The organism is Kocuria dechangensis, from assembly GCF_014636775.1.
Classification (GTDB): Bacteria; Actinomycetota; Actinomycetes; order Actinomycetales; family Micrococcaceae; genus Kocuria; species Kocuria dechangensis.
The window spans coordinates 1-56,699 of sequence record NZ_BMEQ01000022.1 but is presented as its reverse complement, the minus strand read 5'-3'; the positions used below and the strand labels follow the sequence as shown (position 1 = coordinate 56,699).

Sequence of the window (56,699 nt, the reverse complement as noted above, 5' to 3'; positions counted from 1 at the left end):
GCTGAGTGCGGACCGTGCGCGATCATCGCTGCGGGGCGTCGATCTGGGCAGACTGTCGCCCCTCCCCGAAGGGGTGACCTGCCGACCGCTGTCTCGGTAGCCTGGCCGGAAGCGGTCACCGTGCCGCCGTACGCCTCGGTCGGCCGTTCCGGCCACGGCAGGACCAGTCGACGAAAGGACCGCCGTGGACGACGAGGAGCGCAACGGAGTGGACATGCACAGGTTCGAGACCTACGCGGCCCGCATGAACAAACTCGCCGTGCGACTGACCCCTTTCACCGATGAGGAGGAGTGGGACGGGGTCACAGTCGACGACTACGGTGAACCCGCCCCCGCCGAGGCAACCCCCGAGGCCAAGGCGCTGGCCGGGGCGATCTGGGTGGCGTGCGAGCTGCTGATCGACGACCTGTTCGAGGACCTGCGCGAGCTCGGCCAGGACGGCGAGATCGACCCCGACGCCTTCCTTCGCGCCTTCGATGAGCTGCCACCGGCCTTCATCACCCACTACAACGCCCTGTTCCTGAAGAAGTTCATCACCGTCGTCGTCGACCTTGGCCGCCAGCTCGTCGCCGGCCAATGGGCCCTCACCTGCGTGGCCCAGGAGCTGGCGCTGCGGATGGTGCTGGACCGGGTGGAGACCGTGCAGGAGATCTACGGCCTGACGCTCGACGACGACTGGCAGAGCTGGGCCGAGGCGAGGCTGTTCGAGGACCTCGACCACCAGTGGCTCTACAACCCGCGGATGGACGGCTTCGAGGAAAACCCCGGCTTCGCCGAGGAAACCGGCGCGGCGAACCTGCGTATCGACCAGTGGTTCGACCCGTTCCGCCGTGACACGGTGATGAACCCCTACGCCGCCGCCGAGTCCACATGGCCTCCCGAGGGCGAGAAGGACGAGGAGGACGACGAAGCGGAGATCAGGATCTCCTACGAGGAGACGTCCTGGCAGGCCGAGGAGACCATGACGACGCCGTGGCTGATCCGCCCCGACAGCGTGGAGGCCCTGCGCGCCATCGACCCGGAAGACTTCCGCTCCGCTGTGCGCGAGTTCACCAAGGACCGGCCCTTCCTCGAGCTCGACGACGCGCTGCACGCTGTGCTGCGGACGTTCGGGGTGCATTCCAAGGCCCCGGATTCCGAGCACCCGCGGGAGACCGGCTGGCTGCTGTTCGAGTTCGACCTGGTCAATCCCGCCCGCTCCGTCCAGCTCTGACCGGAACGCAGTCGGCGTGCAGTGGCCAGGCTGCTGACCGTCAACGCCGACGGCTCCTACAGCATCCGCATCCCGTCCGAGGACGACCGCATCATCACCGTGCCCGATGGCGGCAACGCCGAGGTGGTTGCCCGGGCCGCAGCCGCACGGACGCGGCTGGGAGATTTGCAGCCTGCCCGCCGCTGCAGACGCCGCCGCTGTTGCCGGACGTCGCGTCCTGCACCGCCCAACGGTGGGGCGAAGCCGCTCATGCCAGGGATCGTTTCATGATCAATGTTTCACGGTTGATCGGACTCCACATGTTTCACGGTCAATGCTTCACGCGGTGTCCCGCCAGAAGTTCCGGACCAGACGGGTGACCTCGGCAGGCTCTTCCAGCGGGGCGAGGTAGGCGGCCTCGTCGACCGTTGCGGCGGATCCGTGTGGGAGCAGCCGGCTGGCCGCCTCGGCCTGGGCTGGGGACCAGTCCGGATGCTCGGAGCCGGTGATGAACAGCGTCGGCACGGAGACCAGGGACAGCATAGGGGTCAGGTCCGGTCTGCGCAGCGAGATGGACTCCACCGCGTTGGCCATCCCGTGCCGGTCGGCGCCGGCGAACGCTGAGCGCACCAGCCGTTGGGCCTCCCGGTCACGCTGGTGGGTCTGCGCCGAGAGCAGCGCGCCGGCGACGGCGTCCCGGATGAACGTCACGGGACCGGCGAGCCGGTAGACGTCGAGCAGGGCACGGACCCGCAGGCGGTTCTTGAGGGTGTAGGCGTGGACGGGTGCGCCGATGGCGATCAGGCTCCGGCACCGTTGCGGCCAGGTGGCGGCGAAGACGATCCCGACGTGGCCGCCCCAGGCGTTGCCCACCCAGTCCACCGGCTCCTGGATCTCCAGGGCGTCGATCACCGCCGCGGCCGCGGCCGCGCAGTCCTCGAGGGTGTACCGGTGGCCGGGGTCCGAGCTCGCCCCGTGGCCGGGCCCCGTGACGAGCACCAGTCGGCGGTCAGCGGCCAGGTCCCGCTCCACCCGCGTCCAGGAGCTGTCATCGACGAACAGGCTGTGCCACAGCAGCGCCACCGGGAGTCCGGGGTCACCAACGGTGCGGACCGCCAGCGTGCCCACCGGGGTCTCGAGCCTGAAGTGTTCGGACATCGACGTACCGCCGTTCCTCGACCTGTCGTCCGGTGCTTAGCGTCCGCAGGTGACGTCGCACTGTCAACGCTCGGTTCCGGGCGTACCGTCACGATCCCGCCGCGGTGTGCACTACGGATGATCGGCCTGCCGCACACATGAGGTGGTGAACCCCTTCCAAGGGGTCTTGAGAGGGGTCTCCACGACCGCTTGTGCATGTCGTGTCGTAGTAGTGCAATAAAACGACACGCCATGCTCGCACAGGTGCCTCTCCCCTGGTTGCATTGAGCCCTATCGTGACTGAGGATGCGGTCAAGTTCCCGCTGCCTGAAGGGCCGTCCTAGTGACTCTGGAACGGTGGTGAACATCGGTGGCCTGGAATTGAGCCGGACGAGACGAGGGCGCGGTGATCACCCGCCGCGCGAAGGAGTGCTGCACGTGGCCTTGCCGCCGACACCGACCGTGATCCCGCTTCACGAGGCGGTGGGCCGCTACCTGGAGTCCTGCCGGCGCAGGGCGATGATCCGGCGGCTGTCGGCGGCCACCGTGACCAACTACACCGTGGACCTGCACCGCTTCCTCGAACTCCTCCCAGCAGCCGGTGAGCACACCACCGAGTCGGTCACCGGCTCCCACGTCGACGAGGCGTTGCTGGCCTATGCGAAAACTGCCGACCACCGCACCAAACTCGCCCCCAGTGAGACGGGTCAGGACCCGCGGCGGCGGATGGCCGCCACCGACGCCGGCGCCAAGGCCCCGGGCTCGACCCTGCGGATGCGCCGGAGCCTCTCGCGGTTCTTCGCCTACTGCGTGGAGCAGTCCTGGGCCACGGTCTCCCCCATGCGCACCTCCGAGATGGAACCCAAGGACGAGGGGAAGCTGCGGGTGGAGCGCACCTCCCTGGACCTCGCCCAGGCCAAGGCCCTGCTCACCCACGGGCCCGGGGACGCAACCTCCAACCCGCACCAGGACCGCGACGCCATCGCCCTGGGGCTCATGGGGGTCCTCGGCCTGCGGGCCGGAGAGATCGTGGCCCTGGACGCCGACCAGCTCACCCGCGCCACCCCCACCGCCCCGGCGTCGGTGCAGATCTACGGCAAGGGCCGCACCTGGCGCACCGTACCGCTCCCACCCTGGCTGGAGGAGCTCATCGTGGCCTACCGGGCACGGCTGGGCACCGATGCGCCGACGGCACTGTTGCTCTCCCCCACCGGGCGCCGGCTGGCGGTGCGCGACATCGAACGGCTGCTCGAGCGGGCGGTCAAGCGCACCCGGGCCGCGGACCCGGCCCGGGCGCGGGCGGTGGTTCCGCACGGGCTGCGCCACACCGCGGCCACCCTGATGCTGGCCGAGGGATGGGACGTGAAGGTCGTCGCCCAGCTGCTGGGCCACACCACGGTGCACACCACGTCGAAGTACCTCGATGAGCTGCCCGGGGAACTGACCGTGGCGGTCAACGCCCACCCCCTCACCTCGGGACGGTGAGTGGCAGTGCTGGGAACCATCTGCTCCTGGGATCCCATGACGACGTGCGTCAGGCCTTTTCCGAATTCCCACTAAAGTGACCCCGATTGGGTGTGCCGTTTGGTATTCCTGGGCCCACGAGGGTCCTTTTGCGGTCGAGTGGGAACAGTCAATTCTCGCGATGTGTCCGGGAACTTGTTTCCTGTTGAAGGGTTTTCAAGAAGGCTTTAGTGGCCCGGCCTAACGTGAGTTCCGGGGACCACACGGCAACTACCCGGACGGGTCGGATCTCCTCATCCTTGAGATCCAGGATCCGCACGGCCGCGCCCTCGTGGGATATATCGGTCTGTGGCCGCTGAAGGGTGATGGACCAGCCCAGACCACGGCCGGCCAGCGACCGGACGGTCTCGAAGTTCTGGGACCGGAACTTCACTTCCGGGCGTACACCGGTGTTGTGGAAAATCATTCGAGCATGCTCTGCGCTGGTCGGGCTGTCGAGGAGGATGAAGGGTTCATCCACGAGTTCTTGAATGGAAACTGCTTTTCCGGAGACGGCAAGAGGATGTTTCGCCGAAAGCAGGACTCCAGGGATGCACGTGTCGATCAGCATTTCCTGGAGTCCTGCTGGCAGTCCGATGTCATAGGCCATGACCAGATCGAGCGTCCCGGTCTCCACCATCGTCATGAGGTCTTCGTGAGCGGCCTCGATGAAGTTGAGGCGGGCGGATGGATGGTCCTCTTGAAACTTTTCGATGAGTCCGGGCAGGAGTCCAGGGCCCAGGCTCGGGAAGCACCCTATGGTGACAGTGCCAGTGGTTTCCGTGGCGTCTTGGGCCTCCTCCTGGAACTCCGCGACATTCGCGAGGATGTTCCGGCCCATCGGCAAGAGGCTTCGGCCGGTACTGGTGAGCGTGATCCCGTGGGCTCGTCTCCGGACCATCAAGGTGGCACCGAGGGTTTTCTCCAGCTGACTCAGTGCGAGGGACACTGCAGTCTGCGACAGGTAGAGTCTCTCCGCGGCAATGGTGATGGATCCCGACTCGGCGGTGACCACGAAGATCTGGATCTGTCGTATGGTCACACCAAAAGATATGTCCAGGTCCCGCTCTGCCGCCATGGACAGTTCCTCTCACCCTTGATGCCTAAGTGGCGCGTTGTGTGTTGCCGATGTCGCTGAGGCTCGATCAACAGGGCCAACTGGGATCCTCCCGGTGAATCACCCCTGCCGCCGTGCCCTGAATTGCATCCCCGGAGGCAGGACGCACTCGTCACTGTGTCATGTCTTTTCTGCTCGGAGCTGTGACCTAGCGCCTGACCCGACGCACCGGCGGAGCCCCCTACCGACTCATGCGTACCGGACTGCGCCGGACGGATGCGTCAGGACGAGTGTTTCAGGAGATCGACGAGTTGCGGGACCACCGTGGAGATGTCTCCGATGACACCGAGGTCGGCGAGCTCGAAGATTGGGGCGTCGGGGTCCTTGTTCACCGCGATGATGGTGTCGGCGGTCTGCATGCCCATCCGGTGTTGGAGTGCACCGGAGATCCCCAGGGCGATGTACACCTGAGGGGAGACGACGACGCCGGTTTGTCCCACCTGCAGCTCTCGTCCGCAGTAATCGGCCTCGACGGCGGCCCGCGACGCCCCCACAGCGGCGCCCAGTACGTCGGCAAGGTTCTCCACAAGGGCAAATTTTTCGGCGGAGCCCACGCCGCGCCCCCCGGAGACGACGATCTTGGCGTTCTTGAGGGCGGGACGACCCGTGGTGGGGGTGGGGCCCCCCGGGCTCCGTCGAGTCGTGACCTTCGCAGCACGGTTAGGGGCGAGGTCCACGCTCAGCGGCTCGGCGGTGCACGTGGTCGCGCGGGCGTTGTCGTCTGTGCCGGCGCGTTCCCGGAGGCAAAGCACAGAGACGGCCCCATCGGTGGGCACAGCGGCGCGGACAGTGTAGGACCCTCCCCACACTTCTTGGACCGTCGTGAGGTGGCCGTCCTCCGTGTCCGCCTCGACGACGTCGTTCAGATAGGCCCCGTCCAGGAGCACCGCCAGACGGCCCCCGACTTCCCTTCCGGTGGTCGTACTGGGCAGCACGACGGCAGCCGCATCCGGGACCGCACGGAGGGCCGCCTGCAGCAGTGCGACCTCACGCACGACGAGCAGGTCGTCCTCGGGGCGGTGCTCCACGTACGCTTGCTCGACCCCGAGGGCGCCGAGGTCCTCGGCGATCTCATCACGCTCCTGACCGGCGGAACTGAGCACGGCGACGGGTGCACCGAGACGGGTGGCGGCCTCCAGCAGACCGCGGGCGTTCGTGTCGAGAGTCCCTGTCCAGGAACCGAGGTAGACCAGTACATTTTTCATCGCAGTCATCCTTCAGATCGCCTGGTTCTGACGCAGCAGATCAACGATCTGTTGCGCTGCGGTGCCGTTGTCCTCGACGAGCACACCGCTCGAGCGTGGGGGACGCGGCACGGTCTCGAGCATGCGGATCCTTGAGACCTCGCTCGTAGAGACCGGCAGATCGGCGGTGGAGAGGATCCGCAGGGTCTTCTTCTTCGCGGCCATGATGCCCTTGAGGTTCGGGGTCTTCGGCTCAGCGGCTTGTTCGGTCACCGACACGATGCAGGGGAAGTCCGCGGAGAGCTCGACCACGCCTGTTTCGTCGGTCCGTTCACCGGTGACTCCGGATTCCGAGACGGACAGCGAACACAGGTAGGTGGCTTGGGCGTAGTCCAGGCGCTGCGCGAGCATGGCGGGCACGGCTCCTGTCTTACCGTCGGTGGATTCGCATCCTGCAATGACCAGGTCCGGTTCAACGGTGCGCAACGCCGTTGCCAGCACCGCTGAGGTGCGCACCGCGTCGGAGCCTGCGAGGGTGTCATCCAGCACATGCACCGCGGAGTCCGCGCCGACGGCGAGGCAGCGCCGGAGAGCCTCACCGGCGCTGGGCGGACCCATGGTGAGCACCACGATCTCAGTATCGGTATCGGCCGTGTCCCGCAGCCGCAACGCGGCAGCGAGGGCGCGCTCGTCGATCTCGTCGAGCACGGCCTCGGTGGCCGCCCGGTCTACGAGACCGGTCTCCGGGTCCAGAGCACGGGGTCGGTTGGTGTCCGGTACCTGTTTGATCAGCACGGCAATCTTCATGCTGTCCTCCTGTCCGTCGAGGTGTCCTGGGCCAGACCCATGCACCCCGGATTGAGCAGTCCGGCGGGATCCAGCGCGAATTTAATGGCCCGGTGGACCGCCATCCCGGTCTCGCCCACCGATTGCGCGAAGCGGTCGCACTTCATCCGACCCACACCGTGCTCACCGGTGACAGGGCCGCCGAGGTCGAGGGCGATGTCGAGGATGTCCTGGTAGACGGCGGCCGCAGCGTCGAGCTGTCCCTCCGCATCGGAGTCCATCACGATCATGGGATGGACCGTCCCGTCCGCCGCATGTCCGTGGACGCCCACGTAGATGCCTCGGTTCCGTGATGCCTGCCCGATCCGCTCGATGAGCTCGGCGACCTTCGTGCGCGGCACCGTGGTCTCGTGCAGGATCCAGGTGCCCTCCTGCTCGAGGGCGGACTCCAATGACGACCAGTAGTTCATGAGCATCTGTCCCTCGGCCAGGTCCTCCGCGGCGTAGACCAGGGTGGCTCCGGCCTCCTCGCACGCGGTGCCGAAGGCGTCCAGCGCCGCCGAATTCTCAGTGTCGGACTGGCCGAACAGGACGGCTTTCGGGGACGGTCCGTCCTCGTTGAGGGGGGCTTCCAGATACCGTTCCACGGAGGAGACGCAGCGTTCGTCCATGATCTCGAGCAGGCTCAGCGTGTGGCCGGTCGCCAGGAAGCGCGTCACGGCGTCGACGGCGCGGTGGACGTCGTCGAAGGTGGCCAGGGTGGTGGAAGGAGCCGGGGGGCTCACGCTCAGGGCGAGCTGGGCCTCGGTGATGATGCCGAGGGTGCCCTCGGAGCCGACGAACAAGCGGTTGAGGTCGTAGCCGGTGACCCCCTTGAGCGTGTTGCGCCCGGTCCGGAGCACCTCCCCAGAGGCGAGGACCACGGTCAGGCCCCGTACGGCATCGCCCGTCACCCCGTACTTGGCGCCGCAGGGACCCGCGGAGCCGTTGGCCAGGTTCCCCCCGATCGTGCACCAGTCCGCGGAGGTCGGGTCCGGGGCGTAGAACAGGCCGTGCTCCTGGGCTGCGGTCTTCACCTCCAGGGTCACCGCACCGGCCTGCACCGTGGCGACCTGCGCCTCCTCATCCACACTGATGTCGTTCATCCGGGTCAGCACCAGGGTGATGGCGCCGTCGACGGCGTTGGCCGCCCCCGTCATCCCGGAGCCGGCACCCCGGGGAATGATCGGGACACCGGCCCGGCCACAGGCGAGCACGACGGCCGAGACCTCCTCGGTGGTGCGGGGGCGGACCACCGCCAGCGGCAGACCCACTTCTCCCAGCGGCTGCATGTCACGCCGGTACGGCTCCATCGTCTCGGGGTCGGTGAGCACGTGGTACGTCCCGACGATCTCCACCAGCTCGAGCAGGAGCTCGTGGGCAAAGGCCCCGGTTCCGGTGCCGGATTCCAGCGTTGTCGATTCCATGGTCTGTCTTTCTCCGGGCTCTCTAGAACGGGTAACGTTCGATGTCGGACTGGACGGTCACCCACTGCTGATCGGTGAAGGTCTCCAGATTCGCCTTCGCGCCACCGAAGTGACCGCCGACCCCTGAGGCCTTCGTACCGCCAAAGGGGATGACGGCTTCATCGTCGACCGTCTGATCGTTGACGTGCACGATGCCGGTGATGATCCGGTCCGCGAGTTCCATCCCTCGGTACGCGTCGGCGGTCAGGATGCCCACGCTGAGGCCGTACTCGGAGGAATTGATGACCTCCACGGCCTCGTCCAGCGTCTTGTAAGCGATGACGGGAGCTACGGGGCCGAATACTTCCTCCCGCCAGGCCGGCATCTGCGGGCTCAGGTCGGTGAGAACCGTGGGGCGGTAGAAGAGGTCGTCGTATGTCCCACCGGCCGCGAGGGTGCCGCCGGCCCTAACGGTGTCCTCCACGAGGCGATGGACGCGGTCCCGCTGCGCCTCGTCGATGAGGGGGCCCAGGGCGTTGCTCGGGTCGGTGGGGTCACCGACCAGCAGGGACCGGGCCTTCTCGGCGAGCCTGCGGGTGTACTCCTCGGCGATGGAGGAGTGCACGAGGTGCCGTCCGGCGGTCATGCAGATCTGTCCCTGGTGCAGGAAACTGCCCCATGCCCCAGCGGTTGCGGCCGCGTCGACGTCAGCGTCGGGCAGGACGAGCAGGGCGTTGTTACCTCCCAGTTCCAGATGCACTCGCTTGAGCAGAGGACCGGCTGCCTCGGCGATCTTCCGGCCAGCCGCGGTGGAACCGGTGAAGGAAATGCACGGCACCTGGGGGTGGCGCACCAGCGCCTGTCCGATTTCGACCCCTCCAGGCAGGACGTGCAGCACGCCTGCGGGGAGACCGGCCTCGGCCAGGAGCTCGGCCAGCAGCAGGCCACCCGAGATGGGGGTGCGCGGGTCCGGTTTGAGGACCACGGCATTGCCCACAGCCAACGCGGGCGCCACCGAGCGCAGGGCGAGGATCGCGGGGAAGTTGAAGGGGGCGATGACGCCGACGATGCCCAGGGGCACCCGTCGCGAGACCGACAGCCGGGGCTTGGCGGAGCGAAGGATCTCACCATAGGGGGTAGAGGCCAAGGCGGCGCACTCGTGCAGCTCGGAGACCAGCAGACCCACCTCGAAAGCAGCCTTGCCCTGGCCCGACCCGGACTCGCGGACGAGCCAGGGGAGCAGACGGTCGGGGTTCTCCTCGAGCAGCTGGGCGGCGCGTCGCAGGACCCGGGCGCGGGCGTCGTAGGGAAGGGCGGCCCACTTCCGCTGTGCGGTGATGGCCGCATCGACGGAGCGGTCCAGGTCCTCGGTGCTGGCGGCGCCGACCGAGGCGAGCACCTCTCCCGTGGCGGGAGCCTGAACCTCCAGAGTGCCGGCCCCGCCCTTGCGCCAGGTCCCGTTGAAGATCTTCTCGGTCCAGATGAGGTCTGTGGTGATCATGGTGTGTTCCCTCGGATCGGTGGGACGGGGTCAGTGGGTGCCAGCGGGTGCCGGATCGGCGGCGCTGCGCTGCTGGGCATCCTCGGGGCCGATGTCCGCCTCGTTGCTCTCCCGGGCGAGGAAGATCAGGACGAGGGCGCTGAGCATGCAGATCCCGATGAGGTACCAGATGACGCCGGTGACGTCACCGTCCCCGGCGGCGAAGATGGTCGAGGCGAAGACGGGGGTGAATCCGCCGCCGAGCAGGGCTGCGATCTGGTAGCCCAGCGACGCTCCGGTGTACCGGGAGGTGGTGCTGAAGTTCTCGCCCAGGAACGCCGCCATGGGCCCGAAGGTCATGCTCTGAAACAGGCTCAGGGCCACAAGGAACGCCACGACGACGGACCAGGTCTGTCCGCTGCCGAGCATCGAGAAGAGGGGGAAGGCGAGCAGGGGCATCAGCAGCAGGCCCGCCAGCATCACGGGACGCCGGCCGAAGCGGTCAGACAGGGCCGCGAACACGGGGATAGTGACCGTGGCGAACAGCTGGGAGAAGGCGAAGGCCCACAGGGCGGTGGAGCGGTCGGTCCCGTTGAGCACGGCGTAGGTGATGACGAACGTGGAGAACAGCGCCTGGATCGCGAAGGCGCCCATGCCCACGATGCCCACCGTCAGCAGGGTGCGCGGGCGGCGGAGCACCTCGAGGACCGGCAGGGGCTTCTTCGCCGCACGCCCTGCGTCCTGCAGCGCGACGGCCGCCTCGAACACGGGGCTCTCGGTGATCTTCATGCGGATGTAGAGGCCGATGACGAGCAGCACGGCGGAGAAGAAAAACGGGATGCGCCAACCCCATGCCAGGAAGTCGTCCTCGGGCAGGAGGGCGAACAGGGCCAGGGCGGCGGTCCCGAGGAACGCACCCATGGGCCCCCCGGCGTTGGCGAACGAGGCCGCCAGGCCCCGGCTCTTCGTCTCGGCGTGCTCCAGGGACATCAGGGCGGCGCCGCCCCACTCACCGCCGATGGCGATGCCCTGCAGGGCGCGCAGCACCAGGAGCATCACGGCGCCCCAGGTCTCGATCGGCGGAACGAAGCCGATGAGCACGGACACCACGCCCATTGTGGTCATGGAGATGAGCAGCATCCGCTTGCGGCCGACGCGGTCACCGAAGTGGCCGAACAGGACCCCGCCGATCGGCCGAGCCAGATACCCGGTGGCGAAGGTCATGTATGAGGCGACAGTGGCCATCATCGGGTCGAGGTTCGCGAAGAACACCGGGCCGAAGACCAGCGAGGCCGCGGTGGCATAGAGGATGAAGTCGTAGAACTCGATCGTGGAGCCGAGATAGCTCGAGGCGATCACCCGGCGGATCTGCTTCTTGTCCTTGACGGGATCGATGGCCGGTGCATCCGACCGGTTCGGGGTGGTGGACATGTAGGACTCCTGGAAAGACGGATCGGATGAGAGAGGGGCGTGTCAGACGCGGACCCGGTCGAGGACGGCCCCGGTGGCGAGCACGGCGTCCGGGTCAGCGGCTCCCCATGCCCCCAGTGCCTGAGCTGCCGGGATCTCGTAGGGTGCGCTGGGTGCGGGCGGCTCTCCCGGGGTGGTCCTGCTGAAACGGGGCGCGGGGGCCGGCTCATGGTGCCCGTCGCGCTCGATGAACGTTCCCCGGGCCGCGAGATGGGCCGAGCGAGGCGCCTCGGCCATGGACAGCACCGGGGCTACGCAGGCGTCGGTGTCCTCGAACACGGCAGTCCACTCGTCGCGGGTGCGGGACCCGAACACCGCGGTGAACGTCTCCCGCAACTGGGGCCACCCGTCCTGGTCCCACTGCCGGGGCAGGTCTGCCACGGCGAGGCCCAAGCCATCGAGGAGTTGGGCGTAGAACTGTGGTTCCAGGGCTGCGACGACCATGTGGCGGCTGTCAGAGGTCTCGTAGACGTCCACGAAGGGTGCACCCGAATCGATAAGGTTGGTGCCGCGCTCATCGGTCCAGGCCCCGCCGTTGAACAGGGAGTAGGGCGAGGCCATCAGATGCGACACGCCGTCCACGATGGCGGCGTCCACGACCTGTCCTTGCCCGGACCGGCCGGCTTCCCACAGCGCGGCCAGGACCCCCGAGATGAGGTACATTGCCCCGCCACCGAAGTCTCCGACGAGGCTGAGTGGCAACTGCGGCGGGCCCCCGGCGCGCCCGATGGCGTGCAGAGCTCCCGTGTGGGCCAGATAGGTGGGGTCGTGCCCGGCCCGCTGGGCGAGCGGTCCTTCCTGCCCCCATCCCGTCATGCGACCGATGACGAGGCGGGGATTGCGCTCGAGGCACACCTGCGGCCCCACCCCGAGCCGCTCCAGGACACCGGGGCGGTAGGAGTCGAGCAGGACGTCGCTCTGCTCGACCAGGCACAGGAGCGCCTGGGCGCCGCCGGGGTGCTTCAGATCGACGGTGATGCGCTGCTTGCCCCGCTGGAGGGTGTCGAAGCGCGGGTCGATGGGCATGTCGAACCCGCCCTGCTGCCGGTCGATCCGCAGGACCTCGGCGCCCAGGTCCGCGAAGTACATGCCAGCAAACGGAACAGGACCGATGCCTCCGAGTTCCACGATCCTCATGCCCGACAGCGGGCCGCTGCGCCGCGCCTCCATCAGACGAGGACCAGCCGCTTCGAGGAATCACCGACGGTCTTGATGGTCTTGCCCGGGGTGATGTTCGCGGCGATGAACTCCTCGTTGAGCTCGATGCCGTAGCCGGGGCCCTCGTTCGGGTAGAGCTTGCCGTCCTTGAAGATGGGGACCTGCAGGGCGATGTCCTGCCGGATGACCTCTTGGTCGTTCTCCATCTGGTTGTTGATGATCAGCGGGCCGATGTTCTCGTGGGTGAACTGGGAGGCCCACTGATTGGCGATCATCAAATGGGCGGAGGGGCTCGCCTCCAGTCCGGAGCCGATCATGCAACCGCTCATCACCGGCAGGTCCGCGAGACGGGCCATGGTCAGCCAGCGCTGGGCCTTCACCAGGCCACCGGCCTTCTGCATCTTGATGAAAAGCCCGTCCGCGGCGCGGCGGTCGATGATCTCCTTGAGGTGGTGCAGCTCCTGCGCGGATTCGTCCGCGAAGATCGGCGTGCCCACCCGTTGCCGCAGGCGCGCGAGGCCCTCGATGTCCCAGTGGGGAAGGGGCTGCTCGATGCAGTACATGTTGAACTCGTCGAGGCGCCGGGTCGTGTGCAGGGCCTGGTCGTAGTGCCAGAACCCGTTGACGTCGAGGACCAGGCGGACGTCGTCGCCGATCTCCGCCCGGATAGCGCGCACGTTGCGCACGTCCTGGTCGGCGTCGCCGCCGCTCTTGATCTTCACGAGGCAGAACCCGGCATCGAGTGCCCGGCGGGCCTCCGCGGCCATCTCCTCGGGAGTCCCGGCGCCGGCGACCCAGCCCTGGGGGGAGCCGTCGATGGTCTTGCCGCCCAAGAGCTGGTAGACGGGCATGTTCGCGACCTTGCCCTTGAGGTCGTGGAGGGCGAAGTCCACCAGCGCCTTGGCCTGGTTGTTGTCACGGACGAAGGTGTCCATCTGGCCGACGATCTTCTCGATATTGAGGGGGTCATGGCCGATGAGGAACCGGGGAGCGATGTACTGCTCGATGATCGCCATGATCGAGTCCTGAGTTTCGCCGCGGTACCAGGTGGAGGTGTCGCCGCCGTCGCCGAAGCCGACGTGGCCCGAGTCGGTGAAGATCTTCAGGACGACACCGTGGATGTGAGTGATCTCGGTGCCGGGCATGTGGAACGCCTTCTTGAGCGGCGTGGAGACAGGGATGAGTTCGATATCGGTGATCTTCACGGGGTGACTCCTTGCAGGACGTGGTCGGTGGGGTCGGGAATGGTGGTGGCACCCGCGGTCTGAAGAGCTCGGATCTTCTCGGGCCCGTAGCCGGCCTCCCGCAGCACCTGCTCGCTGTGCTCCCCCAGGAGGGGGGCGCGTCTCCGGATCGTCGCAGGGGTCCGACTGAGCTTCGACACGGGACCGGTGATCTGGGTGGTTCCGCCGGTGCGTGGGTTCTCCACGGTGGGAAGCATCTGGCGGGCGGCGAAGTGCGGGTCGGCGAAGATCGCCTTGGCATCGAGGATCGGCCCCAATGGAACCTTGCCGCCCAGCAGGCCCTTGAGTTCGGCCACCGTGTACCGGGCGGCCCACTCCTTGACGATCGCGTAGACCTCCCCGCGGTGGGTCCAGCGCTTGTTGTCCGTGTCGAACCGGGGGTCCTCGATCAGCTCGGGGCGTCCCATGATCTGGCAGAGCTGGGTCCATTGGGGCCGGTGCGGAGCACCCAGGGCCACCTCGCCGTCCTTGGCGCGCACGGTGTCGAACGGGGCGAAGCCCTGGAGCTGGTTGCCGATCGGCTGCGGGGATCGGCCGGTCGCGTCATAGACGTTGACTGCCACCTCCGAGACGGCGAGGACGCTATCGACCATGGCGGTGTCGACGTACTGCCCCCGGCCCGAGCGCTGGGCTTCGAACAGGGCGGTCATGGTCCCGAAGGCCGCGAACAGGCCCGGGACGCTGTCGCCGATGCCCGAGCCCACGCGCACCCTGATGTCGGCCTCGGGGCCGGTGATGCTCATCAGACCGCCCATGGCCTGGGCCACGATATCGAAAGCCGGCCAGTGCGCGTACGGGCTACGCCCACCACGGTGGTCCCCGAAGCCGCGGATGGAGGTGTAGACCAGACGGGGGTTGATCTCGGCGAGGGACTCGTAGCCCAGACCGAGCCGATCCATGACACCCATGCTGAAGTTCTCGACGACGGCATCAGCGGTACGGACAAGGTCGAGGAAGGCCTGCCGGCCCTCAGGGACCTTCAGGTCCAGCACCAGTGAGCGTTTGTTCCGGTTGGCGTTCTGGAACACGTTGCCAAAATCCTTGTGCTCGTCGTCCTCCGCGAAAGGGCCCGTGCGACGGATCATGTCCCCACGCGGCGGCTCAATCTTGATGACATCCGCGCCGTGATCGGCGAACAGAGAGGTGCAGAACGGGCCGGAGAGGGCTTGGGTGAGGTCGATGATGCGGATGCCGGATAGGGCTCCGGACGCTGAGGGGCTCACGCGGTCGCCTCCTTGCCCAGGATGGACCGGGCGATGACCAGCTTCTGGATCTGCGGCGTGCCCTCGCCGATCTCCAGGCCCGCCACATCGCGCAGCATGGCCTGCAGTGGCAGTTCCTCGGAGTAGCCCGTGTGGCCGTGCAGGACGATGCAGTTCCGAATCGTTTGGAGCGAGACGTCCGTCACCCACCACTTCACCATCGCAGCCTCCTTGGTGAAGCTGCGGTCCGCGTCGGCGAGAGAGAGGGCCCGATAAGACAGCCAGCGTGCGGCCTCGAGCTTGGTAGCGTCTTCAGCGATCGGGAAGCTGACACCCTGGTTGGCTGCGATGGGCTTGCCGAAGGCCTTGCGGTCCTTCACATACTCCTGGGTCAGGTCCAGCGCCTTGCGCGCCACGCCCGAGGACATCAATCCGATGACGGAACGGGTGTAGTCGAACTCCTTCATGACGAGCTTGAAGCCGTTGCCGACGCCTCCGATGACGAGCTCATCCGGGACGAAGGTGTCGTCCATGAACACCGCGGAACGACCCAGCGGCTTCCACCCCGGGTCAGCGAACTTCTGACGGGTGACGCCCTCGGTATCGAACGGGACGAGGAACGCGGTGATCCCACCCTTGATGTCGGGGGTATCCGCGACGCGGGCGAACGTAATCATCGCCTTGGCATGCGGCGCGAAGGTGATCGAGGTCTTCTCACCATTGAGCTTCCAGCCGCCCTCGACACGCTCGGCACGCATCCGCATGGCGGCGGCATCCGAGCCACTGCCGGGCTCGGTGAGGCCGAGGGCCACAATGTGCTCGCCGGCGACGATGCCGGGCACCCATCGGGCGGCCACCTCGGGAGCGAGGAACTTCTCGAGCAGCGGCGCCGTGAGATTGCAGGTGTACGCCAACTGGGCCAGGTAGAAGTTCGCGTAGGCCAACTCCTCATGCACGATCCCAAGATGGACCTTGGTGAGCTCGTCTCCGATGAGGCCCATGCCCCCGTGGATCTCCGAGGTACCAATCCCCAGCAGACCCTGCTCCGCCATGGCCTTGGCCAAATGCCAAGGAAACTCTTCTTGGAGGGCGGTGGGCAGGTAGCTCTCAGCGTGCGGAGCGGCGAAGTCCCGGACCCATGAGGCGAACTCCTCGTACTCGGAATCGAGCATCACGGGAGGGCGGAGGGCGCTGATGGCAGTGGTGCTCATATGGTCTTGCTCCCTGTGGTCGGTGCGGAGGGGACGCGGTGTAGGCCGTGGTATCCCAGAGCGGATGTACTGCTCCGCCGGAGGCAAACACCGATTTCCCTCAGTATGAGCCCGCTCACATCCCATGCACTAACGAGAAAACCATAGGAATCTCCCATGCGGAGCTAAGGAGTGATGCCATCGGCAGGGGTGCCGCTACGACAGTGATGGTGCAAAGGCTTGCGCTGATCACTCAAAACTCCCCATGCCATCAAGCACTTGACTGGCTTGATGAAGAGAGAAACGGTGACCTGCGTTTCCGGTCTCACGGCCATGCATCGGGAAATCGTCAAGCACGGGGCGATGTGGACGGGGAACGAGGCTGTCCGAGTTCGTTCGAGGCCTGATGGGACTGCACCGGTTGCCCGGCTGCGTGTCGACGGCACGTGAAAACTGACCCCGTGGCGGCAGGCGGATTCAACAGCTCGGCGCAACACCGGCGTTTTTCAGCATGACATCTTCGCAGCGAACACGGTGGCCGGCGTCGCCCATTGGAGTACCTTCCGCGGGCGGGTGTTGAGCAGATGCTCTACCCTGGTCAGATCCCCGGCGGTGTGGATGCTCAGGTCCGTGCCTTTCGGAAAGTACTGGCGCAGCAGCCCGTTCATGTTTTCGTTGGACCCCCGCATCCACGGACTGGCCGGTGCGGCGAAGTACACCCCCTCGCTGAACCAGGCGGCCACCAGGTCGTGGCGGGCCATCTCCGAACCCTGATCCCAGGTCAACGTCCGCCGCGCCGGCTGCGGCAGGTGCTCTACCAGAGATTCCAGAGCATCGGTCAGCGCCTGCGCGGCGTGGCCATGGGGCAAGTGCACCAGGCGGACGTAGCGGCTGGTGCGGTCCACCAGCGTGCCGATCGCCGAGCGGCCCTTCGCCCCGACGATGAGGTCGCCCTCCCAATCGCCGATCCGCACGCGGTCTTCGACCACGGCTGGGCGCTGATCGATGAGCAGTCCCGGGGCCACGAAGCGCGGGACGCGCTGGTCGGATCGCCGCCGTCGCCCGCGCATCGACCGGCCCGTGCGCAACTGTGTGGTCAGCCGCCGGTGCAGCCCGCGACGGGTGCCGTGATAGAGCGCCTGATAGATCGTCTCGTGGCACACGTGCCATTCCGGGCGCTGCGGGTGCTCCATCCGTAGCCAGACGGCGATCTGCTGCGGAGACCAGTCCAGCTCGAGCCTGCCCTGAACCATCCGATGGAGCTCCTCATCATGTGCCAGCACCCCAGGCCGCTGCCGCCTGGCGGCGGTGCGGGCCCGGGCATGGGCCAGCACCGGGTCATAGGCTCCGCGATCGTGCTCGGCAGTGTTGCGCCGCAGTTCCCGAGAGACTGTCGAGGGCGCCCGGCCCAGACGGGTGGCGATCGCTCTCATCGACAGGCCCTGTCGGCGCAGCACCGCGATCCGCTCTCGTTCCAGCAACGACAGATAGCGTTCCGACTGCTGCGCCTCGGCTCTCCTGGCCGGAGCCAATCCGCCGAGTTCGGCCCGCCACCGGTACCCGGTTTTGCGCCCGATGCCGACGATCCGGCACGCGTCGACCGTGCCCACTCCGGCCAGAATCAACGCCCAGTACTCGTCCTCCAGGACCAGACGCCGCTTGCGTCCTCTGATGCCCATCTCCATCCCTCCATCTACTAGGGATGTTGCGACGACCGCTAGAACCCACCGTTGAATCCGCCTGCCGAAAAGGGGTCAGCTTTCGCCTGCCGTTGACATCGAGCCGAATAGGACGCGGGCGTGGTGATCGCACGCCACACAAAGGAGCACAGCGATGGCCCTGCCACCACCCCCGACCGAGATCCCACTGTCCGAGGCGGTGGAGCGCTACCTGGAGTCCTGCCGGCGCAGGGCGATGATCCGGCGGCTGTCGGCGGCCACCGTGGGCAACTACACCGTGGACCTGCACCGCTTCCTCGAACTGCTCCCGGCAGCTGGTGAGCACACCACCGAGTCGGTCACCGGCTCCCACGTCGACGAGGCGCTGCTGGCCTACGCCAACACCGCCGACCACCGGCGCAAGCCTGCCCCGGGCGAGCAGGTGGAGGATCCGCGGAAGCGGATGGCCACCACCGACGCCGACGCCAAGGCCCCGGGCTCGACCCTGCGGATGCGCCGGAGCCTCTCGCGGTTCTTCGCCTACTGCGTCGAGCAGTCCTGGGCCACCGTCTCCCCCATGCGCACCTCCGAGATGGAACCCAAGGACCAGGGGAAGCTGCGGGTGGAACGCACCTCCCTGGACCTCGCCCAGGCCCAGGCCCTGCTCACCCACGGGCCCGGGGACGCAGCCTCCAACCCGCACCACGACCGCGACGCCATCGCCCTGGGACTGATGGGGGTCCTGGGCCTACGCGCCGGGGAGATCGTGGCCGCCGACGCCGACCACTTCACCCGCGCCACACCTATTACCCCGGCGTCGGTGCAGGTCTACGGCAAGGGCCGCACCTGGCGCACCGTGCCGGTCCCACCCTGGCTGGAGGACCTCATCGTGGCCTATCGGGGGCGGCTGGGCGCCGACGCCCCGGCCCCGCTGCTGCTCTCCCCTACCGGGCGGCGGCTGGCGGTGCGCGACATCGAACGGCTGCTGGAACGCGCGGTCAAGCGCACCCGGGCGGCTGATCCGGACCGGGCGAGGGCTGTGGTCCCGCACGGGCTGCGCCACACCGCCGCCACGTTGATGCTGGCCGAGGGCTGGGACGTGAAGGTCGTCGCCCAGCTGCTGGACCACTCCTCGGTGAACACCACCTCCCAGTACCTCGACGAGCTGCCCGGAGAGCTCTCCGTGGCCGTCAACGCCCACCCGCTCACGCCGGTGCAGACCTAAAAGGTCATGGCAGAACGAGAAGCGGTTGATCTTCAGCGCCAGCCCCAGCTGGGCCAGGGCGGCCGTGACGGGGAGGCCCGTCGAGCCCGTCGGAATGTGGGTGTTCACATCTCCCCTTCCAGGTTCAGCACCCGCAGCCCCCACCCTTACCTCGGACCTTTGCGGCGAAGGTCAGCATGGTTGACGTCGGACGACGCATGCCATTCATGCCAAGCGGAGGCGCCAACTCCCATGGGTTATCCAGTTCCCAACGGGTCTCGTGTCAGGTGCTGCGGCCCAGGGCCTCCAGGAATAGGCGGGTGACCGGCCGTGTTGTGGCGGGGCGTCCACCCCCACATCCGGCGAAGGAGCACGCGTCTCATCATGGCCACTGATTACGATGCCCCGCGCATCCGCCCCGAGGACGAGCCGGCCAACGAGTCCCTGGAAAGGCTCCGGGCCCGGACCGGCACCACCCCCCAGACGCCGGCGATGGATCTGGAGGACGCCGACACCGCCGAGGGCGTCGACCTGCCCGGGGCTGATCTGTCGCACGAGGAGCTTTCTGTGGCGGTCGTGCCGGAGCTGGAGGATGAGTTCACCTGCGGGTCCTGCTTCCTGGTCCGCCACCGCTCCCAGCTCGCCCGCCAGACCCAAGGTGTGACGTACTGCACCGACTGCGAGGGCTGACCCCTCCAGGCCCCCGGCGGCAGGAACGGTGCAGGCGGGCCGGTGGGGCTCCTTGCCGGACACCATCGGGACCCGGTGTTCCAGCACGGAGAGCTCGGAGATCATGGTCCGCGCCGCCCTCGGATTCCGGCGCCCCTCAGGGATCGCCACCCTATCCGGGAAGAACCGGGGGCCAGGGCCGCCGGGACAAGGAACACCAGAACCTGTACCAGCCCGGCGGTGGAGACCGCAGTGGAGCCTGCCCACTGTGTCGCCGTCTGTCCACCGGTTGGTGGGTCGGATTTCACCCGCTCCGGCCACACTGGGGGTGTCGTCGAGGATTCGACGGCACGGGGGAAGGGGGATCCGCCATGACCGAGAAGCACGTGCCTTCCGAGGACCTGGGCCGACTGAGGGCCGGGGACCGGCTGGAGGCCCACCGGGACGGGGTGGTGCGCCACCGCGGGATCGTCGAGGAGACCGTCCCGGCGCTGGGCGTGGTGTGGATCAGGGAGCGGGGCAGCGGGGCCCGGAAGATGCTCAGCACCGACGACTTCGAGCTGCGCTGTGACCGTCATGCGCACACCATCGCCGGCCGCCAGGGGCTCTCGTGAGAGAGCCGACCACCGATCTGAGCACCCCGGCGCTGCTGCAGCGGGCCGGGCAGCACCTCACCGACCACTTCGCCGGGGTGTTCTTCCCCGAACTGGTCGACCGCTACGTGGCCCAGGCTTATGCGGGACTGGCGGCCACCGCGCGGATCCAGACCTATCTGGCGCCGATGGCCGTCCACGACGCCGGAACGAGGTTGGCAGCCCTGGCCCGGGCCAGAGGGGCGGCCTCGGCACCGGTGCGTCAGGTGCTGTTCGTCGACGCCCACGACACCGGCCCCGCCCAGGTCGCTGCCGGGCTGCTGGCCCACCACGCCGGGACCGCGGTGGTGACCCGCTCGGCAGGGATCGACCCGGGGACCGCGGTGGACCCGCACGCGGTGGAGGTGCTGGCCCAGCACGGGACCGAGCCGGCCGGGCTGACCCCGAAACCGGTGACCGAAGGTGCGCTGCGCGCCGCGGACTGGGTCATCACCCTGGGCGATCCAGCACTCGGCACGATCCCTGCGGGGACCGCCGTGCAGCACTGGCCGGTCGAAGGCCTTCAGGGCGGGGGCGGGGGGCCGTGGTGGACGATCTGGACACCCGGGTCCAGGACCTGTGGGTGGAGATCACCGCCTCCCCCGCCTCCCCCCGGCCGTGCGGGGCGCCGGGATCCTGAGGTGGTTGCGGCCCCGAGGACCGGGCTGCGCCTGGTCGTGCTCACCACCCCGACCGCGGTGGCGGTGCTGGTGCTGTTCGCAGTCCCCGGGGCCGTGGTGGGCGTGGTGCTGTACCAGGACCACCGGCGAACCACCGGCCAGCCCGCCACTGCCGGTACTGTCCTGGAGCCCCCGGGCCGAGGCAGCACCCGACCACTGATCATCTCCGACATCGCTGCCCCGGAGGCATCCATGATGGACGACATCACTGTGAACTGGGTCCAGGCCCGTCTGCTGCGCCAGGCACTGGAGGGCACCCGCCTCACGCCGCACCGGCTGTGGATGCACTACCTCGGCCACGGCGGGGCCGTCGGGGAGGTGGAGCTCCAGGCGTACCTGCACGAGCTCCTGCACCTGCCCGCCGTGGAACGCGACCGGCTGATGCACACCGCCACCGCGCTGCTGGATCCCCGCTGCCACCCGTTCCTGCCCTGCACGGGCGAGCTGCTGGGCTCCGAGAAGACCCAGTGCCACCGCGCAGACCACCAGGACTGACTCAGCACACACCCGGCCCGGTCCCGGCCCCGGAGGACCCGGGGCTCAGGGGATGCAGCGGGGGTCAGAGCAGCCCGGCGGCCACCAGCAGCCCCAGCCCGGCGGCGACCAGGACGGCCGGCCCGGTGTAGGGCACCGTGCGGACCGTGACCTGCCCGGTGCGCCCGTAGCGCTGACGGCGCCGGCGGTCGGAGGCCATCGGCCAGGCGATGGCCGCCATCAGGAGCAGACTGCTGAGCAGGGTCAGCTGCAGGTCATAAGTCACTCAGAAAATATTAGATCCGACGCTCCTGCCCCCCGCGCCCGAACGAGCACCTCAGCGGTGCCGGGAGGGGTGTTCTTGCCCACACCGGGCACCGACAGGCCACCAGCGGATCCGCAGGACGTAGCGACCCCACCGACGGGTCCGAGGCGGAGGAGGGCCCCGGGACATGAGAATGCCCTAGCCGGCTGGCGCGTGGGTGCTCTCTTCCAAGATGTGGCCGGTCCTGCCCACGGCAGGACCGGCCACATCGGGGTCGGGCGTTGCCGGCGGTTCCACGCCCCGGTGAAGGGGTCAGCCTCGCTGAGGGTGTGCTTCCTTCAGCTGGTGGAGGATGCCGACCGCGTCGTAGTAGCGGTGCTCTTCCACGACCGTGCCCTCGGGGCCGAAGCGGCAGAAGAACGCCACCGCGAACCGCAGCCGGTGCCCGGTGGGCGGCAGCGTTCCGGTGGGCAGCACCAGCGGCCCGGCGTACACCCCGGAGATCGTCATCTCCACCGCCGCGTTGTCCTCGTCGGTGATCACGCGGGTCAGCTCCCCGGCCACGTCGGGCATCGCGGTGATGTAGGCCTGGGCGTGGTCCTGGACGGGTTTCCGGCCGCGCTGCGGCTGCTGGTAGGCCGGGTCGTCCACCACAGCGTCCTGGGCGTAGCGGGCGCCGACACCGACGGCGTCGTGGGCGTTGAAGGCCGCCATCCACTGCGTGATGGCTTCCCGATGGTCGTGCCGTGCTGATGCGCCCACGATGAGCTCCCCCCTGGGTGGACACCCTGCTCGGTGCCGGGTCTCCTTCGACGGTAGGAGCCCGGGGACCAGGCCCCAAGCAGCGCACCAGATGTTCGCCCAGCCGTCGCCTGCCGGACATGCCGGGTGCCTCCGTGGCCCCGAGCACGAGGTGTCTCGGGTACGGCGGCGGGAGGACACGGGCGATCACCCTGGGGTGTGGCCTGCCGGGCCCGGTCAGGGGGTGCGGGTCAGGTCCAGGTAGTGCTCCCCGGTGTAGCGGTCGGTGCGCAGCCGCTTCTCCAGCGGCCCCTCATAGATCACCAGAGCATGGTGCAGCAGCTCGGTCACACTGTGGGGGCCTACGGTGATCTGTTGTCCGAAGGGGCCGTCTATCTGTTGGCGGGGCGCGACGACGCTGCCGGGGTCGAGCCCGATCACCTGACCGTCGGAGTCCAGCAGCTCACCGATGAAATACTCGTGCGCGCGCTGATCGGCGTAGACACTCACGCGCACGGCCTGAGGATAGTGGTGGTGCAGGTGCTCCACGAGCACGCCGAGCACCTTTTTGGCATAGGTTCGCTTGGCCTTGAGGAGCTTGGTCTCTGCGGTAGCCAGGACGGATTGAGCGCTCATCGGGTCACTCCACAGAAAGAAGACGGCGCCGGCGTCCAGGGCGAGGTGTCCGTGGGAGCCGGCCGGATAGCCGCGCAGGTACCACTGAAGCAGATTCCCGCCCGGTCCCCCAGGGCAGTACCGACAGCACGTGGAAATTAGCCCCGTAGCGGCGGCTGGTGTCCGCACTGGCCGCCATGTCGCCGGTACATGACGGGAACGGGGATCAGGGGGCATAGGCGGCGGCCGACCCGACAGAAGGCCTACGGGGCGCGGGGCCAAGGTGCGGTCAGTGGCGTAGCCGGCGTTCTCCACCGGCGGAGGGGCCAGTGGCCCGCCGGTGCAATTGCCCGGTGGCGGCCCGCCCCGGTGTGCATCAAGCAGCGGGACGGGTGTTCAGCGACCCTTGAACCGCCAGGGGCGGCGCACCCTGCACGGACGGGTTTCAGACCACGGCGGAGACCACCAGCAGCCCCAACCCCACCGCGATCAGCACGACCGGGCCCAGCACGGGGGCATCGGAGCGGGGCAACGCGTGGTGTGGGTCTACCCGCAGCCGGCGGGCCCGGCGACGACGGGAAACCCAGGAGTGCAGTGGCGGCCAGCCGATCCCGCCCAGCAGGACCACCGTGCTGAGCAGGACGAACTCCACCTCCAGGACCATGGCCTCCATCGTAGGCACACCCCTGGTGTTCACCGGCACGCCATGTGTTGTTCATCGGGGCACGCCAGGATGTAACTCACATCACTGGATCGGGGTGGCTCGGGAACTCGGGGGGACGCCGAGCACCTGGGACGGGATGCCCTGCACCGGGGAGCCGACCGAAGTCACCGCTGATCCCGTGTGCCTTATCCACCGGAGGGTCTCATGAGCGAGCAGGGCGTTGATCTTTCCGCACCGGGGGTGCTGCAACGCACCGCGGAACCGCTGGCCACCCACTACGCCGGGGTGTTCTTCCCCGAACTGGTCGAGCGCTGCGTGGCGCAGGCCCACGCCGAACTCGCCCGGGGCGCGCGGATCCAGACGTATCTGGTGCCCATGTCTTTGCGCCTGGCCCGAGAACGTCTGCGGGGGCTGGCCGCGACCCGGGCCGACAACGGCGTCCTGGCCACCGGGCCGGGCGCAGCTGAGGCACCGGTGCACCAGGTGCTGTTCGTCGACGAGGACGACACGGGCCGGTCCCAGATCGCCGCGGCCCTGCTGGCCCACCACGGCGGGGAGGCGGTGGTGGCCCGCTCGGCCGGGGTCGTGGCCGGGGACGCGGTGAACCCCCTCGTGTCGACGGTGCTGTCCGAGCGCGGTATGCAGATGGCGCGCCTGTACCCGAAGCAGGTCACCGATGAGGTGGTGCGCGCCGCCGACCGGGTGGTCACCTTCGGCGCCCGTGACGGCATCCGGCTCCATCCCGGCACCGCCCACGAGCACTGGAGTGTGGGGGGCCTGTTCCACAACACCAGTGCGGACCGGGCCCGGGAGATCACCGAGGCCATCGACGCCCGGGTGCAGGAACTGGTGCAGCGGATCCGCACCGATGCGCGCGTCACCGCTGCGGCTACCACCACGGCCCGCTGAGGTCGACAGCCCCGTCATCGCCTCTCGATGAGCCCTCGCCCCGCTCAGGACTGGGTCCGGAAAGGAGACCGGAGTGGATGGTGACGGTGGGCGCGTCGTCGTCAACGTCGACGGTTCCGAGCACTCCAAGGCGGCCCTGCGGGTCGCGGTCCGGCTCGGCCAGGCGCTGCAGGCGCCGGTGGAGGCCATCATGTGCTGGGAGGACCCGTTGCTCTATGAGGGCTCTTACGGCAACGACACCGTCATCGATCCCGAGGCTTTCCGGGCCAACGCCGGACAACGCTTGGAGGCGGTCTTGGGCGAGGTCTTCGGTGAGCGTCGCCCGGAGCACTTGAGCACCCAGCTGTTGCGGGGCCGGCCGGCGGATCTGCTCATTGCCGCCAGCACCGACGCCCAGATGCTCGTACTCGGCCCCCGCGGAGTCGGCGGGCTCCTGGGCCTGCTGCTGAGCTCGGTCACCCACGCCTGCCTGGCCCACGCCCGGTGCCCGGTACTGGTGGTCCGCCACTGAATCAGGCCGCTCACTCGATCTGCTCTGCTTACGGGTCAGGACCCGATCAGGGCCGCGGACAGCAAGGCCACCACCCCAGTGAACCCGAGCGCGACCGGCACCACGGGTGGGGCCACGGGGGGCACGGTCCGGCCCACCTCGGCCAGGTCGTCCAGGCGCCGTTTCTCCAGGACGTGGTCGATCTGGGCGAAGGCCCATTCCATGTCCGCCAGCTTCTGGGAGCTCCAGGCCGGCTGGGCCGCGCACCGGGTGTAGATCCGCTCGTAGCTCATCCGCACCTCCGCGCGCAGGCTCGCGTGGTAGGCCTGGATCCGGCGCAGCCGCACCGCCGTCCGCCACCGACGCAGCCGCTGGACCGCCCACCAGAACACCGCGATGGCCACTGCGGCTGCCCCGACCCCGCCCAGCATCGACGTTGCGGCCATGACCCTGCCCTTCGTCGGTGAAATGGCATGCACCCGAAGCATGCCAGGTCTCCACGCCATGGCCCCGGTGCCACCGGGGATCGTGCCCCAGCTGTGACGTGCACCGATGCCCCATCCAGGGCCCGTACACCCTGCCACCCACCCCGTGAGGTAGGTCACTTCAGGGGCGTATCATCGTCCCCACTCCGGCGGGCGCCACCGCCGCATCACAGCCTCCAGGAGGACGCCATGGCCGTGACCGCCCAGCGTGAGATCGAGCGCAAGTACGAGCTCCCCGACGGGGCGAAGGACCGGATCGACTGGAGCGTGCTGGAAGGTTACGCGGTGACCGACGCGGCGGTCGAGCACCGGTTGGAGGCCGTCTACTACGACACCGCCGAGATGGCCCTTCACCGCCACCACGTCGCCCTGCGCCGGCGCACGGGCGGGGCCGATGACGGGTGGCACGTGAAGCTGCGCGAAGCGAACGGACGCTACGAGGCCCAACTCCCCCTGCTGGAGGGATCACCGGAGCGGATGCCCGAAGTAGTGCGGCACCTGGTGGAAGGACTCACCGGCGGACAGCCGCTACACCCGATCGCCACCCTGGCCACGACCCGGCGGGTGCTGTCCGTGGCCGAGGACTCCGGGGCCCCGGTGGCCGAGATCGCCATCGACGACGTGGCCGCCGTGGACGAGCGCCACGGCACGCGGCGGTCGTGGTCGGAGTGGGAGGTGGAACTGGCCGACGGGACCGTGGCCGAGGACCACCAGCACCGGATCTTCACCGCCGTGGAACAGGCCCTGTTCGCCGCCGGGGGCACGCCGTCGACCTCGGCGGCGAAGATCGCCCGGGCTCTGGGCGCCGAGGACGATGTGCCCGTGCTCGCCGGTCCAACGGCGACGACCTCGGGCCAGAAGAACCAGAAGTCCGGCAAGAAGGGCGGGAAGAAGGCCACCGGGGCCGATGTGCTCTCCACGGCGCTGGGGCAGCTGGCCGAGCAGCTCGTGCTGTGGGACCTGAAGGTGCGCCTGGACGTGCCCGATGCGGTGCACCAGATGCGGGTGACCTCCCGGTCGATGCGCAGCCTCCTGAAGGCGGCCGCCCCGTTCTTCGACGGCGACACCGCCGCCGAGCTCGATGTGCGGTTGCGGGAGCTGGCCCGGTCGCTGTCCGGGGCCCGGGACGCCGAGGTCACCGCCGAACTGCTGCCGGTCCGGGTTGCCGCCCTCGATGGAAAGGCGAGCGAGACGGCCGCCCAGGTGCTGCAGCGCACCGCCGAGCAGCAGGCAGCCGAGGCCGTGACCGCCGTGCGCGGCCACCTGAGCAACCCCAAGCACTTGGTGCTGCTGGCCGACGTCCAGTCCTTCGCCGCCGGCCCGCCCGTGACCGACAAATGCCGGCGGACCTCGGCGCGCAAGGCCGCCGACAAGATGCTGCGCCGGGCCCTGCGCAAGGTCCAGCGGGTCGGGGACCGAGGGGTGGCAGCCGAGGACTCTGGCGCCGAGGCCGATCTGGCCCATCGGCTGGAGCACCTCCACCAGGTGCGCAAGGACGTCAAGCGGGTCCGCTACGTCGACGCGGTCCTGAAACGCTCCGGGTTCACCCCCGGGAAGACCGTGGCCCACGCGGCTGCTGATGCCAAGCAGTACCAGCAGGTCCTCGGCGAGATCATGGACGCCGGGGTGGTCGCCGGATGGCTGGGCCGCACCGCGGAGACCTTCAAGGGCACCGGCGAGGACCGCTACGCGGTGGGGGTGTTGCACGGGGCGGAGCTGGTTGCGGTGCGCACCGGGGTCCAGGACGGCCACGAGGTCGTAATCGAACTCCTGGCCCGGCTGCGCAACGATCTGTCCTGATCACCGACACGAATCCGGCCGTGGGCACGGCCCCGTGGGGGCGTGGTCATCGGCTTTCGACTGTGGCCGCCTACACTGACGCCCCAGAGAACCCTGGACGAACCCAGCAGGAGGATCACCGATGTCGCAGGCCAGGAGGTTGTGGGTGCCCGAGGACCAGTGGGCGGTGCGGGAGAACCTGCGGGAGTTCATCGACCAGCTCACCGAGCAGGGCTACACCGTCGGCAATCCGCAAGGCGAGGACGCGGAGCTGATCGACCCCGGCGGCTCGGCGGTTCAGACCTGGCGGGAGGACTACCCCTACGACGAACTGATGTCACGGGAGGCCTATGAGCTTCAGAAGTACCAGCTGCAGATCGAGCTGCTGAAGTTCCAGTACTGGGGCCAGGACCACGACCTAGCCCACGTGATCGTCTTCGAGGGCCGCGACGCCGCCGGCAAGGGCGGGACCATCCACCGCTTCACCGAGCACCTCAACCCCCGGGCGGCGCGGGTGGTGGCGCTGACCCGGCCCTCGGACCGGGAGGCCGGCCAGTGGTACTTCCAGCGCTACATCGCCCACCTGCCCACGAACGGGGAGATCGTGATGTTCGACCGCTCCTGGTACAACCGGGCGGTGGTCGAACGCGTCATGGGTTTCTGCACCGACGCGCAGTACCTCACGTTCATGGAGCAGGCCCCGGTGTTCGAGAAGATGCTGGTGGACTCGGGGATCCACCTGACCAAGTTCTGGTTCTCGGTCACCCAGCAGGAGCAGCGGACCCGGTTCGCGATCCGGCAGATCGACCCGGTGCGCCGGTGGAAGCTCTCCCCCAACGATCTGGCCTCCCTGGACCGGTGGGAGGACTACACGGAGGCGAAGGAGGAGATGTTCCTGCGCACCGACACCGACCACGCCCCGTGGACCACCATCCGGTCCAACGACAAGAAACGCGCCCGGCTCAACGCCATGCGGGCCTTCCTGGACCAGTTCGACTACGACGACAAGGACCCCGAGGTGGTCTATCCGCCCGACCCGCTGATCGTGGCCCGGGGCCGGGACGCCGTCGGGGACTGAACGCGACCAGAGGCCGGGGTGCGGGAAGGGGATAAGCCGTGACCGAGGAGTACGTGCCCATCGAGAACCTGGAGTGGCTGCGGGTCGGGGATGTGATCGAGGCCCACCGCGACGGGGTTCTCCACCACCGGGGCACCGTGGAAGAAACCGACGCGCGAACCGGGGCGGTGTGGATCCGCGAGACCAGCACCGGTCAGCCCAAGATGCTCATCCTGGGAGACTTCGACCTGCGCTGCCGCTGACCCACTCCCACCGATGAGCGCCGGAACCGGTCCAACAACAGAGAGCGAATACCCTCGCGGTCGGCCATTTCAGCAATGAGCCGATCCCCCAGCACCTGATGCTGCGGGGCGCAGGCCGGGGCACCCGGTGACAGTTCCCGCACCGAGTGACGGAACGATCCGTGGGCCCGTGGGTGGCTCAGTCCACCGCGGGGATGTGGCGCCGGAGCCAGGCCAGCACCCACTGCTGGAGGTCCTCGGCGGCCCGGTCCGGGGCGCTCACCAGCAGCACCTCCCGGTCCTCACGGACCGCGGAGTCCACGCCGGACTGGGCGGCGAGTTCGGCGACCATCCGGTCCACTGCCCGGGAGTGCTCGTGGGCGATGTCCTCGCGCAGACCGACGTCAAAGACCCCGTCGTCATCGTCGGAGTCCACCTCCACGAGCGGTTCCGGTGCCGCGAGGGCGTCCTCGTGCTCGCTGCGGAGCATGGTGATGACCGCCTGGGCGTAGGAGTGCAGCCGGGCGTCGTTGTGCGGGTCCACCCCGTGCCGCAGCCGGTTGGCGACGACGCCGACCAGGCCCGGCGGGAAGTACTCCATCTCGGTGAGCGGGCTGGTGAGCACCGGGTGGTTCTGCAGGTGGTAGCCCACTTTCCACACGGCTTGCGGGGCGGCGGTGGTGATGACCTGCCCGAGGTAGGAGACCAGCCCGTCCAGCAGGGAGACGATGCGTACCGGGGTGGCCGGGTCCAGGCCCGGGGAGCAGCGGGCCCACGAGGGCCACTCCGGAGCCGGTGCTGCTGGCGCTGCTGGTGCGGCGGGTGAGCGCTGTGCCTCCGCCTCCAGGATCCGGGTGCCGGCCCACCGCCACAGCGGGGTCAGGGAAGCAGGGGTGCCGTCGAGCATCGCGTTCGGGTCGAGTCCGTCGGCGGCGAGCTCGGTGCGCAACCGCTGCAGTGCCGCGGGGCGTTCGGTGAGGAACTCCTCCAGCGCGGCGGCGGCCTGCCGCTTGCTCATCGTCCGGTAGTCGGTGTCCTTCACGGGGCGCACTCTACGCGGGCCCCGACCGGATGCCATGGATGGACGCCCTGGATTGAGCAGGGCGCCAGGACCGAGGCACTGGTGGTGAGCACAGCGGAGACGGACAATCATCGGGACGCCCGGGGCCGCAGCGGCCCTGGCCAGCCTGACCCCCGGTATGCGGGCGCTTACCGCTCGTCCGATCTGGGGTCCCCGGTTGTGGCCACCGGCTCGGGGTCGACGGTGGCGGCACCGCGGGTGCATACGGCCCGGATCCCCACCACGGCGACCATCAGCACCACGGTGGCGACCCCGACCAGAGGCAGATGTGCCAGCACCTGCTCGGCCCGGGTCAGGGAATCACCCAGCAGGTAGCCGATGAGCACCACGGTCGGGGCCCAGGTGAGCGCCCCGGCGCAGTTGGCGGCGAAGAATCTCCGTCGGGGCATCCCGATCATCCCGGCCACAGTGGGCACCAGGGCCCGGACCACGGTGATCCACCGGGCGGCGAAGACCGCGGTGGCCCCGCGGCGCTCCAGCAGCTCCAGGGCCCTCTCCCACCTCCGGGCACCGATGAGCCGCCCCACCGCGCTCTCGCGCAGCCGGGGACCGAAACACCGGCCGATGAAATATCCCACCTGGTCCCCGGCAAAGGCCGCGGCCACGGCCACCGGCAGGAGCACCGCCATCGACAGGTTGCCGGTTCCGGCCAGCAGCCCGGCCAGCAGCAGAACGGTCTCCCCGGGCAGGAACAGCCCCGCCAACACCGCCGACTCCAGAAAGACCAGCACGGCGGTCACCGCATACACCGGCCACCCGCCCAGATCGAACAAGGCCTCCACCACGGCATCCACCTCGAGGTGCCACCCCTCTGTCCCACAGGACAATCGGCCCCGCACCACCAGGCGTCGCGCCGGGGACGTGCACCACGACGACGGCTGATGGTTCGGGGCTCGTGAACACTCCGGTCACCCCCAGCCTGTCACGCCAGCACCGGGAACCTGGGGCAGGCAGGGGTCCGTGCTGCAGGGACTATCGCAGTAACGGTGTAAGAGGCCCAATCGCCCCGAGTGGGGCTGGAGGGTCGACATGAGCGAGAACATCGAGACACTGGTGGACGTGAGCCCACCGAAGCCCGGTGACGAGCCGGAAGAGAGTCCGCAGCTGAGCGCGGCCGAGCAGGACACCGTCCGGGAGCTGGTCCGCACCGCACGGGCCAGCGGGGCTGCGCTGACCGGCCCGGGTGGATTGCTGAAGCAGCTGACCAAGATGGTCGTCGAGGCGGCCCTGGACGAGGAGATGAATGAGCACCTCGGCTACGAGCACGGCGAGCCCGAGGGCCGCAACCGGGGCAACTCGCGCAACGGGAAACGGGCCAAGACGGTGATCACCGACAATGCCGGCCCCGTCGAGATCCAGGTGCCCCGGGACCGTGAGAGCACCTTCGACCCGGTCATCGTGGGCAAACGCCAGCGACGCCTGACAGACCTGGACCAGGTGGTGCTCTCCCTGTCGGCCAAGGGCCTGACCACCGGGGAGATCAGCGCGCATCTGGGCGAGGTCTACGGCGCCGAGGTCTCCAAGGACACCGTCACCCGCATCACCGACCGCGTCGTGGACGAGATGCAGGCATGGTGGGCCCGTCCGCTGGAGGACGTGTACGCGGCGATCTTCATCGACGCGATCATGGTCAAGGTCCGTGACGGGCAGGTCCGCAACCGGCCGGTGTACGCGGCGATCGGGGTGGACCTGGCCGGGCACAAGGACATCCTGGGCATGTGGGCCGGGGACGGCGACGGGGAGAGCGCGAAGTTCTGGTACGCGGTGCTCACCGACCTGAAGTCCCGCGGGGTGCGCGATGTGTTCTTCGTGGTCTGCGACGGGCTCAAGGGCCTGCCCGACTCCGTGAACGCGGTGTTCCCGGCCGCGATCGTGCAAACCTGCATCATCCACCTCATCCGCGGCACCTTCCGCTACGCCTCGCGGAAGTACTGGGACGAGCTCGCCAAGGACCTCAAGCCGATCTACCAAGCCCCCACGGCAGATGCTGCCGCCGAGGCGCTGGACGCCCTGGAGGAGAAGTGGGGCGCCCGGTACCCCGCGATCATCCGCTTGTGGCGCGCGGCGTGGACGGAGTTCGTGCCCTTCCTGGACTACGACCTCGAGATCCGCCGGGTCATCTGCTCCACCAACGCCATCGAGTCCCTCAACGCCCGGTTCCGCCGGGCGGTGCGGGCCCGGGGCCACTTCCCCAACGAGCAGTCCGCGATGAAGACGCTGTACCTCGTCGTGCGATCCCTGGACCCGAAGGGCACCGGGCAGACACGATGGGCCATGCGGTGGAAGCCGGCCCTGAACGCTTTCGCCATCACCTTCGCCAACCGGATGCCAGCGGCGGAGAACCACTAACCATAGAAACGCCTCTTACACCGTTGAAGCGACAGTCCCGCACCCGATCCCAGCGCGCAGAACGCTCTCACGAGAACTTCTATTGATCACTTCGAGGAGCTTGCCTTAGGCGTCAGGTAGTTCCCCGAACACCTCTCGAGCCACGTGTAGAACCGCTTGCAGGGCCTCGGATTCGTTGTCGCGGACAGGAGATTGCCCCGGTGCGCTGCTCGGGTGAGTCTGAACCGGCCCGTTATGATGAAGCTGGTTCTGTGTGCGCGGTGGTGCTTCGGTCCGCGAGCAGCAGCGCCGCCACCGTTGCGGACAGCAGGGTCAGGGCGATCGCAGCGACCTTCACCGCGGCGCCGAGGGAGGTCGTCGTGGCCAGTGCCCCGACGCCGATGGCGGTGGCGGCTTGCAGCGTGTAGGCGATGAGGTAGAGGAAGGAGAGGGTCGCGCCGCGGTGATGTTCAGGCGCGAGTCGGGTGATGAGTCCGAGGCCGCCGGTGAACGCCAGCGCGTAGGCGATGCCGCCGATGACGCACCATGCCAGGAACAGCGGGAGGGATTGGAACGCGCTGGCAGCGGCCATGAGGGCGAGGCTGACGAGGGTGAGTCCGGCACCGGCCCAGATAAGGGTGCGAGGGGATATGCGGGCGAGGAAGAGTCCCGTGATCCCGATAAACGCGGAGGAGGTGGCGAGGAGAGTACCGACGATGGCGGTGTTGTCGGTGTGGGTGAACTGGTCGATCATATGCGCGCCGAGAGAGAGGAAGATCGCCCCGACGCTGTAGGCCAGGGCGACCGACAGGGTCGCGATGACGAACCCGATGCGGATCCCCGAGGGCACGAACGGGGCCTGGGGCCGCCACCGGGTTCTCACTGAGGGCCGGTCCTCGGGCGTGAGCAACAGGGTGGTGATGGAGGCGCCGGCGAGGGCGAGGAGGACGATGTAGCTCCACAGCAGCGGTAGGGGCAGGTACTCGGCGAAGAGGCCGCTGAGGAGCAGGGCGATGGTGAGGCCGGTGGAAGTCGCGACCGTGGCCATGGTGCTGGCGAACCGAGGACCGCGGCTGGTGTTGTTCTCGATCATAGATGCCGTGGCCGCGCCCATCGCGAGTCCGGCCCCGGCTCCCTGTAGCACGCGCCCGGCGTAGAGGTAGGCGACGTGAGGTGCGAAGGCGATCACGAGCGCGGAGGCGCCGATGAGTGCGATGCCCGTGATCATGATGCGGCGGCGGCCGAACTGGTCGGACAGGTTCCCGAACAGCGGCAGCACCACGATCAGCGCGAGCTGATACGTCGCGAACACGGTAGTTACCACGACCGGGGTGAGATCCCACTGCTCGGCGTAGATCGGGTAGAGAACGCTCGGGGCACCCGAGGACCACAGCGCGAGGGCGAGGACGAATGCGGCCGCCCAGAACGCTCCCCGCCCGCCGAGCCGGCGGGGAAGCTCCGTCGCAATGCTGTGTGCGCCAGTGGACTCCTGCCGGGTCACGGTGCGGGGTCCGGACGGATGATCAGGCAGGTGCTGGACGCGGTCGCGAGGATACGGCCGTCGTTGTCACGGATGTCGGCGTCGGCGAACGCGACGCTGCGACCGTTGCGAGTGACCCACCCGTGGGCGGTGACGGGGCCGGTGTCGGCGGTGATCGGGCGCAGGAACGACACCTTGATCTCCAGGCTGGTGTAGCCGACCCCGGCCGGGAGGGTGGAGTGCACGGCGCACCCGCAGACGGAGTCCAGGATGGTGGCGAAGAACCCGCCGTGCACAGATCCGATCGGGTTGTAGTGCGACTCGTCCGGTACCGCCGTCATCACCACATCCCCCTCGGTCACCGTGACGAACTCGAGTCCGATGTGACTGCTGATCGGCGGTGCCGGCGCTTCGCCTGCGGCGACGGCGCGCAGCTGCTCGAGCCCGGACTTGGCGAACAGGGCCTGTTTGTCCTTCCCGGGCACCTGGTAGTGGATGGTGCGCGACCGCTCCTCTGCGGGTCCGTGCTCGCGGGTCGTCATGATCGCCTCACGCCACCGGGACCACGGGCGCGTCGAACGACTCGGTCAGCCCGCCCCGCAGGCGATTCAGGGCCTTCGCGTTCGCCTGGTGCGGGATGCCCAATTCGATCCGGCTGACCTCGTCGAACCGGTCGTACTGCTCGGACTGGCCGGCCTGGTAGGTGTCGGCGGTGTCGATGCAGTTCCCGCCTGCTTCCCCGAAGCGGTCGAAAATCGCCTTCGCCTCCTCTCGCTCCGTGCCGGCACTCCACCCAGTGCCGAAGTTCCCCGTTCCCAGGGCGTACTCGGAGACCCGCAGCCCGGTGCGACGTCCGAACGTGGTGCAACGCATGCCTGTGTTCCTGTCTGTCATGAGCGGACACCGCCTGAAGTCGTGGCCCTTCGGACCCTACCGATGCTAGGTTGGTTATAGCAATCTAGCTAGGGTCGAGGCGCACCGAGGAACGCGCGGACGCGAAGGAGTGGTGCTGGATGCCTGTGTTCCAGGTGCACGTGCCGGCGGGCAGGTTCTCGTCCGAGCAGAAGCGCGCCCTCGGCAAGGCTCTGCCGGAGGCGCTGCACGAGGCGCTCGGCATCCCCGCGGAGGATCAGTTCGTCACGATCACCGGTCACGGACCGGACGAGCTGTTCCTGGACCCGCAGTACATGGGGATGGAGCGCCGCGGCGACGCGGTGATCATCACGGTGCCGTTCACCGCGGAGCGCCCCCTGTCGGACAAACGCGCCCTGATCCGTGCCCTTTGCAGCAAGGTCACCGCGGTGCTCGGGATCGGCAGGGACGACGTGTTCGTCGCACTGATACCGGTGCCGAAGGAGAACTTCTCCTTCGGCCGGGGCGAGCTGCAGCTCGCCCCCGACTCCGACCAGACACCCTCCTGATCCTGCACTCACGGATACGGTGACCCGCGCGCCGATCCGAGTCCACGCCTTCGACGACCAGGCACACCAGGCACACCAGGCACACCAGGGAGGATGGCAGGTATGCCCCGACAGTCACCGACCCTTGCGCGTGCCCTCGAAAATCCGTGCGCCATCATCCGGAGTCTGGGAGTGCTCAGCGACTCCTGGAGCTTCCTGATCGTCCGGGAGGCGTTCCTTGGCGCAGGCACGTTTGCGCAGTTCCGTGACCAGCTCGGCATCGCCTCGGACGTCCTCAGCACCCGGCTATCAGCGCTGGTCGAGCACGGCGTGCTGCAGAAGAGCCCGTACCGGGAGCCCGGCCAGCGCACCCGCGACGCGTATCAGCTCACCCCGGCGGGTGAGGAGCTGAAGGTCGTCATGGTCGCCATGCAGCAGTGGGGCGAAGCGCATGTCCCCCAGATGCAGGGCCCTCGCGTGCTGCCCCTCACCGTCGAAACAGGCGAACGCGTCCGCGCCGCTCTGGTAGATCCGCCCGGCCGGATCGTCCCCGACACGGACGTGGCCTTCATCCGCACGGACGCCGCCGAAGCCGCGCCCCTGTGAGTCCGCCCCGACGGCCTGCCGCTCCGGGGGCGTCGTCGCGTCAGTGCGGGAGGATGGCCCCGATCTGGGTGCGGATGCTCGCGAGGAGTTCCGGGATGGTTGATCCCGCGTTCACGCTGGCCGCCAGGTCCGGGAACAGGATGGCCGAGATCACCCGAGCCAGCGTCGACGCCTCAGCGGCGGCAGGGACCACAACAGGAACCAAGTATTGCCCGATCGACAACCACGAAAGGTAACCCATGGAATCGCTGTGGCTAGAAGACCTGAACGTCGGAGACCGCTTCCGCACCGAGGAGTACGAGATCACCCGGGAGGAGATCCTCGCCTTCGCCGGCCAGTACGACCCGCAGCCCTTCCACCTCGACGAGACGGCCGCGACCGACACGTTCTTCCAGGGCCTGGCCGCCAGCGGCTGGCACACCGCCGCTATCACCATGCGCCTGATCGTCACCAGCGGACTACCCTTCGCCACCGGCATCATCGGCGCTGGAGTGGAATTGACCTGGCCCACCCCCACCAGGCCGGGCGACATCGTGCACGCGGAGATCACCGTCACCGAAATCAAGGTCTCCCGCTCCCAGCCCGACCGCGGCTTCATCACAGTCGCCTACGACACCCTTACCCGCAGCGGACAGGTGCGCCAACGCACCACCGCCACCCTGCTGATGTTCACGCGCACCTCCCCCACAGGCCCTGCGGAGGTGCCACAGCGCTGAACCCCGCTGACGCAGAGGAGCTCGAGCGCAACCAGGCCATGGCCGGCCCCGGCCGTGCAAGCGTCGAGGCTACCTATACCGAGCCCGGGCAACTCGGGCCGTACACGGACTTCGAAATCGGGATGCTGAACGGGAAGATGAGCCCGCTGCGGTGGGTGCTGGGTAGCGAGTGGGACTTCCTCGACACCTGATCCGCCGTACGTAAGCCGGACCTCCAGCGATACCGGATGCGCCCATGCGGAGCTCGCGCAACCATACGTGGTTGCCATGCCCATTTGCCCCGTGCGATGAAAAGCCCGCTCAGGCACGCTATGTGCATCACGATGCCCACAGGCACCGACGGCCTCAAATGGTCGTCGTCTGCGGGAGCTCCCGGATCCGCCGGTAGAGGGTGGCCCTGGACATCCCCAGGTCCCGGGCGACCTGGGTGGCCGGCTCCCCGGACTCGATCAGCCGCAGGGCGTTGCGGATCTGGGAGTCGGTGAAGGTCTGGCGCCGTCCACCGAGGTCCTTGCCGGCGGCCCGGCGCTTGGCCACCGAGTCAGTGATCCGTTCCCGTTTGATCTCCAACTCCATCTGGGCCAGGGCAGCCATGACAGTGAAGACCATCGATCCCATCGGCGTGTACGTGTCCACGTCTTCCCCACCCAGGTTCAACACCCGCAGGCCCGTACTCCGGTGGTGCAGTATCAGGACAGCTGCCGGTTCTGCTACGTCCGCGGCCCAGAGGGGGTCATCGTTGCGTTGGCCGAGCAGCTCAGCTGACGGCCCGGCCCGGTGGACCTGGGACCCACCAGAACGAACCGCGTGGATGCACTGAGCACGCCAACGGAGCCCGGTCTTGTCTTCTACCAGTACCGCTACGCAGAGCCTTTGATGCCTCAGGGCACAGGGAGGTTGACCTGCCAACGGTCGGACTGGATCATCGGCTACGAACGGGGTACTGGACGCCCCAGGGCACTGCCCCTTCCTCGCCTCCCGTCAGCCCCGGGCCAGCAGAGAGACATCCCATGGACCTGATCGACCTCGCCCACATCACCGCGGACATGACCGGGCTCGTCGGGGGCAAGGCCGCCGGCCTCGGGGCCCTCATTGCTTCGGACGAGCGGGTGCCGGACGGGTTCTGCCTGACCACCGAGGCCTACCGCGCCGGCGCCATCCCCGAACGGGCAGTCCTGGCGGCCTACGAACACCTCGGCGGCGGCCCCGTCGCCGTCCGTTCCAGTGCTACGGCCGAGGACCTGCCGGACGCCAGCTTCGCCGGCCAGCAGGACACCGTCCTCAACGTGGAGGGCGAGGACGCTCTGCTCGAGGCGATCCGGCAGTGCTGGGACTCTCTGGGCAGTGAGCGCGCCCTCGCCTACCGGGCCGTGCAGGGACTGGAGACCGAGGACCTGGCGATGGCCGTGATCGTGCAACGCATGATCGCCCCGACGGCCGCCGGGGTGATGTTCACAGCGAACCCGGTGACCGGTACCCGCACAGAGACCGTCATCGATGCGGTGCCGGGGCTGGGCACCGGTGTGGTGGAGGGCACCATGGACACCGACCACTACGTCCTGCCCGGGCACGGCCCGCTCCCCGAGCCACAGGAGCACGGCTGCCTCTCCCCCCACCGGCTGCGCGAGCTCCAGCAGGCCGGGCAGCGGGTGCAGCGCACCCTCGGCAGTCCGCAGGACATCGAGTTCGCCTACGATGCGCAGGGCACGCTGTGGCTGCTGCAGTCCCGGGCCATCACCACTCTCTTCCCGCTCCCGCCCGGGACCGACCCGGGGCAGGAGGACCCCCGTATTTACATGGAGGTCGGCCACATGCAGGGCCTGCGGGGTCCGGTCACCCCCATGGGCGTGTCCGTGCTGCGGGAGACGACCCGCCGCTGGTTGCAGACCATCGGCGTCGACGACGCCGTGGTGGACAAGTTCCTCCTCGACATCGGCGGCCGGCTGTTCATCGACCTCACCGGCTTCCTTCGCAGCCCGCGCCTGCACTCCCGCGTCCCGGAGATGGTGCAGGTCTACGGTCCGGCCGTGGCGCGGGGCGTGCGGCACGTCCTGGACGACCCCCGCTACGCGCCCCGTGCCGCTGGTGCCGGGCAGCGCGCGTTCGCCGCCGGTGCGACGGCGCGGCTGCTGCTGGCCGTCGTGCCTGCTTCGCTGCTCGGGGCGCTGCGGGCCCTGGCGCGGCCCGCCGCCGCCCGCGAACGCGCCTTCCACGAACTCGAGCAGGTCCGCCGGCAGCCCCTGACCGAACCGGCGGACACGGCTAGCCGGATCCGTGGTGCCGCCGGCCTGCAGGATGCGACGATGACCGGGCCGATGATGCGCTGCCTGCCGCCGCTGTGGGCAGCGCTCATCGCTGAGGGGGTGGCCGGCTGGCTGCTGGGAGGCATCCTGCAGCCCGGCGAGCTGAACGCGACCCTGCGCGGCATGCCCCACAACGTCACCACCCAGATGGACCTGAAGCTCTGGTCCGTAGCTGAGGCCGCCGGTGCTCACCGCGAGCTGTTGGCCAGCACCGACCCGGACGAGCTCGCCGGGCGCTTCTCGCGCGGGGAGCTGCCCGAGTTCGGGCTGACGGCCTTCCTGGAGGAGTACGGGATCCGCGGCAGCGCCGAGATCGACGTCGGCTCCCCCCGGTGGGCCGACGACTCCACCCCCGTGTTCGCCGCCCTGACCGGGTACCTGCAGGTGACCGACCCAGACCAGGCTCCGCCCGCCCGGTTCGCCCGCGCCGCCGTCGAAGCTGAGACCGCTCTGGCAGAGCTCATCGAGCGTGCGAAGCGCACCCGGCCGCTGCGGGCCCGCCTCGCCGGCTCCATGCTGCGCCGGGCCCGGGAGCTGGCTGGACTGCGTGAGTTGCCCAAGTTCCTCTGGCTCATCCCCCTGGCCGAGGTGCGCAGGCAGCTGCTCACCGCAGGAGCCGACCTCGCCGAGCGCGGCCTGCTGGAGCAGTCGGAGGACATCATGTTCCTGACCCTGGAGGAGGCCCTCGACGCCTCGCACGGGGTGGACCTGCGCGCGGTGGTGACCGAGCGGCGCCGGGTACACAACCGCGAGGCCCGACGGCGGCAGGTCCCGGGCCTGCTGCTGTCCGACGGCACGAACCCCCAGGCCCTGCCCGACGACACCGCGGCCGAGTACGGGCCCGACGTGCTGGTCGGCCAGCCGGCAGCCACCGGGATCGCAACCGGGCCGGTACGGATCGTCCACCAACCCTCCGAGGCGAGGCTGCAGCCCGGAGACATCCTCGTCGCCCCGACCACTGACCCGGGCTGGACCCCGCTGTTCCTGACCCTCGGGGGACTCATCACCGAGACCGGCTCCACGATCGCCCACGGCCCGACAGTGGCCCGCGAGTACGGCATCCCGGCCGTCATCTGCGTGTCCGAGGCCACCACCCGCCTGACCGAGGGCCAGGTGGTCACCATCGACGGCGCCACAGGGCTGATCCGGATCCACGCCACGGAAGAGCCACCAGGCACCGACAATCAGAGCGGCCACGCGTAGAGCGGCAGGGGCGTTACAACTTCTCGGAACTTGCGGTGTTGCAACGCCCCCTAGAACCCGCAGGTGTGAGTTGATACCGGGTGATTGAGAGGCAGATGCGCCGGCTACATCGAAGCGCCGCGGTGACCGGTTTCGTACAGGCCCAGATAGATCCACCCCCGCGCCGCCCCGATAAGGGACAGTGCGGTGAGGACAGCCCAGCCGATAAGGATCCACGACCACGGCAGGGAAGGCCACAGCACGATCCCCAGCCCTGTGGCCACCCCGGCGGTCAACAGCAGGACGGTGATTTCCAGGTGGTCGCAGGAGCGGGCCGCGGCCCCGATGCGCACCGAGGGGGACTCCGGCAACCGCCCGGTACGTACAGCCTGTCGTCGGGCGGCGTGGACGTCCTTGCGCTGGGAGAATCGGCGCACCTCCGGGCGCCGGGCCCGGGTGAGCATGAGCACTAGCCACGCCAGGACGAAGGCGCCCACCCATCCCGGCACGACCCATGGGCGTCCGGCCCCGGTCCCCGCCCACCAGGCGGCGAACAGTGCGGCCACCACGAAGAAGCCGTCGGCCGGCGCTGTCGCCCGCAGGAGACGTCGTCGGGAGGGGATGGGCCGGTCGGGATGGGACAGCACCACTCCGCCGCGTTCACTGCGGGTTCTGTTGTCCATAGGTCTCACTCCCCGGTGTTCGGGATGGTCTCAACGAAGCACGAGGCCTCGGTTTTGGGCCCTGCGGTCCCGATGGGCCGCCGGGGAGGGTGGTCAGGAGAGGTTGCTGAAGGCCTCGGCCTTGTCGGTGGGGCCGGTGACCAGGACTTGGTCGTCCTCGTAGAGCACGGTGGACAGCTCGGTCGGGACCCAGCCCTCACCGGGTCGGCGCACGGCCACGATAGAGACCCCGTACCGGGTGTGCAGTCCGAGGGTGTCCAGGGGCCGCTGCTGGACCTGTTCGGGGACCGCACAGCGGACCATGGCGAAGCCTTCGTCGATCTGGGCGAAGTCCAGGACCCGGCCACGGATCAGGTGGGCGGACCGGACGCCCATGTCGTGCTCGGGACGGATGACGTGGTGGACCCCGAGCTGGTCGAGGATCTCGGCGTGGGGTTCGGTGATGGCCTTGGCCCAGATCTCGGGCCGGTCGAACTTCAGCAGCCGGGAGGCGACCAGGATGGAGGCCTGGATGTCGGTGCCGATCCCGACGACGACCTTGTCGAACTCGTCCACCCCGAGCTGTCGGAGTGCCTCCTCCCGGGTCGCGTCGGCCCGGGCCACGGTGGTGAGCTGGCCGTTGAGCTCCTGGACGGTGTTCTCGCTGTCGTCGATGCCCAGAACCTCCGCGCCGTTGCGCATCAGTTCCAGGGCCAGCGCCGAGCCGAAGCGGCCCAGCCCGATCACCGCCACCGCATCGGGGTTGGTGTGGCGGCGTTCTTTGGGTCGCTCAGCGGGGGCGGGGCGGCGGGTGGAGAACATTTTGGAATCCTTACGGGAAGTAGGTGCAGGGGCGGGCCCGATGAGGGGCAGGTCAGCCGATCAGGGGGCGTTCCTTGGGCAGCTCGTAGAGCACCGGCCGGGAGCGGGCGGCGATGGCGGTGGCCACCGTGGTGGGTCCGAGCCGGCCCAGGAACATGAGGACGATCAGCACATATTGGGCCGGGGCCGAGAGGGTGGGGGTGATGCCGGTGGACAGTCCCACGGTGGCGAAGGCGGAGACGGCTTCGAACAGCACCCGGTCCAGGCCCAGGTCCTGGTGCAGGAGCATCAGCACCATGGTGGCGGAGAGAACGGCCCCGATGGCCAGGACCACCAGGGTGATGGCCTGGCGGTGGACGGAGCGGGACAGGCGTTTACCCAGCACGTTCACCGCGGTCCCGCCGTTGATCTCGGTGTAGGCGATGAAGCCCAGCACGGCGAAGGTGGTGACTTTCAGACCGCCGGCGGTGCCGGCGGGTCCGCCGCCGATGAGCATGAGGATGTCCAGCCCGAGCCAGGAGACCGGGTTCATGGCGGCGATGTCGATGCTGTTGAACCCGGCGGTGCGGGCGACGGTGGACTGGAAGAACCCGGCCAGCAGCTTCTCCCGCGCCGCCAGGGGGCCCAGGGTGGACGGGTTGGTCCACTCGATGACACAGAGGAACACCGTGCCCAGGACCAGCAGCACCGGGGTGGCCAGCAGCACGATGCGGGTGTTCATCGACCATTTCCGCGGGATCCGCCATTCCCGGCGCAGCTCGTAGAGCACGGGGAACCCGAGTCCGCCCAGGATGACGGCGGCGGCAATCGGCAGGATGATCCACGGGTCGCCGACGAAGTCCATCAGGGACAGGGTGTAGAGGGCGAACCCGGCGTTGTTGAACGCTGAGACGGAGTGGAACACCGCGTGCCAGGCGGCCTGACCGGCCGGGTAGCCGTAGCCGGTGACGAAGCGCAGGAACAGGGCCACCGCCACGGCCGCCTCGATGGCCAGGGAGGTGGCCAGGATGCGCAGCAGGACCCGGCGCATGTTGCCGTAGCTGGTGTTCTTGGTCTCGGCCGAGGTCAGGATCCGGGCGGCGAGCCCGAACTTCCGCGCCAGCAGGACGCCCAGCATGGTGGTGAAGGACATCACCCCGAACCCGCCGACCTGGATCAGGCCCAGGATCACCACTTGGCCGAACGGGGTCCAGAAGGTGGGGGTGTCCACCACGACCAGCCCGGTCACGCACAGGGCGGAGGTGGCCGTGAACAGGGCTTGGAGGAAGCTCGCCCCGCCCTCCCCGACTTTCGCCATGGGCAACATCAGCAGGGCGGTGCCGATCAGCAGGGCCGCCCCGAAGGCTCCGACGATGATCTGGGCGATCCGGGCCGGGCTCGTCTGCTGCGGATCGGTGGTATGCCGGGGCCTCGAAGCCGGAGGGGGCTTGGGGGTGTACTGGCGCGGGGAGCGGTGCCCGGACGTCCTGGTCAGGCGCCGGACCCGGGCCCGGTACAGAGCCTCTTCTAACGGCATGGGGGGCAGCTTTCGGTCGTTGCGGGGTCTACGGGGCCTCGGGCTTCGTGGAGGCGGATCATCCAGGGGAACATCGCAGCAGCCTCAGGGGGTGAACCGGTAGCCCATGCCCAGCTCCGTGAGGAAGTAGCGGGGATGGGAGGGGTCGGGCTCGAGCTTGGATCGGAGCTGGGAGATGTAGACCCGCAGATAATTGGCTTCCTCGCCGTACTCGGGGCCCCACACGGTGGTGAGCAGCTCGGTGCGCCCGATCAGGCGGTGGGTGTTGCGGGCCAGCACCTCGAGCAGGCGCCATTCGAGCTTGGTCAGCCGCACCGGGGTGCCCTCGACCGTCACCGACTTGCTCGCCAGGTCGATGCTCACCCGGCCGTCGGAGGTGGTGACCACCGCCTGGACCGGGTCGGGCTGGGCCCGGCGCAGCGCGGCGCGCAGGCGGGCCAGCAGCTCGTCCATGGCGAAGGGTTTGGCCACGTAGTCGTCGGCCCCGCGGTCCAGGGCGTCGACCTTGCTGTGGGACTCGCCCCGGGCGGAGACCACCATGATCGGCACCTGGGACCACCCGCGGATGCCCTCGATGACCTGGCGGCCCTCCATGTCGGGCAGGCCCAGGTCCAGGAGGATCACGTCGGGGTGCTCGTGGGCGGCGATCTCCAGGGCCGCCCGGCCGGTGGCGGCGTGGTGGGTGCGGTAGCCGCGGGCCTTGAGGTTGACCAGCAGGGCCCGGGCGATGTGGGGGTCGTCCTCGACGACGAGCACACTGGCGTTCACCGGCCCACCTGCTCGCTCTTGTCGGTGGCCGCCGGCACGCTGGGGGCGGTGGCCGCCCGCAGGGTCAGCACCATGGTCAGCCCGCCCCCGGGGGTGTCCTCGGCGTGGACCTGCCCGCCGACGCCTTCGGCGAGCCCGCGGGCGACGGCTAGGCCCAGGCCGATCCCGGTGGTGTTGTCCCGGTCGCCCAGGCGCTGGAAGGGCTGGAAGATCCTCTCCCGCTCGGCGGCGGGGACTCCGGGGCCGTGGTCGATGACACGCACCTGCACCGTCTCCTCCACCGTGCAGGCCTGGAGGGTCACGGGCGTGCCGGCGGCGTGCTTGAGGGCGTTCTCCAGGAGGTTGGCGATGATCCGCACGAGCAAGCCATGGTCGCCCAGGACGGGGGGTGTGTCCGGGGGGACCTCGAGCGTGATCCGGGCGGGCTCGTCGGGATCGAACACGCCGCGCAGGGCACTGACCACCAGGTCCTCCACCTCCAGGGGCACCCGGTGGACGACCAGGTTCCCGGACTGGATGCGGCTCATGTCCAGCAGGTCCTCGATCCGCTCGGTGAGCTGGTCGGCGGACTCCTCGATGGTGGCCAGCAGCTCGGCGGTGTCCTGCTCGCTGAGCACGACGTCCTGCATCCGCAGGCTGGAGACGGAGGCCTTGATCCCGGCCAGGGGGGTGCGCAGGTCGTGGGAGACCGCCGCCAGCAGGGCGGTGCGCATGGCGTTGCCGGCCGCCAGCTCCCGGGCCTGCAACCGCGCCTCGTCCAGGGCGTGCTGCTGCAGCACGGCGCCGATCCGCCCGGCGAAGGCCTCCAGGATGCCCCGTTCGGGGGCCTCTGCGGAGATGCCGTCGACCAGCAGGAGGTGGCGGTCGTCGACGGTCACGGTGGTGCCCCAGGCGGCGGGGTCCGTGGCCGGGCGCCCCGAGGCCAGCAGGACGGTCCGCTCGTCCGGGGCCGTGGGCCCGGCGGGCCGTGCGGCCAGGGCGACGCCGGTGAGGGCGTAGCTGCTCCGCAGCCGGTCCAGCAGGGCCTGCACGCTCAGGCCCTCGCTGATCACTCCGCCGGCCAGGTCGAACAGCACCGCCGCCTGGTGGCGGGCCGCACGGGCCTCGGCGGTGCGGCGGGCCTCGATGTCGACCACCCGGGCCACCCCGGCGGCCACCAGCAGGAACAGCACCAGCGCCCAGATGTTCAGCGGCTCGTGGATGATCCACTGCCCGGTGGGCGGGGTGAAGAACCAGTTGATGAGCATCGTGCCCAGCACGGCCGCGGCCACCGCCGGCCACCACCCGCCCACGATCGCCACGAACACGACCAGGGTCAGGTGGCACAGGAAGTTCAGGGTCAGGTTCTCCGGGCCGGTTCCCGCCCTCAGGAACACCTCCGTCAGCGCCACCGAGCCGCCCATTGCCAGCAGCCAGCCGGCCAACCGGCGCGAGGCGCTCAGCGGCGCGGCGCGGCGTGCCCGGGAGCGTTCACCGGCGAAGGCCGGGGGAACCGGTTGCCCGTGGTTCTCAGAGCCGTCGAAGACCACGGTGTCCTCCGGCTCCGGAGCGCCACGGCGCCGCCCGGAGCGAGCAGGAAAAGAGCCGATCGAGTGCTTCTCGCTACGTGGATCCACAGGGATCTCGACCTCCTTCTGGGCCGCCCCGGCGGCACCGGTCCATTGCCCCGCCCAGGAACAAGCGAGATGCTCGCCGATGCAAGGATCCGAGATGATCCCTGTTGCCTCCTCATTCTCCGCGGGCAGGTGCCGCCCGGTCTTCATTGACGGGTGCACGGGGATCAACCGACGTGGATGCGGGGCCGGCGGTCCGGGGCGGGCTCGTGCTCGCGGAGGATCTCACGGACCACGGGGGCCGTGTCGCCCTGGCCCAGCAGCAGGTAGCGCAGCAGGTGGGTGATCGGGTTGCCCTCGGACCAGTCGAAGTAGGCGTGGGGGATCACCCCGGTGCCGTCGCGCAGGGCCAGCAGGACCGCGGCGATCGCGTTGGGCGCCGCCGGGGAGGAGACCCGCAGGATCCGGTGCCCGGAGACCTCCACCCCGTGGACCTCCAGCTCCTCGGAGAACGAGGACGGGTCGCTGATCTGCACCTCCAGGAAGATCACGTCGGCCTGGCCGGGGACCGGGTTGACCAGCCGCTGGACGGCCTCCTTGGCCGCGTAGCGACGGCCGCTGTTGCCGGACGGCTTGTGGGCGATGATGTTCAGCCGCCCGTCGTGCTCCAGGGACTCGAGCACGAACTGCCGCGCCGTCTCGTCGAAGGCGATCCGGTCGGCGCGCAGCTCGGTGGTCCGGGTGACCCGGGAGATGAGGGAAACGGCGATGATCCCGGCGACGAAGAACGCGGAGATCACCAGGCCGTCGGGCTTCAGGATGATGTTCTCCACCAGGGCGTAGCCCATCACCAGCACCACCACGGCGAACCCGGCCGCCGCACCCCGGCGGTGTCCCCGGTAGCAGGAGATGGTCACGGCCACCGCCGCGGAGACCATCATGGCCAGCACCCCGGTGGCATAGGCCCCGGCCTGGGCGTTGACGTCGGCGCGGAAGACGATCGTGATCAGGATGCTCAGCCCGGTGTAGACGAACACCACCGGGCGCACCAGCCGGCCCCACTCCGGGGCCATCCCGTAGCCGGGCAGGTAGCGGGGGACGATGTTGATCAGCCCGGCCATCGCCGAGGCCCCGGCGAACCACAGGATCAGGATGCTCGCCAGGTCGTAGACGGTGCCGAAGCCCTCCCCGAAGCGCTCGTGGGCCAGGTAGGCCAGAGCCCGGCCGTAGGCGGCCCCGCCCTCCTCGAACTCCTCGGCCGGGATCAGCACCGTGGTCACGAAGGAGGACCCGATGAGGTAGACGCTCATGATCAGCGCCGCCGTGGTCAGCAGCTTCCGGGCGTTGCGCACCCGTGAGGCCAGCCGCTGGGCGGGAGTCGCCCCCTGGGCGGCGACCAGGGGCATCATCGACACCCCGGTCTCGAACCCGGACAGGCCCAGCACCAGCAGCGGGAACGCCAGCACCGACAGGCCCAGGATCTGCCCCGGTCCTCCCCCCGTGCGGGTGAGGGCCTCCGTCCAGCCCTGGAAGGAACCAGGCGTGGAGACGATCTCCCAGGCGCCGGCACCGATGATCACGGCGTTGAGGCCCATGAACGCCACCACCAGAGGGATCGCCACGGCCACGGCCTCGGTGAAGCCCTTGAGGAAGACAGCGCCCAGGACCAGCAGGAGCACCACGGTCACCGCCACGTTGTGCCCCTGCAGGAACCGGGGGGCCAGCGGGTTCTCCACCAGGTGCACGGTGGCGTCGGCCGCGGACAGGGTGATGGTGACGATCCAGGAGGTGGCCACGAACCCCAGCAGCACCAGCACGAACACCTTGCCCCGCCAGAACGGGAGCAGGTGCTCGAGCATCGCCACCGACCCCTGCCCGTGCGGGCTCTCCTGGGCGACCTTGCGGTACATGGGCAGCATCCCGAACAGGGTCAGCGCCACGATCAGCAGCGTGGCCAGCGGGGAGAACACCCCGGCGGCCAGGGCGGCGATGCCGGGCAGGTAGGACAGCGTGGAGAAGTAGTCCACCCCGGTCAGGCACATCACCTTCCACCAGGAATGTTCCCGATGTTCGGCCTCGGCCGCGGCCGGGCCTGCCGGATGCACCTGGTGGGCCGAGAGCCACCGCACGACAGGGTGCCGAGAGGCCGGTGTCGTTCCCGGGCGCGGCACACTGGCCGGCATCGAATACGACGTCGCACGTTCCATGATCTGCTTCCTCGACCCCCGCCCCGCCCCTGAGAGCTCGATACGGTGATCAAGCCCTCAGGAGGAAGCGGTATGACAGGGACCGCTGACGGCTCCAACGGTCCGGACCCTGCTGGGCCCCGCAGCCAGTCCACACCCACCGGCGATCCCCGACACCGTTCTTAATGCCCCCTTAACGGGATCCGTGCAATTCTTGACGTCCTCTTCACACCATCCCCGCGCTGCAATGATCGTGAGGCCCTCCACCAGTGCTGCTGCACTGCTGATGCACGCCGTCACGGCTGGCACGAGAACCCGGTGCCCAGGACCCACATCGGCTCTGTTGCACCTGGAGCCGCTGGGATGCTCCAGGCATCCCGGTCCTGTGCATCGAGGTCCACGACGTTCTGCAGGCCGGCTCACAGGAAGCGTCGGGGCGCACATCACCCAGCCGGTCGACCGGCATCACCACCACCTCGCGGCAGCAGTGGAAGCACCGGGACGAGCTCTGCCCGTTGATTCCTTGATGGATCCTTAACGCCCTGCCGCCCCTTTTTCTCGAGGACAGCGGCCTAGGGTGGTCGCGTGATAGAGAAGCGGCCACTGGTGCCTGCCGCAAACCAGATCGATAAAAGGCAGGGAATGTCCCGATATCAGCGGGATAGCCCCGGAATGCTTGCCGTCTACATGCTGGTCGCGTCCATGGCGATCCGCTATTTCATGGCCGGTCGGCTCCTCCTCGGCGTACTGGCCCTGGCCATCACGGTGGGGTTCATAGCGGCTGGGCGGCGTCAGGCCAAGCGCCGGCCACCAAGTCGATGATGCGTTCGCGCTGGATTTCCGGTTCCATCTGGGCCAGGGCTGCCCTGACGGCGGACATCATCAAGCCCATCGGGGTGGAGATGTCCACGCCTCCCCCGCCGAGGTCCAGCATTCGCAACTCGGCGCCCCGTCCCGCAGGGCCTCGGCGAAGGCCAGCACGTTCCGGATCGGTGGATGGCGTCCGCAGAGAGGCCTCCTGACAACGGCCTGCCGATGGTTCGCCGCGGGATCGGTCCGTGCACCGGACAGCACTTGAGGATGCTGTGCCACAGGAGCGTTGCCGGGGTGTGTTCAGTGCGTGAGCCACCATTTGAGGGCGGCGGCGCCGATCCCGGCTGCAGCCAGCAGCACCCCGGAGAGGAAGGTGCGCGCCGAGGCGCGCTGGCCCTGCAGTCGTCCTACGACCCGCCCCAGTGCGGCCAGTCGCAGCACGGTCACCCCGATCGCCGCCGCCAGGGCCATGGGCTGGGTCAGCCAGCCCAGCAGGGCCGCACCCATCAGCAGCCCAGGAAGCGTGGTGGCAGAGACAATGGGCAGAGCATCGCGCAGCTCGTGGCGCAGGTCCGCGCCGGTGAGGCGTTGGCCGGTGCGCACCCGGGTGCCGACCGACTCGGCGAGCAGATGGGCCACGAACGTCGACACGCCGGTGCCCACTACGTAGGCCGCTGCCTTGGGGCCGGCCAGATCGTCCGGGTGCAGGGCGATCAAGGCGGCCAGGACGAGGATGTTGCCGTAGACGAAGGCGGCGATCCTGCGGGCGGCGTCCTCGATCGGCACGGGGCGGTCCGGATGACTGTTGAGCAGCCACGACAGGCGCCGCCCAATGGGAGCTGTGGTGGCAGGCATGTCGGCCAGTCTAGGGAGTGTCCTGCGGATCAAGGCCTGCCCGTGGGGAGTTCTCGGCGGCCTGTAGCTCCTTGGTGGCGATCCGTGATGCGCGGTGCCAGGCGGACAGGGCGGCCATGATCAGGACCACGCCACCGCAGGCCATCCCGACCGGGCCCCGCCCCGGGGCCTCTCCCGTGTGGATTCTGCATCCGTCCCCGTACTCGCAGATGTAGCTCGGAGGAAGATGGCGTATTTCATACGACACGGCGGCCCCGTCCTTGCAGTGGTCAAGGAAGAAGCCCCGATGAACCCGCTGAAGAGGGACGGAGTTACAGCACCCGCACCGAAGAGCAGGAGGAAGCCGGCGACCAAGGCAGCACATTCCCGGTTGTCCGGTGTGCAGCACATCGCGCTCCTTCGTCTCGACTGCCCTGCCCGCACTCTCTCGCGCCCGGAGGTGTCCTGCCGTCGCGCTCACCCACAGGACACTGCCTGGGACCGGGCTGGATCTGCAGCTTTATCAAAGGCTGGCAGCTCCCGCGATCCGGGCGATGACTACCTCGGGTGCCCCGCCGGCGTCCACGACGATCCAGCCCCGGGCCCGGGCGAGCTCCAGATAGGTGGCCCGGGCCGCGCGCAGATACTCCAGCGACTCGTCATCCTCACCGCGGGCGAGGATCCGTGCATGGGCGGTCTCGGCCGGGACGTCGAGCACGACCACGGCGTCCCCGCGCAGCAAACGGGCCGACAACCACGGCAGCACCCGTCCCTGCGTCAGGCCCCGGACACGACGCAGCACCAGTTGGCACACCAGATGGCGGTCCAGGATCACCAGACCGCCCCGGTGATCGGTCCGGGCCTGGGACATCAGGACATTGGCGGTGCGCACCACGGTCTCGACCCGATCCACCCACCGCACCGGCAACTCCACCCCGAAGCGTGCCGAGGTTCGGGCCAGCCAGCGGCGCCCGGAGCGGTTACGCAGCACGATCGCCGGACGCCCCGCCTCCCGCTCCGCGGCCACCAGCGCTGCGGCCGTGGTGGTCTTTCCTGCCCCGTCGATGCCCAGCAGCACAATGGTCCGTGCTCCACGAGAACGCAGACCCCCGGGTCGCCGCCGTCGATCCTCCGGCGTGGCAGGACGCGCCCGGTTCCCCGTCATCGGACTGCTCCTGGCGCTGCGGGACGGGACACGACTCTTGCCTTTCTGGCTGTCAGGGGCTTCGCGTACGTGTTGTGGCACGGCGCCGGGATCCAGGTCTGGGAACCCTCGTCCAATCAGTCGAGGAAGCCGGTGGCCGGATTGATGCCCGCCAGGAAGTTCTTGATGGCTTCTACCATCTCTGCTCGGCTCAGCGGACCACCGGCGGAGGTGAACCCGTAGCCGGCCGGGTGGTTGAGTCAGACGAAGTCATAGATCCCCGGGCTCGCCGGGGCGGGCCGTCACGGAAAAGTCCTGTCCGTCGATGAGCATCCTGATCGACTCCGCACTCATCTGCGGCTCCCTCCTTCGACCGTACTCCAGCGCTGAGGGCATCAGGTGCCAACTCTTTTCACTTTCCCTGCGGCAGGACAGGACTGGCGCCGCTCGATTCCATGCCGACAACCCCACCTCTGCAGGTGAGAGTTGTACCGATCAACAGCATCCGATGGCCGCTATACGCATCCCCGGTTTCAGGGACAGCACCCGCTCAGATCGTCGTCAGCATGGGCAGCTCTCGGATTCGCCGATAGAGCGTGGCCCGCGACATGCCCAGATCACGGGCGACCTGGGTGGCCGGCTCTCCCGCCTCGATCAAACGGAGGGCGTTGCGGATCTGGGAGTCGGTGAAGGTGGGGCGGCGCCCGCCGAGGTCCTTGCCGGCGGCCCGGCGTTTGCCCACGGAGTCGGTGATCCGCTCCCGCTTGATCTCCAGTTCCATCTGGGCCAGGGCGGCCATGACGGTGAAGACCATCGATCCCATGGGGGTGTGGGTGTCCACGTCTCCCCCGCCCAAGTTCAGCACGCGCAACCCCGCTCCCCTGCTCCGCAGCGCCTCGGCAAAGGCCAGCATGTTCTGCGTCGATCGCCCCAGGCGGTCCAGCGTGGTGATCACCAACGTATCTCCCTCCTCGAGAGCGGCCACGGCCTTATCGAACTGAGGACGCGATGCACGTGCTCCAGACACTCCATGATCCACATAGAGATCATCGCGCCGTACACCGGCACTGAGCAGGTCAGACACTTGACGGTCCGCATCCTGCTGCCGCGTCGACACGCGTGCATATCCGATGAGCTTTCCCACGTCAACCCCTATGTGTCTCACAACCAATGTCTAGTACCCGATTCTAGGCACAGGGATAAAGCACATAGCTGCGAGACGCTCTCGACCGCAGAATCTTGCGGCCGCAAAAAAGTTCGGTGAGACGTCTCGCATCCCTTGCCTTGAGAGACACCCAGATCGCTCTACGAACAGCTTGACCTCCCATGCAGGACATCGAGAGACATGCAGTGTCTGGTAGAGCAATGGATGGATTGGCTGTGATGACCCCACCATGGATTCCGTTCCACAGTGCTGACGATGATCAAGCACTGCCCAGTTGGAGAACTCATACCCGTCTATGACTATTGTGGGTGCTTGAAACTTATCAATGGCTGAGTTGCGGGAGGGCAGAATGGTTTTCGAGGTCTTCGACAAGAGAATGACTCCACTGGCGAAGGCGCCCAGTGTGACCATCCAGAAGCGCGGGGTGATCTCGCTCAACAAAGCAGCCCACGAACTCATCGGCAACGCCGAGACCGTGGAACTGCTCTACGACCGCGACCGGAACGTGGTGGCGCTGCGTCCGGCCGATGACTCCGCCCCGCACGCCTACGCGGTCCGCAGCGGTTCCAAGAACGGACCCGGGCAGGCCATCGTCTCGGCGACCGCCTTCACGCAGCACTACGGCATCGACACCAGTGCAACACGGAGGTGGAAGCCCTTCACCGAGGACGGCATGCTCTGCGTGGACCTCAGCGTCGTGGGCACCGTCATCACCGGCAACCGCACCAAGACCACGCAGGCCGGGGAGCCGGCCGAGGCGGCGGAGGCCACCGATCCTCCCGCCCCCGTCGAGGACCCCACCGACGACGCCTGAGAGCACGCACTCGGCACAATTTTCTCGCCACCACCTACTCCCGAGAGGAACCACCACCCATGGCCCAGAACGTCATCATCGAGCTCCAGGATGACCTCGACGGCGGCCCCGCCGACGAGACCCTGACCTTCGCCCTGGACGGGCGCGACTACGAGATCGACCTTTCCACCGCCAACGCGGAGAAGCTGCGCGAGGCCGTACGGCCCTTCGTGGCGGTCTCGCGCAAAGCTCCCACCGGCGATGGGCGCCGCCGGCGCACCACCGGCACCACTGCTTCCTCCTCGGAGACCGCCCAGATCCGGGCCTGGGCCAAGCAGCACGGTCACCAGGTCTCCGACCGCGGCCGGATCCACCAGTCCGTCAAGGACGCCTACTACACCGCCACCAGCCAGTCCTGAGTGGCTACGCCCTGCCGGTTCTCCTGGCGGGCCGGCAGGACGATCCTGAGCGCCTCACCCCCCGTGCTCGCTGCCGGTGCGGTCCTCCGGAGGTCATGTTCCCCATCGCTATTGACCACCCGGCAACGTGGGCTCATCCTTGGCTGACAAGGGAAAACACGGGTGATCACCAACGAACCACCTTCAGCGCTTCCCGTGGCAGCGACCGGCCTCACCCGCTTCCGGGGGGTTGATGGGCAGCAGACCGGGAACGCCGGGGACGCGCAAATCGGGGCGGGACAGCCGGGAGAGCTGTCCCGCCCCACTCACCGCCTCTTCCGCACCCGGCGGGGCCCACTCGGCGTGAAGGGATGTGATGGTCATGATCACCCCGCCCGAGAGCCCGGGCCCCGATGACCCTGCCAGGGACACTCCCCCGGAGCGTTTCCCTGCCGAGGCCGTCTCCATCGACCCCGACTACAGCACCCGTGACGGCTACCGCGCCGACTTCCTGGACCACCGGCTGCCGCTGCCGGGACACCAGGCCTGGGCCGAGGTGGCCTCCGCCGAGCTCACCTACCACCACTTCAGCATCGTTATGCACCGGCGCCGCCGACTGGCCCTGTACACCGCGGTGAACATCGACGGGCGCACCGCGACCAGGCCGTCACGGGACTCCGACCGCTGGATCATCGACCCCCGCATCCCCCGCGCCGAGCAGACCAACGATGACCTCTACCGGGACAACGCCCTGGACCGCGGACATCTGGTGCGCCGGCTCGACCCCGCCTGGGGCCCGGTGGCTGAGGCGGCTAACGACGACACCTTCCACTTCACCAACGCCACCCCGCAGCACCACGACTTCAACGCCGACCAGACCCTCTGGGCAGGCCTGGAGGACTACATCCTCCACAACACCGACAACCGCGACCTCACCGTGAGCGTCGTCACCGGCCCCGTCCTCCACGACGAGGACCCCGCCTACCGCGGGGTCGCCATCCCGAGGCAGTTCTACAAGCTCGTCGCCATGGTCACCACCACGAACCGGCTGACCGTCACCGCCTACCTGCTCAGCCAGGAAGCCCTGCTGGAGGAGTTCGCCACCGGACCCGAAGAGTTCTCCTTCGGCGCCTACCGCACCTTCCAAGTACCCGTCCGACGCATCGCAGCCCTGACCGGACTCGAGCTGCCCGCCCACATCGCAGCCGACCCCCTCGACCGCCTCGGACCCACCGCCCTGCCCCGGGAGATCCTCCGATCCGAGGACATCCTCCTGATCAGCTGAGCACCCGCCGGAGCCGCCTCGCCACCCCCGTCCTCCATCCCCAGACCTGAAAAACGCCGACCTCTCAACGGGAACGGTCTGCAGGCCCTGCGAAGGCGATCGGGACGATCGCGTGATAAACCCATTTCCCAATGCAACCAGGGTCCTTGCGGGCTACGCTGAGGCTCGAGGTCGTGCGTCGTTGCCGTGGCAAGGAGCAGCCCATGAGACCGGTGAACAAGGTCGTGGTCGTGCTGGTCGCCGCCGTTTCCGTGCTGATCCTGGCAGAGGCGGTGATCGGGGCCACCACGGGGGCGCCCTCCCTCGGCACCGCCACAGGGTCCCCGGTGGTGGAGTGGGTCTTCCGGGTCGCCGTCCTGGCGATGAGTGCAGGACTGATCGTGGTGATGGTCTCCAATGCCGCGGTCATCGACGCCGGCCGGCGGTCGCGGACCGTGCTGCGATGGACCACCATCACCACCACCGCGGCCTACACGATCTTCGACACCGGGTGGGCGCTGCTCGGCCCGAGCGCCGAAGCACTGTGGCTGACGAATGAGGATCAGACCCCGTGGTGGCTTGTGCCGGTGAACCTCCTGGGCTGGATCGGCATCGCCGCCCCAGCCGCCCTCGGGGCCACCATGCTGCTTCAGGGGGATCGATCATCGGCGGCCTGGCTGCTGACCGCCGCCGTGGTGGTGTACCTCCTCACGTTCTGGCTGCTCACCTCTGTCGGCAGTGCCTGGGCGAGCCTGGCCTACAGCGGGGTGGTCACCAACCTCGGACTCGCCCTGCTGGGCACTACCCCGCCTGAGAGCCACCGAGCTCGAACGCAGGAAACAACCGCGGCCTGACACCCCCAGGCACCCCCAATGACCGCCGCAGCCCCCAGCGCAGGCCGGACAGACCCACACCGGGAAGCCGTGGGGTTCGCTTGCCGGCCAACGTCCAACCGCGGTCGCCACACAGGTCCGGACACCCCGAACCACTGGACCAACCGGAAAGACATCCCGACCACCGAAGCGGTTTCCTACCTGGAGCAAGCACCTCGCTCCCCTCGGCGTCTCGCCACCCCAGCGCTTCACAACCCTTGAGATGTGCGCCACCCGAGGGTCGGCTCGTCTTCATCTCCTACGTGCGGGAGGACGGGATTGCCCCCCCTACCACCCACCTCGGCTTCGAGACCTTGACCGCGCACACCGGTGAGATAGATTGCTTGGCGCCCGGACAGGGTTCCCTTGGGAATTTAAATTGACAAAGATCCACCCATCAAAACGGATTACCCGTTGTATGTGGTTTTGGGGTTCAAAAAATAAGCATCAAAAAGGCTTTCAGAGGCGACAAGACCATCGCCATTTCGTGGCTTGCAGATTACATCGGCGTAGCCTTCTTCCACTTCACCAATGCTGGACCAAAAGCAGTGGTAATCAGCCGTTCGCCGCCCGCGAGCACCGATGGGTTCACCGGTGTCGGACACCAACTGGAGGATCTCCTGCGCCTCCTGGCACGTCACGCCTTGGAGGTTCAAGTAACTGTACCTAGCGCCCACGCACGTGGCCCCAGCACCCCGTTCGGGTGCGACGGTGGGTGAGCCGGCGCCCGTGGTGCTGTCCTGGCCAGGGAGATAGTCAGTGCCGGGAGACATAGCCGTGAAAGATTGGATGATGGGCAAGATCTGGTGGCGAAACCGCGGACTGGCGGCGAATTGCTCAGCTCCTGCCGTCATATCCACCACATCGTTGGGGCCAAGCCGCAGGTATCCGCTGAAGGAAATCAAATATCCGTCTCCCCATCGGAGATCCCCAAAGACAGGATCCGCACCGGTGGCTGAAGTCATCCCATAGAGTACACCTGCGTCTCCACCTCGACTCTGGCCGGGGGTGGAAGCGACAGCTGCTTGAGCGTGGTTTCCCAACATATCCGTCACCCCAGGAATCGAGCCCTGGGGCATTACCACGGGAGTCAGCGGTGGGCTGACCTTATACGGGTCCTCGTCGGGTCGGACACTGAGCGAGAGCACTTGTTCGCCCTCGGCATCGCGGAGGGTCCAGCGGCTAATTCTCTCTTCGACGCTGCCTTCGGGGACGGAGACAGTCCAACCGGTGGGATAGCGGAAGCTCAAATACCCATCCGGAGATGTAAATGTCTGGTCCAGAGCCACCGCAGGTTCCTCTTGAGCGCTGGTGGAGGGGCTGACGGCCGGCTCCGGAGAATCGCCAGTAGGCGATGCCGTGGGAGTAGGTGTTGTTGCGGGAGTAGGCGATGCCGCGGGAGCTGAGGAGACGCTTGTCTCTTCTGAGGCGGAAACCTGGGGGGCGGCGGGAGCGGCCGGGCCGTTGCTCGAACACCCACTCAGCGTCAGAGCGCACATCAGGGTGACAGGAAGGAGCAGACGGCGGGGAGTGATGACCATGGGAGTGAGTTTCGCAGAAGACACATCACCGAGACGTTCCCACCATGCCTCAAGGGACATAAACCATTACCACCGACCTACCTATTACATCCTGGAGCCCCTCATTGGAAGCCTCGAGCCCAGGGAATGTCCCACCTCAGCGGGACAAGGAACTGAACGCTTGCGCACGCGCTTTCACCTGCAGATGTCCCGCTTCGAAAACTACGCGCGGGGCGCGGCACGTCTTAATAAGCCAAATTTAATGCATCAGACTCACCGGACCCGGGTAGCCGGAGGCCAGGAGCGGTGATGCCCTCTTGCCCTGCTCTACAAAGGACCGACTCGATGATTCCCCCCTGCACCCATAGCAGGAAACTTAGAGATGGTTTCAATAGTTATGGCTGAGGCGTTGAGCGAGGTCGGCCGGACTGGTGATCATGGCTGCCATGGCGAGTCAGACAGCGTCCGGGCGACTGCTCAGCGACCAGTTGTGGGAGCTGCTGGAACCGTTGATACCACCACCCCCGCCGGCCAAGAACGGGCGAACGGGGCGACCACGGGTCGATGACCGAGCCATCCTGGAGGGCATCCTGTTCGTGGCCGAGCACGGCATCGCCTGGA

The 56,699-nt window shown here is 68.4% G+C and carries 55 protein-coding genes and 1 pseudogene; 21 read left to right on the top strand and 35 right to left on the bottom strand.

All coding sequences use genetic code 11. The features are described from left to right. Window positions 1-184: 184 nt before the first annotated feature. Window positions 185-1,213 (top strand): hypothetical protein, encoded by a 1,029-nt coding sequence (locus tag IEW07_RS16180; RefSeq protein ID WP_188539116.1) that lies wholly within the window; start codon window positions 185-187, stop codon window positions 1,211-1,213. A gap of 318 nt (window positions 1,214-1,531) precedes the next feature. Here the strand turns inward: IEW07_RS16180 and IEW07_RS16175 are convergent, their stop codons facing one another. Continuing rightward, complete coding sequence (locus IEW07_RS16175) at window positions 1,532-2,350, bottom strand: alpha/beta fold hydrolase (protein ID WP_188539106.1); 819 nt, start codon at window positions 2,348-2,350, stop codon at window positions 1,532-1,534. Window positions 2,351-2,791: 441 nt separating this feature from the next. Here IEW07_RS16175 and IEW07_RS16170 point away from each other — a divergent pair, with 441 nt between their 5' ends. Beyond that, the gene (locus tag IEW07_RS16170) at window positions 2,792-3,814 is read left to right on the top strand and encodes a tyrosine-type recombinase/integrase (protein ID WP_229741914.1); all 1,023 of its coding nucleotides are present in this window, start codon (window positions 2,792-2,794) and stop codon (window positions 3,812-3,814) included. 148 nt (window positions 3,815-3,962) lie between these two features. On the opposite strand, the gene IEW07_RS16165 is transcribed toward IEW07_RS16170, so the two are convergent. The 11 genes from IEW07_RS16165 to IEW07_RS16115 form a co-directional block, all read right to left on the bottom strand. After that, on the bottom strand, window positions 3,963-4,910 hold the full coding sequence (locus tag IEW07_RS16165; protein ID WP_188539102.1) for a LysR substrate-binding domain-containing protein: 948 nt from the start codon (window positions 4,908-4,910) through the stop codon (window positions 3,963-3,965). Between the two features lie 260 nt (window positions 4,911-5,170). Further along, a complete protein-coding gene (locus IEW07_RS16160) occupies window positions 5,171-6,154 on the bottom strand; it encodes an electron transfer flavoprotein subunit alpha/FixB family protein (RefSeq protein ID WP_188539100.1) in 984 nt (327 codons plus the stop codon). Window positions 6,155-6,166: 12 nt separating this feature from the next. After that, the gene (locus IEW07_RS16155) at window positions 6,167-6,940 is read right to left on the bottom strand and encodes an electron transfer flavoprotein subunit beta/FixA family protein (protein ID WP_188539098.1); all 774 of its coding nucleotides are present in this window, start codon (window positions 6,938-6,940) and stop codon (window positions 6,167-6,169) included. Then, window positions 6,937-8,385, bottom strand: coding sequence for an FAD-binding oxidoreductase (locus IEW07_RS16150; protein ID WP_188539096.1), 1,449 nt, complete (start codon window positions 8,383-8,385; stop codon window positions 6,937-6,939). The genes IEW07_RS16155 and IEW07_RS16150 overlap by 4 nt, the downstream gene beginning before the upstream one ends. A 22-nt stretch (window positions 8,386-8,407) precedes the next feature. After that, window positions 8,408-9,865, bottom strand: a complete 1,458-nt coding sequence (locus tag IEW07_RS16145; protein ID WP_188539094.1) for an aldehyde dehydrogenase family protein — start codon at window positions 9,863-9,865, stop codon at window positions 8,408-8,410. Window positions 9,866-9,895: 30 nt separating this feature from the next. After that, window positions 9,896-11,275 carry an MFS transporter gene (locus IEW07_RS16140; RefSeq protein WP_188539092.1) on the bottom strand — a complete coding sequence of 460 codons (1,380 nt, stop codon included), beginning with the start codon at window positions 11,273-11,275 and terminating at the stop codon, window positions 9,896-9,898. Between the two features lie 42 nt (window positions 11,276-11,317). After that, window positions 11,318-12,451, bottom strand: a complete 1,134-nt coding sequence (locus IEW07_RS16135) for a CaiB/BaiF CoA transferase family protein (RefSeq protein ID WP_229741913.1) — start codon at window positions 12,449-12,451, stop codon at window positions 11,318-11,320. A 32-nt stretch (window positions 12,452-12,483) separates the two neighbouring features. Continuing rightward, the gene (locus tag IEW07_RS16130) at window positions 12,484-13,677 is read right to left on the bottom strand and encodes a mandelate racemase/muconate lactonizing enzyme family protein (RefSeq protein WP_188539088.1); all 1,194 of its coding nucleotides are present in this window, start codon (window positions 13,675-13,677) and stop codon (window positions 12,484-12,486) included. Beyond that, on the bottom strand, window positions 13,674-14,939 hold the full coding sequence (locus tag IEW07_RS16125; protein WP_188539087.1) for a CaiB/BaiF CoA transferase family protein: 1,266 nt from the start codon (window positions 14,937-14,939) through the stop codon (window positions 13,674-13,676). The genes IEW07_RS16130 and IEW07_RS16125 overlap by 4 nt, the downstream gene beginning before the upstream one ends. Continuing rightward, window positions 14,936-16,129 carry an acyl-CoA dehydrogenase family protein gene (locus IEW07_RS16120; protein WP_188539085.1) on the bottom strand — a complete coding sequence of 398 codons (1,194 nt, stop codon included), beginning with the start codon at window positions 16,127-16,129 and terminating at the stop codon, window positions 14,936-14,938. The genes IEW07_RS16125 and IEW07_RS16120 overlap by 4 nt, the downstream gene beginning before the upstream one ends. A gap of 485 nt (window positions 16,130-16,614) precedes the next feature. Then, window positions 16,615-17,793 carry an IS30 family transposase gene (locus IEW07_RS16115; protein WP_229741912.1) on the bottom strand — a complete coding sequence of 393 codons (1,179 nt, stop codon included), beginning with the start codon at window positions 17,791-17,793 and terminating at the stop codon, window positions 16,615-16,617. 148 nt (window positions 17,794-17,941) lie between these two features. Between IEW07_RS16115 and IEW07_RS21455 the strand changes: the two genes are divergently transcribed. From IEW07_RS21455 to IEW07_RS16095, 4 genes are all read left to right on the top strand, one after another. Further along, a complete protein-coding gene (locus IEW07_RS21455) occupies window positions 17,942-18,991 on the top strand; it encodes a tyrosine-type recombinase/integrase (RefSeq protein WP_188539084.1) in 1,050 nt (349 codons plus the stop codon). A gap of 363 nt (window positions 18,992-19,354) precedes the next feature. After that, window positions 19,355-19,660 carry a DUF4193 domain-containing protein gene (locus IEW07_RS16105; RefSeq protein ID WP_188539083.1) on the top strand — a complete coding sequence of 102 codons (306 nt, stop codon included), beginning with the start codon at window positions 19,355-19,357 and terminating at the stop codon, window positions 19,658-19,660. A 350-nt stretch (window positions 19,661-20,010) separates the two neighbouring features. After that, entirely contained in the window at window positions 20,011-20,253 is a 243-nt protein-coding gene (locus tag IEW07_RS16100; RefSeq protein WP_188539082.1) for a hypothetical protein, read from the top strand. Further along, window positions 20,250-21,446, top strand: coding sequence for an arsenate-mycothiol transferase ArsC (locus tag IEW07_RS16095; protein WP_188539081.1), 1,197 nt, complete (start codon window positions 20,250-20,252; stop codon window positions 21,444-21,446). The genes IEW07_RS16100 and IEW07_RS16095 overlap by 4 nt, the downstream gene beginning before the upstream one ends. Before the next feature lie 64 nt (window positions 21,447-21,510). Here the strand turns inward: IEW07_RS16095 and IEW07_RS16090 are convergent, their stop codons facing one another. From IEW07_RS16090 to IEW07_RS16075, 4 genes are all read right to left on the bottom strand, one after another. Next, complete coding sequence (locus IEW07_RS16090; protein WP_188539080.1) at window positions 21,511-21,711, bottom strand: hypothetical protein; 201 nt, start codon at window positions 21,709-21,711, stop codon at window positions 21,511-21,513. A 291-nt stretch (window positions 21,712-22,002) separates the two neighbouring features. Next, a complete protein-coding gene (locus IEW07_RS16085) occupies window positions 22,003-22,452 on the bottom strand; it encodes an ester cyclase (RefSeq protein WP_188539079.1) in 450 nt (149 codons plus the stop codon). 216 nt (window positions 22,453-22,668) lie between these two features. Further along, entirely contained in the window at window positions 22,669-23,067 is a 399-nt protein-coding gene (locus tag IEW07_RS16080) for a hypothetical protein (protein WP_188539078.1), read from the bottom strand. 424 nt (window positions 23,068-23,491) lie between these two features. Then, window positions 23,492-23,728, bottom strand: a complete 237-nt coding sequence (locus IEW07_RS16075) for a hypothetical protein (protein WP_188539076.1) — start codon at window positions 23,726-23,728, stop codon at window positions 23,492-23,494. Between the two features lie 186 nt (window positions 23,729-23,914). Between IEW07_RS16075 and IEW07_RS16070 the strand changes: the two genes are divergently transcribed. Then, window positions 23,915-24,619: an arsenate-mycothiol transferase ArsC gene (locus IEW07_RS16070; protein ID WP_188539074.1), complete on the top strand. Its 705-nt coding sequence runs from the start codon at window positions 23,915-23,917 to the stop codon at window positions 24,617-24,619. Window positions 24,620-24,692: 73 nt separating this feature from the next. Next, the gene (locus IEW07_RS16065; RefSeq protein WP_188539072.1) at window positions 24,693-25,130 is read left to right on the top strand and encodes a universal stress protein; all 438 of its coding nucleotides are present in this window, start codon (window positions 24,693-24,695) and stop codon (window positions 25,128-25,130) included. Window positions 25,131-25,165: 35 nt separating this feature from the next. Here IEW07_RS16065 and IEW07_RS16060 read toward each other — a convergent pair whose 3' ends face one another. Then, window positions 25,166-25,555 carry a hypothetical protein gene (locus IEW07_RS16060; protein WP_188539070.1) on the bottom strand — a complete coding sequence of 130 codons (390 nt, stop codon included), beginning with the start codon at window positions 25,553-25,555 and terminating at the stop codon, window positions 25,166-25,168. Between the two features lie 228 nt (window positions 25,556-25,783). On the opposite strand from IEW07_RS16060, the gene IEW07_RS16055 reads away from it, so the two are divergent. From IEW07_RS16055 to IEW07_RS16045, 3 genes are all read left to right on the top strand, one after another. Then, complete coding sequence (locus IEW07_RS16055) at window positions 25,784-27,394, top strand: CYTH and CHAD domain-containing protein (protein WP_188539069.1); 1,611 nt, start codon at window positions 25,784-25,786, stop codon at window positions 27,392-27,394. A 121-nt stretch (window positions 27,395-27,515) separates the two neighbouring features. Then, window positions 27,516-28,451, top strand: coding sequence for a polyphosphate kinase 2 (gene ppk2, locus IEW07_RS16050; protein ID WP_188539067.1), 936 nt, complete (start codon window positions 27,516-27,518; stop codon window positions 28,449-28,451). A 38-nt stretch (window positions 28,452-28,489) separates the two neighbouring features. Next, window positions 28,490-28,693, top strand: a complete 204-nt coding sequence (locus IEW07_RS16045; RefSeq protein ID WP_188539066.1) for a hypothetical protein — start codon at window positions 28,490-28,492, stop codon at window positions 28,691-28,693. A gap of 178 nt (window positions 28,694-28,871) precedes the next feature. Here IEW07_RS16045 and IEW07_RS16040 read toward each other — a convergent pair whose 3' ends face one another. Continuing rightward, window positions 28,872-29,714, bottom strand: coding sequence for a hypothetical protein (locus IEW07_RS16040; RefSeq protein WP_188539064.1), 843 nt, complete (start codon window positions 29,712-29,714; stop codon window positions 28,872-28,874). Window positions 29,715-29,881: 167 nt separating this feature from the next. After that, complete coding sequence (locus IEW07_RS16035; RefSeq protein ID WP_188539062.1) at window positions 29,882-30,538, bottom strand: DedA family protein; 657 nt, start codon at window positions 30,536-30,538, stop codon at window positions 29,882-29,884. A 244-nt stretch (window positions 30,539-30,782) separates the two neighbouring features. On the opposite strand from IEW07_RS16035, the gene IEW07_RS16030 reads away from it, so the two are divergent. Further along, window positions 30,783-32,102 carry an IS256 family transposase gene (locus IEW07_RS16030; protein ID WP_229741911.1) on the top strand — a complete coding sequence of 440 codons (1,320 nt, stop codon included), beginning with the start codon at window positions 30,783-30,785 and terminating at the stop codon, window positions 32,100-32,102. 232 nt (window positions 32,103-32,334) lie between these two features. On the opposite strand, the gene IEW07_RS16025 is transcribed toward IEW07_RS16030, so the two are convergent. Genes IEW07_RS16025 through IEW07_RS16015 form a run of 3 tightly spaced genes read right to left on the bottom strand, consistent with a single transcriptional unit; the run spans window position 32,335 to window position 34,434 of the window. Continuing rightward, entirely contained in the window at window positions 32,335-33,582 is a 1,248-nt protein-coding gene (locus tag IEW07_RS16025; protein WP_229741910.1) for an MFS transporter, read from the bottom strand. Next, the gene (locus IEW07_RS16020) at window positions 33,579-34,103 is read right to left on the bottom strand and encodes a PaaI family thioesterase (RefSeq protein ID WP_188539060.1); all 525 of its coding nucleotides are present in this window, start codon (window positions 34,101-34,103) and stop codon (window positions 33,579-33,581) included. Before IEW07_RS16020 ends, IEW07_RS16025 begins: the two co-directional genes overlap by 4 nt. Window positions 34,104-34,110: 7 nt before the next feature. After that, the gene (locus IEW07_RS16015) at window positions 34,111-34,434 is read right to left on the bottom strand and encodes an aldo/keto reductase (RefSeq protein WP_188539058.1); all 324 of its coding nucleotides are present in this window, start codon (window positions 34,432-34,434) and stop codon (window positions 34,111-34,113) included. A 140-nt stretch (window positions 34,435-34,574) separates the two neighbouring features. On the opposite strand from IEW07_RS16015, the gene IEW07_RS16010 reads away from it, so the two are divergent. Together IEW07_RS16010 and IEW07_RS16005 are read left to right on the top strand one after the other, a co-directional pair. After that, window positions 34,575-34,982: a tautomerase family protein gene (locus IEW07_RS16010; RefSeq protein WP_188539057.1), complete on the top strand. Its 408-nt coding sequence runs from the start codon at window positions 34,575-34,577 to the stop codon at window positions 34,980-34,982. Between the two features lie 171 nt (window positions 34,983-35,153). Then, window positions 35,154-35,567, top strand: a complete 414-nt coding sequence (locus IEW07_RS16005; protein ID WP_229741909.1) for a winged helix-turn-helix transcriptional regulator — start codon at window positions 35,154-35,156, stop codon at window positions 35,565-35,567. A gap of 40 nt (window positions 35,568-35,607) precedes the next feature. Here IEW07_RS16005 and IEW07_RS16000 read toward each other — a convergent pair whose 3' ends face one another. Next, entirely contained in the window at window positions 35,608-35,808 is a 201-nt protein-coding gene (locus tag IEW07_RS16000) for a hypothetical protein (RefSeq protein ID WP_188539053.1), read from the bottom strand. On the opposite strand from IEW07_RS16000, the gene IEW07_RS15995 reads away from it, so the two are divergent. After that, the gene (locus IEW07_RS15995) at window positions 35,807-36,283 is read left to right on the top strand and encodes a MaoC family dehydratase (protein WP_188539051.1); all 477 of its coding nucleotides are present in this window, start codon (window positions 35,807-35,809) and stop codon (window positions 36,281-36,283) included. The two genes, IEW07_RS16000 and IEW07_RS15995, sit on opposite strands and share 2 nt — an antisense overlap. Window positions 36,284-36,628: 345 nt before the next feature. Here the strand turns inward: IEW07_RS15995 and IEW07_RS15990 are convergent. Continuing rightward, a pseudogene (locus tag IEW07_RS15990) lies at window positions 36,629-36,970 on the bottom strand (helix-turn-helix domain-containing protein); the annotation flags it as partial. A 323-nt stretch (window positions 36,971-37,293) separates the two neighbouring features. Between IEW07_RS15990 and IEW07_RS15985 the strand changes: the two are divergent. Then, window positions 37,294-39,789, top strand: a complete 2,496-nt coding sequence (locus tag IEW07_RS15985) for a PEP/pyruvate-binding domain-containing protein (protein ID WP_188539049.1) — start codon at window positions 37,294-37,296, stop codon at window positions 39,787-39,789. Window positions 39,790-39,893: 104 nt separating this feature from the next. On the opposite strand, the gene IEW07_RS15980 is transcribed toward IEW07_RS15985, so the two are convergent. The 10 genes from IEW07_RS15980 to IEW07_RS15935 form a co-directional block, all read right to left on the bottom strand. Further along, complete coding sequence (locus IEW07_RS15980) at window positions 39,894-40,451, bottom strand: hypothetical protein (RefSeq protein ID WP_188539047.1); 558 nt, start codon at window positions 40,449-40,451, stop codon at window positions 39,894-39,896. 93 nt (window positions 40,452-40,544) lie between these two features. Further along, the gene (locus IEW07_RS15975; RefSeq protein ID WP_188539045.1) at window positions 40,545-41,252 is read right to left on the bottom strand and encodes a potassium channel family protein; all 708 of its coding nucleotides are present in this window, start codon (window positions 41,250-41,252) and stop codon (window positions 40,545-40,547) included. A gap of 52 nt (window positions 41,253-41,304) precedes the next feature. Beyond that, window positions 41,305-42,768, bottom strand: coding sequence for a TrkH family potassium uptake protein (locus IEW07_RS15970; protein WP_188539043.1), 1,464 nt, complete (start codon window positions 42,766-42,768; stop codon window positions 41,305-41,307). Window positions 42,769-42,852: 84 nt separating this feature from the next. Then, window positions 42,853-43,536 (bottom strand): response regulator, encoded by a 684-nt coding sequence (locus IEW07_RS15965; RefSeq protein WP_229741908.1) that lies wholly within the window; start codon window positions 43,534-43,536, stop codon window positions 42,853-42,855. After that, entirely contained in the window at window positions 43,533-45,152 is a 1,620-nt protein-coding gene (locus IEW07_RS15960) for a sensor histidine kinase (RefSeq protein WP_188539041.1), read from the bottom strand. Before IEW07_RS15960 ends, IEW07_RS15965 begins: the two co-directional genes overlap by 4 nt. Before the next feature lie 164 nt (window positions 45,153-45,316). Continuing rightward, complete coding sequence (locus IEW07_RS15955) at window positions 45,317-47,296, bottom strand: APC family permease (RefSeq protein WP_188539039.1); 1,980 nt, start codon at window positions 47,294-47,296, stop codon at window positions 45,317-45,319. 751 nt (window positions 47,297-48,047) lie between these two features. Then, a complete protein-coding gene (locus IEW07_RS21650; protein WP_308738237.1) occupies window positions 48,048-48,185 on the bottom strand; it encodes a hypothetical protein in 138 nt (45 codons plus the stop codon). Window positions 48,186-48,388: 203 nt separating this feature from the next. After that, entirely contained in the window at window positions 48,389-48,943 is a 555-nt protein-coding gene (locus tag IEW07_RS15945; RefSeq protein ID WP_188539037.1) for a hypothetical protein, read from the bottom strand. 502 nt (window positions 48,944-49,445) lie between these two features. After that, entirely contained in the window at window positions 49,446-50,000 is a 555-nt protein-coding gene (locus IEW07_RS15940; protein ID WP_188539034.1) for an AAA family ATPase, read from the bottom strand. A 616-nt stretch (window positions 50,001-50,616) separates the two neighbouring features. Further along, window positions 50,617-51,210, bottom strand: coding sequence for a recombinase family protein (locus tag IEW07_RS15935; protein WP_188539033.1), 594 nt, complete (start codon window positions 51,208-51,210; stop codon window positions 50,617-50,619). A gap of 346 nt (window positions 51,211-51,556) precedes the next feature. Here IEW07_RS15935 and IEW07_RS15930 point away from each other — a divergent pair, with 346 nt between their 5' ends. The 4 genes from IEW07_RS15930 (at window position 51,557) to IEW07_RS15915 (ending at window position 54,540) form a co-directional block, all read left to right on the top strand. Next, window positions 51,557-52,045: a hypothetical protein gene (locus IEW07_RS15930; RefSeq protein WP_188539031.1), complete on the top strand. Its 489-nt coding sequence runs from the start codon at window positions 51,557-51,559 to the stop codon at window positions 52,043-52,045. A 59-nt stretch (window positions 52,046-52,104) separates the two neighbouring features. Then, window positions 52,105-52,443 carry a histone-like nucleoid-structuring protein Lsr2 gene (locus IEW07_RS15925; protein ID WP_188539029.1) on the top strand — a complete coding sequence of 113 codons (339 nt, stop codon included), beginning with the start codon at window positions 52,105-52,107 and terminating at the stop codon, window positions 52,441-52,443. Between the two features lie 361 nt (window positions 52,444-52,804). Next, the gene (locus IEW07_RS15920) at window positions 52,805-53,707 is read left to right on the top strand and encodes a DNA/RNA non-specific endonuclease (RefSeq protein WP_229741906.1); all 903 of its coding nucleotides are present in this window, start codon (window positions 52,805-52,807) and stop codon (window positions 53,705-53,707) included. A gap of 203 nt (window positions 53,708-53,910) precedes the next feature. After that, complete coding sequence (locus IEW07_RS15915; RefSeq protein ID WP_188539025.1) at window positions 53,911-54,540, top strand: hypothetical protein; 630 nt, start codon at window positions 53,911-53,913, stop codon at window positions 54,538-54,540. 425 nt (window positions 54,541-54,965) lie between these two features. Here the strand turns inward: IEW07_RS15915 and IEW07_RS15910 are convergent, their stop codons facing one another. Further along, window positions 54,966-55,847 (bottom strand): hypothetical protein, encoded by an 882-nt coding sequence (locus IEW07_RS15910; protein ID WP_188539023.1) that lies wholly within the window; start codon window positions 55,845-55,847, stop codon window positions 54,966-54,968. 668 nt (window positions 55,848-56,515) lie between these two features. Between IEW07_RS15910 and IEW07_RS15905 the strand changes: the two genes are divergently transcribed. Further along, on the top strand, window positions 56,516-56,699 hold a 184-nt coding region (locus IEW07_RS15905), incomplete at its 3' end, for a transposase (protein WP_371870237.1).

Bases quoted from the DNA above. Each gene is read 5' to 3' on its own strand.
- IEW07_RS16175 (WP_188539106.1), bottom strand. From the start codon at position 2,350: ATGTCCGAACACTTCAGGCTCGAGACCCCGGTGGGCACGCTGGCGGTC.
- IEW07_RS16165 (WP_188539102.1), bottom strand. From the start codon at position 4,910: ATGGCGGCAGAGCGGGACCTGGACATATCTTTTGGTGTGACCATACGA.
- IEW07_RS16160 (WP_188539100.1), bottom strand. From the start codon at position 6,154: ATGAAAAATGTACTGGTCTACCTCGGTTCCTGGACAGGGACTCTCGAC.
- IEW07_RS16155 (WP_188539098.1), bottom strand. From the start codon at position 6,940: ATGAAGATTGCCGTGCTGATCAAACAGGTACCGGACACCAACCGACCC.
- IEW07_RS16150 (WP_188539096.1), bottom strand. From the start codon at position 8,385: ATGGAATCGACAACGCTGGAATCCGGCACCGGAACCGGGGCCTTTGCC.
- IEW07_RS16145 (WP_188539094.1), bottom strand. From the start codon at position 9,865: ATGATCACCACAGACCTCATCTGGACCGAGAAGATCTTCAACGGGACC.
- IEW07_RS16140 (WP_188539092.1), bottom strand. From the start codon at position 11,275: ATGTCCACCACCCCGAACCGGTCGGATGCACCGGCCATCGATCCCGTC.
- IEW07_RS16135 (WP_229741913.1), bottom strand. From the start codon at position 12,451: ATGAGGATCGTGGAACTCGGAGGCATCGGTCCTGTTCCGTTTGCTGGC.
- IEW07_RS16120 (WP_188539085.1), bottom strand. From the start codon at position 16,129: ATGAGCACCACTGCCATCAGCGCCCTCCGCCCTCCCGTGATGCTCGAT.
- IEW07_RS16115 (WP_229741912.1), bottom strand. From the start codon at position 17,793: ATGGAGATGGGCATCAGAGGACGCAAGCGGCGTCTGGTCCTGGAGGAC.
- IEW07_RS21455 (WP_188539084.1), top strand. From the start codon at position 17,942: ATGGCCCTGCCACCACCCCCGACCGAGATCCCACTGTCCGAGGCGGTG.
- IEW07_RS16105 (WP_188539083.1), top strand. From the start codon at position 19,355: ATGGCCACTGATTACGATGCCCCGCGCATCCGCCCCGAGGACGAGCCG.
- IEW07_RS16100 (WP_188539082.1), top strand. From the start codon at position 20,011: ATGACCGAGAAGCACGTGCCTTCCGAGGACCTGGGCCGACTGAGGGCC.
- IEW07_RS16080 (WP_188539078.1), bottom strand. From the start codon at position 23,067: ATGAGCGCTCAATCCGTCCTGGCTACCGCAGAGACCAAGCTCCTCAAG.
- IEW07_RS16070 (WP_188539074.1), top strand. From the start codon at position 23,915: ATGAGCGAGCAGGGCGTTGATCTTTCCGCACCGGGGGTGCTGCAACGC.
- IEW07_RS16060 (WP_188539070.1), bottom strand. From the start codon at position 25,555: ATGGCCGCAACGTCGATGCTGGGCGGGGTCGGGGCAGCCGCAGTGGCC.
- IEW07_RS16055 (WP_188539069.1), top strand. From the start codon at position 25,784: ATGGCCGTGACCGCCCAGCGTGAGATCGAGCGCAAGTACGAGCTCCCC.
- ppk2 (WP_188539067.1), top strand. From the start codon at position 27,516: ATGTCGCAGGCCAGGAGGTTGTGGGTGCCCGAGGACCAGTGGGCGGTG.
- IEW07_RS16030 (WP_229741911.1), top strand. From the start codon at position 30,783: ATGAGCGAGAACATCGAGACACTGGTGGACGTGAGCCCACCGAAGCCC.
- IEW07_RS16020 (WP_188539060.1), bottom strand. From the start codon at position 34,103: ATGACGACCCGCGAGCACGGACCCGCAGAGGAGCGGTCGCGCACCATC.
- IEW07_RS16015 (WP_188539058.1), bottom strand. From the start codon at position 34,434: ATGCGTTGCACCACGTTCGGACGTCGCACCGGGCTGCGGGTCTCCGAG.
- IEW07_RS16010 (WP_188539057.1), top strand. From the start codon at position 34,575: ATGCCTGTGTTCCAGGTGCACGTGCCGGCGGGCAGGTTCTCGTCCGAG.
- IEW07_RS15995 (WP_188539051.1), top strand. From the start codon at position 35,807: ATGGAATCGCTGTGGCTAGAAGACCTGAACGTCGGAGACCGCTTCCGC.
- IEW07_RS16000 (WP_188539053.1), bottom strand. From the start codon at position 35,808: ATGGGTTACCTTTCGTGGTTGTCGATCGGGCAATACTTGGTTCCTGTT.
- IEW07_RS15985 (WP_188539049.1), top strand. From the start codon at position 37,294: ATGGACCTGATCGACCTCGCCCACATCACCGCGGACATGACCGGGCTC.
- IEW07_RS15980 (WP_188539047.1), bottom strand. From the start codon at position 40,451: ATGGACAACAGAACCCGCAGTGAACGCGGCGGAGTGGTGCTGTCCCAT.
- IEW07_RS15975 (WP_188539045.1), bottom strand. From the start codon at position 41,252: ATGTTCTCCACCCGCCGCCCCGCCCCCGCTGAGCGACCCAAAGAACGC.
- IEW07_RS15970 (WP_188539043.1), bottom strand. From the start codon at position 42,768: ATGCCGTTAGAAGAGGCTCTGTACCGGGCCCGGGTCCGGCGCCTGACC.
- IEW07_RS15955 (WP_188539039.1), bottom strand. From the start codon at position 47,296: ATGGAACGTGCGACGTCGTATTCGATGCCGGCCAGTGTGCCGCGCCCG.
- IEW07_RS15945 (WP_188539037.1), bottom strand. From the start codon at position 48,943: ATGCCTGCCACCACAGCTCCCATTGGGCGGCGCCTGTCGTGGCTGCTC.
- IEW07_RS15930 (WP_188539031.1), top strand. From the start codon at position 51,557: ATGGCTGAGTTGCGGGAGGGCAGAATGGTTTTCGAGGTCTTCGACAAG.
- IEW07_RS15925 (WP_188539029.1), top strand. From the start codon at position 52,105: ATGGCCCAGAACGTCATCATCGAGCTCCAGGATGACCTCGACGGCGGC.
- IEW07_RS15920 (WP_229741906.1), top strand. From the start codon at position 52,805: ATGATCACCCCGCCCGAGAGCCCGGGCCCCGATGACCCTGCCAGGGAC.
- IEW07_RS15915 (WP_188539025.1), top strand. From the start codon at position 53,911: ATGAGACCGGTGAACAAGGTCGTGGTCGTGCTGGTCGCCGCCGTTTCC.